At 57.2% G+C, this 55,389-nt stretch carries 62 protein-coding genes and 1 tRNA gene (1 of these 63 only partly in view); 20 read left to right on the top strand and 43 right to left on the bottom strand.

The genetic code is table 11. The features are described 5' to 3' along the window. Positions 1-73 precede the first annotated feature (73 nt). On the top strand, positions 74-1,240 hold the full coding sequence (locus ACR0B3_RS10715; RefSeq protein WP_480809049.1) for an amidohydrolase family protein: 1,167 nt from the start codon (positions 74-76) through the stop codon (positions 1,238-1,240). Positions 1,241-1,287: 47 nt separating this feature from the next. Here the strand turns inward: ACR0B3_RS10715 and ACR0B3_RS10720 are convergent, their stop codons facing one another. Genes ACR0B3_RS10720 through ACR0B3_RS10750 form a run of 7 tightly spaced genes read right to left on the bottom strand, consistent with a single transcriptional unit; the run spans position 1,288 to position 8,777 of the window. After that, on the bottom strand, positions 1,288-1,713 hold the full coding sequence (locus ACR0B3_RS10720; protein WP_170723868.1) for a MarR family transcriptional regulator: 426 nt from the start codon (positions 1,711-1,713) through the stop codon (positions 1,288-1,290). A gap of 8 nt (positions 1,714-1,721) precedes the next feature. Further along, positions 1,722-2,306, bottom strand: a complete 585-nt coding sequence (locus tag ACR0B3_RS10725) for an amino acid synthesis family protein (protein ID WP_480809050.1) — start codon at positions 2,304-2,306, stop codon at positions 1,722-1,724. Beyond that, positions 2,303-2,884 (bottom strand): amino acid synthesis family protein, encoded by a 582-nt coding sequence (locus ACR0B3_RS10730; protein ID WP_480809051.1) that lies wholly within the window; start codon positions 2,882-2,884, stop codon positions 2,303-2,305. The genes ACR0B3_RS10725 and ACR0B3_RS10730 overlap by 4 nt, the downstream gene beginning before the upstream one ends. Next, a complete protein-coding gene (locus ACR0B3_RS10735) occupies positions 2,871-3,734 on the bottom strand; it encodes a UPF0280 family protein (RefSeq protein ID WP_480809052.1) in 864 nt (287 codons plus the stop codon). Before ACR0B3_RS10735 ends, ACR0B3_RS10730 begins: the two co-directional genes overlap by 14 nt. After that, on the bottom strand, positions 3,731-5,215 hold the full coding sequence (locus tag ACR0B3_RS10740; protein WP_480809053.1) for a 6-hydroxynicotinate reductase: 1,485 nt from the start codon (positions 5,213-5,215) through the stop codon (positions 3,731-3,733). The genes ACR0B3_RS10735 and ACR0B3_RS10740 overlap by 4 nt, the downstream gene beginning before the upstream one ends. Then, on the bottom strand, positions 5,215-7,950 hold the full coding sequence (locus ACR0B3_RS10745) for a molybdopterin-dependent oxidoreductase (RefSeq protein WP_480809054.1): 2,736 nt from the start codon (positions 7,948-7,950) through the stop codon (positions 5,215-5,217). Before ACR0B3_RS10745 ends, ACR0B3_RS10740 begins: the two co-directional genes overlap by 1 nt. After that, complete coding sequence (locus ACR0B3_RS10750; RefSeq protein ID WP_480809055.1) at positions 7,950-8,777, bottom strand: FAD binding domain-containing protein; 828 nt, start codon at positions 8,775-8,777, stop codon at positions 7,950-7,952. Before ACR0B3_RS10750 ends, ACR0B3_RS10745 begins: the two co-directional genes overlap by 1 nt. Before the next feature lie 167 nt (positions 8,778-8,944). Here ACR0B3_RS10750 and ACR0B3_RS10755 point away from each other — a divergent pair, with 167 nt between their 5' ends. The 7 genes from ACR0B3_RS10755 to ACR0B3_RS10785 are packed head-to-tail and all read left to right on the top strand — an operon-like array spanning position 8,945 to position 15,429. After that, complete coding sequence (locus tag ACR0B3_RS10755; protein WP_480809056.1) at positions 8,945-9,682, top strand: GntR family transcriptional regulator; 738 nt, start codon at positions 8,945-8,947, stop codon at positions 9,680-9,682. Positions 9,683-9,687: 5 nt separating this feature from the next. Continuing rightward, the gene (locus ACR0B3_RS10760) at positions 9,688-10,713 is read left to right on the top strand and encodes an ADP-ribosylglycohydrolase family protein (RefSeq protein WP_480809057.1); all 1,026 of its coding nucleotides are present in this window, start codon (positions 9,688-9,690) and stop codon (positions 10,711-10,713) included. After that, positions 10,710-11,642, top strand: coding sequence for a PfkB family carbohydrate kinase (locus ACR0B3_RS10765; RefSeq protein WP_480809058.1), 933 nt, complete (start codon positions 10,710-10,712; stop codon positions 11,640-11,642). The genes ACR0B3_RS10760 and ACR0B3_RS10765 overlap by 4 nt, the downstream gene beginning before the upstream one ends. Before the next feature lie 41 nt (positions 11,643-11,683). Then, positions 11,684-12,724 (top strand): ABC transporter substrate-binding protein, encoded by a 1,041-nt coding sequence (locus tag ACR0B3_RS10770; protein WP_480809059.1) that lies wholly within the window; start codon positions 11,684-11,686, stop codon positions 12,722-12,724. A 28-nt stretch (positions 12,725-12,752) separates the two neighbouring features. Then, complete coding sequence (locus ACR0B3_RS10775) at positions 12,753-13,616, top strand: ABC transporter permease (RefSeq protein WP_480809060.1); 864 nt, start codon at positions 12,753-12,755, stop codon at positions 13,614-13,616. Then, complete coding sequence (locus tag ACR0B3_RS10780; RefSeq protein WP_480809061.1) at positions 13,613-14,398, top strand: ABC transporter permease; 786 nt, start codon at positions 13,613-13,615, stop codon at positions 14,396-14,398. Before ACR0B3_RS10775 ends, ACR0B3_RS10780 begins: the two co-directional genes overlap by 4 nt. After that, positions 14,398-15,429, top strand: coding sequence for an ABC transporter ATP-binding protein (locus ACR0B3_RS10785; RefSeq protein ID WP_480809062.1), 1,032 nt, complete (start codon positions 14,398-14,400; stop codon positions 15,427-15,429). Before ACR0B3_RS10780 ends, ACR0B3_RS10785 begins: the two co-directional genes overlap by 1 nt. Positions 15,430-15,437: 8 nt before the next feature. On the opposite strand, the gene ACR0B3_RS10790 is transcribed toward ACR0B3_RS10785, so the two are convergent. Next, on the bottom strand, positions 15,438-15,872 hold the full coding sequence (locus tag ACR0B3_RS10790; RefSeq protein ID WP_480809063.1) for a GNAT family N-acetyltransferase: 435 nt from the start codon (positions 15,870-15,872) through the stop codon (positions 15,438-15,440). 155 nt (positions 15,873-16,027) lie between these two features. Here ACR0B3_RS10790 and ACR0B3_RS10795 point away from each other — a divergent pair, with 155 nt between their 5' ends. Then, positions 16,028-17,194 carry a reductive dehalogenase gene (locus ACR0B3_RS10795; protein ID WP_480809064.1) on the top strand — a complete coding sequence of 389 codons (1,167 nt, stop codon included), beginning with the start codon at positions 16,028-16,030 and terminating at the stop codon, positions 17,192-17,194. 37 nt (positions 17,195-17,231) lie between these two features. Here ACR0B3_RS10795 and ACR0B3_RS10800 read toward each other — a convergent pair. Then, positions 17,232-17,321: transfer RNA gene (locus ACR0B3_RS10800), tRNA-Ser, on the bottom strand. A gap of 204 nt (positions 17,322-17,525) precedes the next feature. On the opposite strand from ACR0B3_RS10800, the gene ACR0B3_RS10805 reads away from it, so the two are divergent. From ACR0B3_RS10805 to ACR0B3_RS10840, 8 genes are all read left to right on the top strand, one after another. Further along, positions 17,526-18,857 (top strand): SPOR domain-containing protein, encoded by a 1,332-nt coding sequence (locus tag ACR0B3_RS10805; protein WP_480809065.1) that lies wholly within the window; start codon positions 17,526-17,528, stop codon positions 18,855-18,857. 18 nt (positions 18,858-18,875) lie between these two features. After that, positions 18,876-20,042: a D-alanyl-D-alanine carboxypeptidase family protein gene (locus ACR0B3_RS10810; protein WP_480809066.1), complete on the top strand. Its 1,167-nt coding sequence runs from the start codon at positions 18,876-18,878 to the stop codon at positions 20,040-20,042. Then, the gene (gene tmk / locus ACR0B3_RS10815) at positions 20,039-20,665 is read left to right on the top strand and encodes a dTMP kinase (RefSeq protein ID WP_480809067.1); all 627 of its coding nucleotides are present in this window, start codon (positions 20,039-20,041) and stop codon (positions 20,663-20,665) included. The genes ACR0B3_RS10810 and tmk overlap by 4 nt, the downstream gene beginning before the upstream one ends. 7 nt (positions 20,666-20,672) lie before the next feature. Continuing rightward, positions 20,673-21,791: a DNA polymerase III subunit delta' gene (locus ACR0B3_RS10820; RefSeq protein WP_170758987.1), complete on the top strand. Its 1,119-nt coding sequence runs from the start codon at positions 20,673-20,675 to the stop codon at positions 21,789-21,791. After that, entirely contained in the window at positions 21,791-22,597 is an 807-nt protein-coding gene (locus ACR0B3_RS10825) for a TatD family hydrolase (RefSeq protein ID WP_170758989.1), read from the top strand. The genes ACR0B3_RS10820 and ACR0B3_RS10825 overlap by 1 nt, the downstream gene beginning before the upstream one ends. Further along, positions 22,594-23,391, top strand: coding sequence for an MBL fold metallo-hydrolase (locus tag ACR0B3_RS10830; RefSeq protein WP_480809068.1), 798 nt, complete (start codon positions 22,594-22,596; stop codon positions 23,389-23,391). Before ACR0B3_RS10825 ends, ACR0B3_RS10830 begins: the two co-directional genes overlap by 4 nt. Before the next feature lie 44 nt (positions 23,392-23,435). Continuing rightward, positions 23,436-24,368 (top strand): AEC family transporter, encoded by a 933-nt coding sequence (locus tag ACR0B3_RS10835; protein ID WP_480809069.1) that lies wholly within the window; start codon positions 23,436-23,438, stop codon positions 24,366-24,368. Between the two features lie 72 nt (positions 24,369-24,440). Then, entirely contained in the window at positions 24,441-25,127 is a 687-nt protein-coding gene (locus tag ACR0B3_RS10840; protein ID WP_480809070.1) for a CbiX/SirB N-terminal domain-containing protein, read from the top strand. Positions 25,128-25,152: 25 nt separating this feature from the next. Here the strand turns inward: ACR0B3_RS10840 and ACR0B3_RS10845 are convergent, their stop codons facing one another. The 5 genes from ACR0B3_RS10845 to ACR0B3_RS10865 form a co-directional block, all read right to left on the bottom strand. Beyond that, positions 25,153-26,151: a diguanylate cyclase domain-containing protein gene (locus ACR0B3_RS10845; protein WP_480809071.1), complete on the bottom strand. Its 999-nt coding sequence runs from the start codon at positions 26,149-26,151 to the stop codon at positions 25,153-25,155. Next, positions 26,148-26,735, bottom strand: coding sequence for a heme NO-binding domain-containing protein (locus ACR0B3_RS10850; RefSeq protein WP_480809072.1), 588 nt, complete (start codon positions 26,733-26,735; stop codon positions 26,148-26,150). Before ACR0B3_RS10850 ends, ACR0B3_RS10845 begins: the two co-directional genes overlap by 4 nt. 124 nt (positions 26,736-26,859) lie before the next feature. Beyond that, positions 26,860-28,419, bottom strand: a complete 1,560-nt coding sequence (locus tag ACR0B3_RS10855; RefSeq protein WP_480809073.1) for a trimethylamine methyltransferase family protein — start codon at positions 28,417-28,419, stop codon at positions 26,860-26,862. A gap of 120 nt (positions 28,420-28,539) precedes the next feature. Further along, the gene (locus ACR0B3_RS10860) at positions 28,540-29,232 is read right to left on the bottom strand and encodes an HAD family hydrolase (RefSeq protein ID WP_480809074.1); all 693 of its coding nucleotides are present in this window, start codon (positions 29,230-29,232) and stop codon (positions 28,540-28,542) included. Between the two features lie 18 nt (positions 29,233-29,250). Next, positions 29,251-29,535: a DUF3572 domain-containing protein gene (locus tag ACR0B3_RS10865; RefSeq protein ID WP_480809075.1), complete on the bottom strand. Its 285-nt coding sequence runs from the start codon at positions 29,533-29,535 to the stop codon at positions 29,251-29,253. A gap of 89 nt (positions 29,536-29,624) precedes the next feature. Between ACR0B3_RS10865 and ACR0B3_RS10870 the strand changes: the two genes are divergently transcribed. Next, a complete protein-coding gene (locus ACR0B3_RS10870; protein WP_480809076.1) occupies positions 29,625-31,025 on the top strand; it encodes a diguanylate cyclase in 1,401 nt (466 codons plus the stop codon). Positions 31,026-31,029: 4 nt separating this feature from the next. On the opposite strand, the gene ACR0B3_RS10875 is transcribed toward ACR0B3_RS10870, so the two are convergent. Genes ACR0B3_RS10875 through ACR0B3_RS10890 form a run of 4 tightly spaced genes read right to left on the bottom strand, consistent with a single transcriptional unit; the run spans position 31,030 to position 32,913 of the window. Beyond that, on the bottom strand, positions 31,030-31,503 hold the full coding sequence (locus tag ACR0B3_RS10875; RefSeq protein ID WP_480809077.1) for a periplasmic heavy metal sensor: 474 nt from the start codon (positions 31,501-31,503) through the stop codon (positions 31,030-31,032). Next, positions 31,500-31,844 carry a hypothetical protein gene (locus ACR0B3_RS10880; protein ID WP_480809078.1) on the bottom strand — a complete coding sequence of 115 codons (345 nt, stop codon included), beginning with the start codon at positions 31,842-31,844 and terminating at the stop codon, positions 31,500-31,502. Before ACR0B3_RS10880 ends, ACR0B3_RS10875 begins: the two co-directional genes overlap by 4 nt. After that, the gene (locus ACR0B3_RS10885; protein WP_480809079.1) at positions 31,837-32,451 is read right to left on the bottom strand and encodes an RNA polymerase sigma factor; all 615 of its coding nucleotides are present in this window, start codon (positions 32,449-32,451) and stop codon (positions 31,837-31,839) included. The genes ACR0B3_RS10880 and ACR0B3_RS10885 overlap by 8 nt, the downstream gene beginning before the upstream one ends. Before the next feature lie 6 nt (positions 32,452-32,457). After that, entirely contained in the window at positions 32,458-32,913 is a 456-nt protein-coding gene (locus ACR0B3_RS10890; RefSeq protein WP_170720497.1) for an EF-hand domain-containing protein, read from the bottom strand. A 221-nt stretch (positions 32,914-33,134) separates the two neighbouring features. Here ACR0B3_RS10890 and ACR0B3_RS10895 point away from each other — a divergent pair, with 221 nt between their 5' ends. Further along, positions 33,135-33,533: a DUF983 domain-containing protein gene (locus tag ACR0B3_RS10895; RefSeq protein ID WP_480809080.1), complete on the top strand. Its 399-nt coding sequence runs from the start codon at positions 33,135-33,137 to the stop codon at positions 33,531-33,533. Beyond that, entirely contained in the window at positions 33,530-34,231 is a 702-nt protein-coding gene (locus ACR0B3_RS10900) for an NUDIX hydrolase (protein WP_480809081.1), read from the top strand. The genes ACR0B3_RS10895 and ACR0B3_RS10900 overlap by 4 nt, the downstream gene beginning before the upstream one ends. On the opposite strand, the gene ACR0B3_RS10905 is transcribed toward ACR0B3_RS10900, so the two are convergent. The 25 genes from ACR0B3_RS10905 to ACR0B3_RS11025 all read right to left on the bottom strand — a co-directional run. Next, positions 34,228-35,895 carry a ribonuclease J gene (locus tag ACR0B3_RS10905; protein ID WP_480809082.1) on the bottom strand — a complete coding sequence of 556 codons (1,668 nt, stop codon included), beginning with the start codon at positions 35,893-35,895 and terminating at the stop codon, positions 34,228-34,230. The genes ACR0B3_RS10900 and ACR0B3_RS10905 overlap by 4 nt on opposite strands. Continuing rightward, a complete protein-coding gene (locus tag ACR0B3_RS10910; protein WP_480809083.1) occupies positions 35,892-36,671 on the bottom strand; it encodes a type III pantothenate kinase in 780 nt (259 codons plus the stop codon). The genes ACR0B3_RS10905 and ACR0B3_RS10910 overlap by 4 nt, the downstream gene beginning before the upstream one ends. An 11-nt stretch (positions 36,672-36,682) precedes the next feature. Continuing rightward, positions 36,683-37,432 carry a biotin--[acetyl-CoA-carboxylase] ligase gene (locus tag ACR0B3_RS10915; RefSeq protein WP_480809084.1) on the bottom strand — a complete coding sequence of 250 codons (750 nt, stop codon included), beginning with the start codon at positions 37,430-37,432 and terminating at the stop codon, positions 36,683-36,685. Positions 37,433-37,486: 54 nt separating this feature from the next. Continuing rightward, entirely contained in the window at positions 37,487-38,929 is a 1,443-nt protein-coding gene (gene nuoN, locus ACR0B3_RS10920) for an NADH-quinone oxidoreductase subunit NuoN (RefSeq protein WP_480809085.1), read from the bottom strand. 15 nt (positions 38,930-38,944) lie between these two features. Then, the gene (locus ACR0B3_RS10925; protein ID WP_480809086.1) at positions 38,945-40,489 is read right to left on the bottom strand and encodes an NADH-quinone oxidoreductase subunit M; all 1,545 of its coding nucleotides are present in this window, start codon (positions 40,487-40,489) and stop codon (positions 38,945-38,947) included. Continuing rightward, positions 40,489-42,642 carry an NADH-quinone oxidoreductase subunit L gene (nuoL, locus tag ACR0B3_RS10930; protein ID WP_480809087.1) on the bottom strand — a complete coding sequence of 718 codons (2,154 nt, stop codon included), beginning with the start codon at positions 42,640-42,642 and terminating at the stop codon, positions 40,489-40,491. Before nuoL ends, ACR0B3_RS10925 begins: the two co-directional genes overlap by 1 nt. Positions 42,643-42,649: 7 nt before the next feature. Continuing rightward, entirely contained in the window at positions 42,650-42,955 is a 306-nt protein-coding gene (nuoK, locus tag ACR0B3_RS10935) for an NADH-quinone oxidoreductase subunit NuoK (protein WP_005984024.1), read from the bottom strand. A gap of 79 nt (positions 42,956-43,034) precedes the next feature. Continuing rightward, positions 43,035-43,637: an NADH-quinone oxidoreductase subunit J gene (locus ACR0B3_RS10940; RefSeq protein WP_480489568.1), complete on the bottom strand. Its 603-nt coding sequence runs from the start codon at positions 43,635-43,637 to the stop codon at positions 43,035-43,037. Beyond that, a complete protein-coding gene (locus tag ACR0B3_RS10945; protein WP_480809088.1) occupies positions 43,634-44,044 on the bottom strand; it encodes a carboxymuconolactone decarboxylase family protein in 411 nt (136 codons plus the stop codon). Before ACR0B3_RS10945 ends, ACR0B3_RS10940 begins: the two co-directional genes overlap by 4 nt. 244 nt (positions 44,045-44,288) lie before the next feature. After that, positions 44,289-44,783, bottom strand: a complete 495-nt coding sequence (gene nuoI, locus ACR0B3_RS10950; RefSeq protein ID WP_039524264.1) for an NADH-quinone oxidoreductase subunit NuoI — start codon at positions 44,781-44,783, stop codon at positions 44,289-44,291. A 1-nt stretch (position 44,784) separates the two neighbouring features. Further along, positions 44,785-45,822 (bottom strand): NADH-quinone oxidoreductase subunit NuoH, encoded by a 1,038-nt coding sequence (gene nuoH / locus ACR0B3_RS10955; protein ID WP_170685819.1) that lies wholly within the window; start codon positions 45,820-45,822, stop codon positions 44,785-44,787. Between the two features lie 204 nt (positions 45,823-46,026). After that, the gene (nuoG, locus tag ACR0B3_RS10960) at positions 46,027-48,048 is read right to left on the bottom strand and encodes an NADH-quinone oxidoreductase subunit NuoG (RefSeq protein WP_480809089.1); all 2,022 of its coding nucleotides are present in this window, start codon (positions 48,046-48,048) and stop codon (positions 46,027-46,029) included. 3 nt (positions 48,049-48,051) lie between these two features. Further along, positions 48,052-48,456, bottom strand: coding sequence for a DUF5333 domain-containing protein (locus ACR0B3_RS10965; protein ID WP_480809090.1), 405 nt, complete (start codon positions 48,454-48,456; stop codon positions 48,052-48,054). A gap of 98 nt (positions 48,457-48,554) precedes the next feature. After that, on the bottom strand, positions 48,555-48,911 hold the full coding sequence (locus tag ACR0B3_RS10970) for a hypothetical protein (protein WP_480809091.1): 357 nt from the start codon (positions 48,909-48,911) through the stop codon (positions 48,555-48,557). Between the two features lie 79 nt (positions 48,912-48,990). Beyond that, positions 48,991-49,494, bottom strand: a complete 504-nt coding sequence (locus ACR0B3_RS10975; RefSeq protein WP_480809092.1) for a DUF3291 domain-containing protein — start codon at positions 49,492-49,494, stop codon at positions 48,991-48,993. Then, entirely contained in the window at positions 49,491-49,907 is a 417-nt protein-coding gene (locus ACR0B3_RS10980) for an MAPEG family protein (protein ID WP_170720549.1), read from the bottom strand. Before ACR0B3_RS10980 ends, ACR0B3_RS10975 begins: the two co-directional genes overlap by 4 nt. 5 nt (positions 49,908-49,912) lie before the next feature. Next, positions 49,913-51,211: an NADH-quinone oxidoreductase subunit NuoF gene (gene nuoF, locus ACR0B3_RS10985; protein WP_170381819.1), complete on the bottom strand. Its 1,299-nt coding sequence runs from the start codon at positions 51,209-51,211 to the stop codon at positions 49,913-49,915. 6 nt (positions 51,212-51,217) lie between these two features. Next, complete coding sequence (locus ACR0B3_RS10990) at positions 51,218-51,445, bottom strand: DUF5337 domain-containing protein (RefSeq protein WP_170818018.1); 228 nt, start codon at positions 51,443-51,445, stop codon at positions 51,218-51,220. A 30-nt stretch (positions 51,446-51,475) separates the two neighbouring features. Next, positions 51,476-52,576, bottom strand: coding sequence for an NADH-quinone oxidoreductase subunit NuoE (gene nuoE, locus ACR0B3_RS10995; protein WP_480809093.1), 1,101 nt, complete (start codon positions 52,574-52,576; stop codon positions 51,476-51,478). After that, positions 52,576-53,799: an NADH-quinone oxidoreductase subunit D gene (locus tag ACR0B3_RS11000; RefSeq protein ID WP_170343780.1), complete on the bottom strand. Its 1,224-nt coding sequence runs from the start codon at positions 53,797-53,799 to the stop codon at positions 52,576-52,578. The genes nuoE and ACR0B3_RS11000 overlap by 1 nt, the downstream gene beginning before the upstream one ends. Then, the gene (locus ACR0B3_RS11005; RefSeq protein ID WP_010442774.1) at positions 53,799-53,924 is read right to left on the bottom strand and encodes a hypothetical protein; all 126 of its coding nucleotides are present in this window, start codon (positions 53,922-53,924) and stop codon (positions 53,799-53,801) included. Before ACR0B3_RS11005 ends, ACR0B3_RS11000 begins: the two co-directional genes overlap by 1 nt. After that, a complete protein-coding gene (locus ACR0B3_RS11010; protein WP_170511585.1) occupies positions 53,924-54,097 on the bottom strand; it encodes a hypothetical protein in 174 nt (57 codons plus the stop codon). Before ACR0B3_RS11010 ends, ACR0B3_RS11005 begins: the two co-directional genes overlap by 1 nt. A 3-nt stretch (positions 54,098-54,100) precedes the next feature. After that, entirely contained in the window at positions 54,101-54,703 is a 603-nt protein-coding gene (locus tag ACR0B3_RS11015) for an NADH-quinone oxidoreductase subunit C (protein WP_480809094.1), read from the bottom strand. A gap of 12 nt (positions 54,704-54,715) precedes the next feature. After that, positions 54,716-55,249: a NuoB/complex I 20 kDa subunit family protein gene (locus ACR0B3_RS11020; RefSeq protein WP_010442777.1), complete on the bottom strand. Its 534-nt coding sequence runs from the start codon at positions 55,247-55,249 to the stop codon at positions 54,716-54,718. Beyond that, positions 55,240-55,389: the 3' portion of an NADH-quinone oxidoreductase subunit A gene (locus ACR0B3_RS11025; protein ID WP_120635912.1), read on the bottom strand. The gene runs 216 nt beyond the window's last position; the window shows 150 of its 366 coding nt (coding positions 217-366); its start codon lies beyond the right edge, outside the window; it ends in the stop codon at positions 55,240-55,242. Before ACR0B3_RS11025 ends, ACR0B3_RS11020 begins: the two co-directional genes overlap by 10 nt.

Here is a 55,389-nt window from a genome sequence, read left to right on the forward strand (position 1 = left end):
ATCTTGCGTCATAATTATCTTGACGCATGCATCCTTATTATATTCGTATACTAATGAATAATGGGAGGATCTTATGGAAAAGCTGGTCATTGAAAACATCGGTATGATCCTGTCAGGAAAGATGGAAGAACCGATATTCGATGGCGATTGCCTGGTTGCCATAGACGGTAAGATCGACGCGTGGGGTAATGAAAAAGACCTCGATACCGACGACGCGACCTGCATTGTAGACGCTCATGGTGTGACGCTTGCCCCCGGTTTGATCGACAGTCACGTGCACCCGGTTGTGGGTGACTACACGCCCCGCCAGCAGCAGCTCCACTGGATCGACTCCACCCTGAACGGCGGTGTGACCACGATGATCTCGGCCGGAGAGGTTCACATGCCGGGGCGCCCCAAAGATGTGATCGGCCTGAAGGCCATGTCGATCGCGGCTCAGCGCTGGTACGAAAATTTTCGACCCTCTGGCGTCAAAGTCCACGCCGGAGCCCCTGTCATTGAGCATGGTATGGTCGAAGAGGATTTTGCCGAACTGGCCAACGCCGGAGTGAAATATCTAGGCGAAGTTGGTCTGGGTTCGGTCAAAGATGGCAAAACCGCAAACCAGATGGTCGAATGGGCCCGAAAATACGGGATTCAGTCCACGATCCACACCGGCGGTCCTTCGATTCCGGGCTCTGGCCTTATCGACGCGGATATGGTGATTGAGACGGGCACTGACGTGATCGGGCACATCAACGGAGGCCATTCGGCATTGCCCGATGATCAGATCATCTGCCTGTGCGAAACCTGCACCAAGCAAGCTTTTGAAATCGTGCACAATGGCAACGAACGCGCTGCTGTTCTTACGGTGAATACCGCGCGCGAGTTGGGCAAGCTTGATCAAGTGATCCTGGGGACCGACGGGCCAGCAGGGTCAGGTGTGCAACCGCTTGGTATCTTGAGGATGATTGCCATGCTGTCGGCCTTCGGAAACGTCCCCGCCGAGATCGCCTTTTGCTTTGGCAATGGGAACACCGCGCGGCAGCGCGATCTGGATGTTGGTCTGATTGAAAAGGGGCGTTGCGCCGATTTCGTCCTGTTGGACCAAGCCCAGCACGCGCCGGGGAAAAACATGCTTGAGAGCGTGGCGCAAGGAAACTTGCCCGGCGTAGGTATGACGATCATTGATGGCGTAATCTGCTCGGAACGTTCTCGTAACACTCCACCAGCGCAACGCCTGCCGGAACGCATACTTTAGGTCCGAAGCTAGGGTGAGTTGGCTGGATTACGGGAACCAAGCGCCGGTCAAGTGATCTTTCTTAGCAATGTCAAAAGCGCTTTTTGCTCGGACTTCTTGAGGGGTGCCAGAGTTTCCTGCGAGATACTAAATCCATCTGCATAAAGCTGTTCCATCAACTCGGCACCCGCTTCGGTCAATGAAATGATCGAGCGGCGCTTGTCCCCGGGATCGGCGGTCGCTTGCAGTAGTCCCTTAGCCTTCAGCCGGTCGACCACCCCTTTGATCGTCGCAATGTCCATTGCTGCAAGGCGGCCCAGCTGGTTCTGCGACACCTCTTTCTTCTCGGCCACACGGATCAGTGTTGAAAACTGCGTAGGCGTCAAATCCTTGGAAATCCTGTTCTGAAAAATGATCGAATGACGCTGGCTGGCCAGCCTCAAAAGATATCCGACCTGGTCTTCAAGATGGTAGGGTTCGACGCTGTCTGACATAATTGCTCCTAACGAAGCCCGTCTTTGCCCTCTGCTTGATCGTGGGTCAAGCCGCCAACCCGAGGTAAAGGCCGCCCGCTGTCGGTCACAGCCACGGCTACCATGATCTCATTGGCACGCGGCGCATCGTTCAGCCGCACTTCAATTCCATCAAAATGGCTGCGCACATAGGCCGCATCCTTGTGCCCAAGTGGCACATCCAGCACCTGACCGGGCGATCCCATCTTTTTCGATGACGGCACCAAGGCAGCCCCTTTTTCTACCTCTTTGCGCAGGGGCGCACCCAGTTTGGGATGCAGGATTGCGGCGGCATGTTCCAACTCGCCGTTCTCGCCCACCATGGCCGATTTGCCATAGCTCTCTGCCTGTTCTGGAGTGATGCCAAGCGCTTCTACGCATCTGCGGCCCAACAATGTGCCGAGTTCTGCACCGATCTCCATCAACGCGCTCAGGTCTTCGGTATAGGCACCTGCAAACGGGTTTTCGATGACCGCGACGGCAACAGCCTTGCGCGTGGTCGGGTCGATCTTTCGCCCGATTTCGGAATGCGTTTCTTCGATGTTAACAGCGATTTTGCGAATCTTGGCGCTCATCTCAGGCCGTCCTCTCCTTTGATATCTTTGGCAGCCAGACCTCCGGCTCGATCATGGATTCGAGGCCCCGTACTCATCACCAGAATGACGGCCATTTCATTGGCTTTGGGCGCATCATTCAAGCCAAGCTCCATACTGTCAAAGTGGCTGCGCACGTAAGAGGCATTAATGTGCGTGATTGGCACATCAAGCCGCCCGCCTACTCCCGTGACCTTCTTGGTCGAAGGGACAATTGCATTTGAGTTATCTAAAAGCTCGCGCATTGCATAACCGCCTGGGGCGTGCCACAGCGCTCCGTGCTCCAGCTCTCCCGCCTCGCCGATCATCGCGCCTTTGCCGTAACCTTCGATCTTATCCGCACCGCCAAGCATCTCGACCAGGCGTTGGGCCATTTGCAGCCCCAAAGGTTTGAGGTCTTCCATGAACCACTGAATGTCAGGTTCGTACCGCCCGGCAAAAGGGTTCTGGATGATGGCAATTGCCGCTGCGCGGTACAGCGGGATTTCGGGCGCCGGGCCGCCTTCGTGGAATATTTCTTCGACAGAATAGGCTGTTTTTCGAACATTAAGCTTGGACATGCTGTTTCTCTTGTTGGAACGGTAGTATGTGCGCGCCGGTTGAAACGGCACGACCCTGCAGGAACAAGCCCGCAGACGCAATGTGCGCTTGGGCCTGAAGGGCAGTTGCCCGATTGAGGCCACGGGCCAAGGCGCGGTCGCAGTCTTTGGCCGACAGCGCACCACAACCGACTGTGACCGGCAGTTCCCCCAGATCACTGTTTTCGTCAACATCACAGGCGGCGCGACGTGTCACGGACGGATGGCCCGGCAGATCCACCGCGTTGGCGATGAGGGTTGCGGCCACATCGGCCGCAGCCGCCGATTTGGCCAGCGCCGTCACACTGTCCGCAATGCCCAAAGATAAGCTGCGCCCGTGACGGCCCGAGGTCGCGATACCCCTGATGCCATCGCTGTGCTTTACATCAATCCGGCCCAGTTCTTCGCCATCATACGCCATGATCGAGGTTTTAAAGGCGGCTCCCGGCGTCAGATGTAACGCGATGTCCCCGCCATTGTTGACATAGGCACGCGCGACGTCTGCGTTTTGGGTCATAGCGGCAAGAACCTCATCCGCGATGCTTCCGGCTACGGCAGCCATCCGCGTGACATATCCAAAATGAACCAGTGGCAAGCACGCGTCATGCATCCGACGTGCGACCGTGCCCATCGGGCGCTTGTTAAGTGGTGATAACATCGCGCGGAGATTTGACAGCTCATCAACAACCTCAGCAATGATCGTTTCGAACCGGTTTGCTGCGGCCCGATACGCCCGATCACGATCTCCTTCGGCCCAAACAATCAGGTCGCTTGGGCCATGCTGCAAATGCAGCCGTTGGCCATCGGGCAAAAGGCACGCGCGCAGCGTCATTCGGCATCTGCCTTCCAATTGAAGTTTCCAAGGTCCATCGGATCCCCAGCATTGGGGTTTTGACGTACGTGACGCGCCTGATCAGAATTAATGTCGCTGACACGCCGCATGTGGTCCACATGCCCGCCCAAGGCAGCGTAGTCTCTGACGCGCAAGGTAAACTCGATGGGTGCAACAAGCGCAGGAGTCGGGACATAGCCGAACGAGTTGGTTGGCATGTCCAACACATCGACCATCACTGTGATCCCGCCACCGGGCCAAACATAGGCATCAGCCCCGCCACATGACACGTGTGTCAGCGCGTCCTTGACCGATTTGGTCAGGCGCACAGGGTTTTCGGTAACGCCTGCGCGCAGCGATCCCCCGGCCCCGCCCATGAACAGAACCGAACAAACCGAAGGCTCGCAGTTTTCTGCAATCAACGCCGCCGATGCCGCCAGTTTCTCGGGCACATCCCGTTGTTGCGGAACAAGATCAGCGTCGAGCTCGTAATAAGAAAACTGCTCACCTGTGGTGGACACCATAAACAACCGCAGCCCTTCCCAGGCTGTTTTGGGATTGAAGGGACCAAGGATTGCCAGCGGGTCTTCGATATCGGTGCCACCCCAACCTGTGCCGGGCTCTGCAACTTGAAAATATCGCCCAGGGGTCGAGCGGCGCCCTTTGATCTTGATCCCGGTTGCAGAGACATCAAGTTGCTTGCCTGTCTCGTGCTCACTGAGTACCCCGGTAATGTGGTCATCCACCACCACAACATCATCTACATGACCGATCCACTGCTTCGGGAACATGCCAATCGTGGCTGAACCGCAGCCGACGCGCATCAAGCTTTCCGTCACGCCGTTGATGATTGGGGCTTTACCCGCCTCGATCACAACCTCAGTGGCATGGTCTTCTTCGCCGATCACCATCGTCACCGGCTCACGGTTGCATAACCGCAACAATGCGTCACAGGTCACGCGGCCTTCTTTCTTGCTTCCACCAGTCAGGTGCTCAACCCCACCTAGCGACAGCATTTTCGAACCGTATTCCGAGGTCATCACATGACCGATAGGTTCTCCATCCACCCGCACCACATCGCGCTCATGACCGATATGCCGATCAGTGTCGATTTTCACCTTCACACCGCAATAGCTGAAGATGCCCTCGGTCACGACCGTGACCATATCAACACCCTCAACCTCTTGGCTGGCGATAAAGGGCGCAGGTTTATAGTCCGGATATGTCGTTCCTGCGCCTACGGCTGTCACAAACTGACGCTCACCCTTGAAGATATCGCCATCCCATTCATCGGACGCGCCTTCGCCCATGAACGGGACAAGATCCTGCCCGCTTTGGATGATGGTCAGCGGATCAAGCCGAACCAGTTCGCCGTCGTGGTTTGCATAGCGGTCACAGGCTCCGGAGTTGCCATCGGCGATATAGCACATCACCGGGCACGCATCGCAGCGGATCTTTTCTGGCTTTGCAACATCCGTCATCAGGAATTTCTCTTTTTGAGGGCCGCATGAACGACACTGGGGATAGCCGGCCCTTTGAACAACCGAACACCAGTCGCATGCTTGATGGCGTTCAATAAAGCGGGTGCGGTCGGGATCAACACATGTTCCCCCAGTCCTTTGGCCCCATACGGACCATGCGCGTCAGCTTCTTCGATGATAATCGTCTCAATGGGGGGAATGTCCCCGATAGTCGGGATCAGATAGTCATGCAGGTTCTCGGTTCGGCCCGGGATGTATTCCTCCATCAGGGCCATGCCGAGGCCTTGTGCAATGCCGCCATGCACCTGACCTTCGACCAGCATTGGATTGATGGCCTGACCAACATCATGCGCCGCCACGAATTTCACCGGCTTGACCGTGCCCAGCGCTCTATCCACCTCGACCACGGCCAGATGCGCGGCATAGCCAAACTGCGCGTAAGGATGCCCCTGCCCGTCCTTGTTCAAGGGTTTGGTCGGCGGATCATAGGTTTCTTCTGCGCGCAGAACATAGCCTTCCGCATCTGCGGCAAGGAGGGAAAGGTCAAGCACCTGAATCCCCACGGAATCAGTTGCCTGAATTTCTCCGGCCCTGAAGTCCAACATCGCATCTTCGGCAACGTTCAAGCGTTCTAGGATCATCGCCCGCAATGCCTGACCCGACAATCGCGCCGCATTGCCCGACACAAAAGTTTGGCGCGAGGCCGAAGTTTTGCCTGCGTCAGGTGTCACATCCGTATCCGCGCCGACGCGCAGGATCTGGCCTGCCTCAACCCCAAGCGCGGTGGCAAATATCTGTGTAATAACGGTATTGGCCCCTTGGCCGATATCCATCGCACCCTGATGCAATACTACTGTGCCATCTGCGCGAATACCGCATTTGATGGTCGAGGGGTTGGGCAAAGACGTGTTGCCACACCCATACCATCCGCTGGCGATACCCACACCGCGTTTCACCGTATCATTTTCGCTGTTGAATGCTTCGGCAACTGCGCGCTCTTCCACCCAGGCAGACCTTAATGCTTCAAGGCAGGCTTTGATCCCAACGCCCTGGTCAAAAACCTGTCCGCAAACGGTCGGCACACCATTGTCCAATGCGTTCAAAATGCGAAATTCCAGCGCATCCATTCCCAGCTTTTCAGCCAGATCGTCAAAAAGGCTCTCCTGCGCGATGGCTGCCTGAGGTACGCCAAAACCGCGAAACGCCCCGGACGGCGGGTTGTTGGTGTGCACGCCCTTGGCCTGCGCGATATAGTCAGCCACGCGGTACGGTCCCGAAGCATGGACCGGCACACGATTGGCCACTGTTGGACCCCAACTGGCATAGGCGCCTGTGTCGAAGCTGCCACGAAACTCAAAGCCACAGAGCTTTCCCGCCTTATCCGCGCCGATCCTAAGCGTGATGTCCGAGGGGTGTCGCTTGGTCGAGCTTTGCATGGATTCAGCGCGTGTATAGCAAAGCCGCACCGGCTTACCCGTCTTCAGCGCGGCAAGCGCCAAGTAAGGCTGCACACTCATATCCAGCTTGGCACCGAAGCCCCCGCCGGTCGCAGTTGGGATCACACGTATGTCCGATCGATCCAGTCCCAGAACTCGTTCAAGCCCCTCGACATCCATAACGGGGGCCTGGGTGCAGGCGTGCACCTCAACACGACCGCTCACAACTTCGGCGAAACCGGCCTCGGGTTCGATATAGGCATGCTCAACAAACCCGCTTTCAAACCGACCTTCGACTGTTACATGCGCACGCGCCAAGGCTGCATTCGGATCACCACAGGTTACAAACCCCGTGCACATCACATTGTTGTCGCGCCCATCGTGGAGCTGCACTGCCTCTTCGTCCTGGGCTGTACCCATGTCCTCTAGCGCGGGTAATTCGGTCCAAGTGATCGGCAATAATTCCGGGTCAACCACGCGCAATGCGTCCCGCGTGCCGATCAGGGCCGCAACGGCCTCGCCCCTGAAACGCGTTTCCCGCTTGGCAAAAACGGGCTGGTCTTCAAAACCCGGTATTACGCCGAAATTGTTCTCTCCGCTCACGTCTGAAGCTGTCAGAACGGCTTCCAGCCCAGCCGCCTGCGCGAACCCCTTCAGGTCCCCAATTTCAAAGGCCGCTCGGGCAAAGGGCGAACGTATAACCAGAATTTCGAGGCATCGCACAGGTGCGATATCATCCCCGTATTTGACGGTTGCCGACACTTTTTCGATCCCGTCCAGATGCTGGACCGCATCACCCACCTGCCCCGCTGTCGCGGTGGCAACCGAAGGCGCACCCATGACAGCGTCAATGATTTTACGGTAGCCTGTGCAGCGACACAGCACACCCCCCAAGGCATCTTGCACTTGCGCTTCGGTGGGTTCGGTCACGTTCCTTAGCAAGGCAACCGCGGATACCAACATACCGGGTGTGCAGATCCCGCATTGCGCGGCTCCATGATCCAGAAAGCTCTGCTTTAGCTTGGCAGCGACCGGATCATGAGCATGCAGTCCCTGCACTGTCTCAACTTCGCGCCCTGCAACCTGATGCGCCGGGGTCAAACAGGCGCAAACAGGCGCACCATCAACCAGCACGGTACACGCCCCACAATCCCCCGCATCACAGCCAATCTTTACATCGCGTTGACTCAAACCTTCGCGCAGAACGTCAGACAAACGTTGGCCTGGGTAATGCAACGGGGCCTCATCGCGCCCATTTAGGCGAAATGGCGTCGGAGTACCTGAAAGCGCTTTGTTCATCACGACACCGCCCTATGAATGGCCCGCTGAATCTGGTGCCGCACGGCATCGAGCCGATACGCGCTCGATCCTCTTACGTCATCAATCGGCGTCAACGCCGTAACATCATCATGTGAAATCCTGACATCCGAGGGTTTCTGGCCGATCAGTCTCGCCTCTAGCGCCGTAAGCCGCTGAGCGACGGCGGAGCAGGAGCCAACGGCGATGCGCGCGTCGGCAATCCTTCCGTGCACATCCAATAGGATGTTTGCCGCTGTCATGGCAATGGAGATGACCAAATAGCGGCGGCTGCCCAATTTCTCGAAACCAGATGTCATACCAGCAGGCAGTTTCGGCACAATGATCGCAGTTACCAACTCGTCTTCTTTCAGCGCCGTTTGCCGGACACCCCTTATGAATGCACCAAGGGGCAATACGCGCGGGCCCTTCGCTGCGCTTGCGATCTCTACCTCAGCATTCAGTGCAAGCAGTGGTGGAACACCATCTGCCGCTGGAGATGCGTTGCATATATTCCCAGCTATTGTGCCTGCGTTCTGAATTTGCAAGCTTCCCACCTCACGGGCAGCCTGCTTCAGCGCATCGAAAGCCCGAGGAAGATCCGCCTTCACCACATCCGACCATGTGACCGCCGCACCAATCCTAATAACGCCTTCAGACTGAGCGATGTCCCCGAAACCCTCAATTCTGGTGATGTCCAAAAGATTCTCGAGATGCTGCCCTGCTTTCAACGCGGGGTAAAAATCTGTGCCGCCCGCAATAACGCGGACCCCAGCCTGCTGAAGAAGTCCCAGCGCATCTGGCAGCAAGCTTGGTTGAGAGTAAGCCATGCACTAATCCACTTTCGTTAGCGTACTAATGATAGAAGTGGAAGTTTACCAAAGTCAACAAAACTGTCCCGTGAACATTCGCGGCTGGATATGCATCGCAGGAGGACCCGAACCAAGTCCCCAAGCGCCTGAGTTGACAGATGGGCGAATCGGAATAAGGTACAAGCATGAACATGTCTGAACATGAGGTAACAAGCACTGATCGGATCGGCGCGCCGAAATCCGTCAGGATCGCGCTTGAGCTTGAGCAAGAGATCCGATCAGGCGGGCTGGATACAGGTGCCCCGTTGGCCAGTGAGAATGCGCTGGTCAAGCGGTTCTCGGTCAGCAGGAACACGATTCGCAAAAGTCTGGATATCCTCAGCCGCAAAGGTCTGATCACCACCCGGCGCGGCATCGGTTCGTTCGTTACCTTCGGGGGTAAAACAATCGATGACCGCAAGGGGTGGAGCGTTGCGCTTTCCTCGGGCGAGACAGAGCTTGGCACGCGAATTCTACGACTCGCACGCGGAGAAATGGATCTTGCGGACGCGCCTGAAACTGTTGGCAACGATGTCCTGATGGTTGATCGTTTGCGGTTTCGGGTAAACACCGGTCAGGGCGTTTCGCTGGAGCGCAGCCGAGTTCCCTGGCGTTCGGAATTTTCCGAAATCATCGACACAGGACTTGAAAACGGGTCTTTGACCGAAACGCTTCGTATTCGCGGATTGGTCGTCAACGGCGGCAGCGAATGGGCAAGCGTGTTACCCGCCCTGAGCACTGAGGATGCCGCGCTTATGGGACGCGTGGCAGGGGAACCGATGTTGCGGTTGTGCCGACTGACACGTTCGGCCGATGGCGACGCGCTGGAATTTGTCGAGAGCATTCTGGACCCGGACCTGTTTGGTTTGCACATGGAGTTTTGACGACCGTGACTGCCCGGGACATAGCATATGATCGAGCTTGTGGTGCTCTTGCAGGAATGGCCATCGGGGACGCGTTAGGAATGCCGTCGCAAACACTGTCGCGTCCTGAAATCGCGCGTCACTATGGCGAGATTACAACCTATGTTACGCCATTCCCCGACCATCCTGTCTCACATGGCCTTCAGGCAGCGCAGGTAACAGATGACACCGAGCAGGCAATTCTGTTGGCCCAAAGGCTTGTAAAAGACGGTAGTGAGTTCGATGAGGCCCAGTGGGCCCAAGACCTTATGGATTGGGAACGCGACGTTCATGCGCGGGGCTTGCGCGATCTGTTGGGCCCATCCTCCAAAGCGGCCCTTGCAGCGATGTTGAATGGAGAGCCTGCCAGCGAAACGGGGCGAAACGGAACCACGAACGGTGCCGCGATGCGAATAACGCCGGTTGGGGTGTCGTGCAGATGTGAACCTATGTCCGATTTTTTGGACCGCGTGGAACTGGCCTGTCGAATGACCCACAACACGGGCGAGGCCATCGCGGCCGCGGCGGCTGTCGCCACGGTTGTCAGCTGTGGTGTGGACGGGTTTGATTTCGACGCGGCGCTCGGCCCGGCGCTGGACGCAGCAGAGCAAGGACAGAAACGCGGCTATCCAGTTGGCGAGGCAAACATGCGTCGTCGGTTTTCAGACGCGCTGGACCTCGCCGATCAAGGCCTATCCGAGGCTGACTTTGCACAAGCTGTCGGAACTTCGGTCGCCTCGGTTGAATCTGTTCCGGCGGCATTTGGAATCGCACGGATGGCGGCAGGTGATGTCTGGAAAGCCGCCCGGATCGCGGCCAACATCGGTGATGACACCGATACAATCGGTGCGATTGCCGGTGCAATGACCGGAGCCTGCACAGGAATGGACTCCATAGCGCCCGCTGTTCTTGCCCCGGTTCGTGCTGCCAACTCCTTGCCCATCGAAGCGATTGCGGAACAGTTGCTTTCGCTTCGGGACTCGTCTGAGAAAAAGATGAGGGTCGCGAGATGACGAACCGTCTTTTGCAGATGTCGGGTGTTGTGGCTGACCTGCTCTATCAGATCGAAGCTGTTCCGGCGGCAGGCGAAGAAGCCATCGTCAAAGATTTTTCCATCACACCCGGGGGCGGGTTTAACGCCATGGTGGCCGCAAAGCGCGCCGGCATGATGGTGTTCTATGGTGGCTCGATCGGGTCAGGCCCCTTTGCCAAGATCGTGCGTGAAGGTCTTAACACCGAAGGTATCCCTTTTCTGCGATCGCAAGACCTGACGCGCGATCAGGGCTGCTGTACCGTGATGATCGACCCTCAGGGTGAGAGGACATTTGTGGCCAGCGACGGTGCCGAGGGGCACGTTACTGCCGAAGACCTGGCGCAGATCAGCTTTGCCGAGTTCGACTGGACGTTGTTGTCGGGCTACGCGCTGCATTATCCCGGCTCGCGGGATGCGTTGTGCCAGTGGCTGTCTGCAGACGAGGGCATCAAAAATCTGGTTTTTGACCCCTCACCCATTGTCGCCTCTCTCCCTCGTGAAATGCTGCAAACAGCGCTGAAGCGGGCCACGTGGATCAGTGCAAATGCGCGCGAAGCGGCTGTTCTGTCGGGTCACACAGACCCTGTTGCCGCCGCCAAAGCGCTTGCTGCCACGCGCCCCAATGAAGGCGGTGCAGTTGTTCGGCTGGGGGAAGAAGGCTGCATTCTGGCGCTGCCCGATGCCCTTCACCATATCCCGCCTTACCGCGTTCAGGCGGTAGACACCAATGGTGCCGGAGACGCCCACATCGGCAGCTTTATCGCGCGATTGGCGCTTGGTGACACCCCAAATGAAGCCATCACTTACGCAAACGTCGCGGCGGCTTTGTCAACAACACAACAAGGGCCAGCAACCGCCCCGACCCACGCGGTCGTGGCAGCGGCCCTAAACAAAAAAGAGGCGGGTTGATCGAGAACCAAAGCTAAAGACCATTCAACCGGGAGATCACGATGAACAAACATATCCTATTGGCAACCACAGTTGCCCTGACAACAACGGGCGCGGCCGTTCTGGCCGACGAGATCCGAGTTCTCAATTGGCAAGGTTATGGCACCGACGAAGACTGGGCCATCGCCGCCTTTACCGAAGCCACCGGCCACACCGTCGTTCATGAATACTTCAATTCAGAACAAGAGATGCTGACCAAACTGCGGACCAACCCCGGCGCCTATGACGTGGTTTTGATCAACGCGGCGTTCACACCGCAGGCGCAGGCCGAGGGGCTGATTGGACCCGTGGACAGCGCGCTGGTTGCGAACTTCGGAGATGTGCCCGAAAACCTTGCCGCCAATCAGGACCTCAATGCAGGTGGTGCGCTGCATGGAATGCCGTGGACCTGGGGTCTGACATCATTTGCTGTGAACACCAATGAATTCAGCGAGATGCCGACATCAATTGAAGTGTTCTGGGACTCGGCGCACGAAGGCAAAGTCTCGATCCGTGATGACGCGTTGGAAGCTGTACAATTCGCGGCAATCGCCACAGGTCAGAACATAAACGACATTCAGGATCTTGATGCGATCGAGGCCAAACTTGCCGAGCTGATGCCGCAGATCAAAACCTATTGGGGCTCGGAAAACGACTGGAACCAGTTCATGGCCGCGGGCGATCTGGATGTGGCTACCTTCTGGTCCGGTTCTGCCAGCCGTTCGATGGCGTCCGGTTTGCCGGTGCAGTTCATCGTGCCGGATGAAGGTGCAATCGGCTGGTTGGACGGCCTGTCCATCCCGACCTCATCCACCAAGAAAGAGGCGGCGCACGCCTTTATCAACTGGATGATCGATCCGGAATTCTATGTGAAATGGGCCGAAAGCGGCGCCCCGGCTTCGGCCAATGCAAAAGCTGCCGCAGCCCTGCCTGATGACGCCTTCAACAAACGCATTCTGGGGGATCCCTCCGTTGTAGCGCGTGTCCAGTTCCAGCGCCCGGTTTCTGATGAAAACCGCGAAAAATACCTTGAGCTTTGGCAGGGGCTGAAAGCCGCCCAGTAAGCGCAAGCGCCCAAAGGAGAAAGCAGACATGTCAACGGTTCTCGCCCGGCAAGACAGGCTAAAAATCGTCAGCTTGCTTTCTCCGGCCTACATTTGGCTGACGGTGGCAATTTTTTTGCCGCTGTCAGCGATGCTTTACTTCAGTTTTCTGTCCGACGTGCCATTTGGCGATGCCGAATGGCATTATACGTCTGAAAACTATCAGGCCTTTATCCAGAAATCGACCTACGCAACACTGCTTTGGAAATCCATAAAGCTGGGTCTGACCGTGACGGTGATTTCCGTGCTGGTCGGCTTTCCCTGCGCCTATGTTCTGGCCAAGGCCATCAAGGGCAAGTCGCGCGAAGCCCTTTTTCTTTTGGTCATCTTGCCCTTCTGGTCGAATTCTCTGGTCCGGATATTCTCCTGGGCCATCGTATTGCGTGGAAACGGGGTGCTAGAACTCGGCCTCAACGCGATCCTGCCGTTCGAGGTTGATGTGAACCTGATGTTCTCAACCCCTGCAATCGTAATCGGTCTGGTGCATTCGTATCTGCCATACGTGATACTGACGTCCTATCTGGCCCTGCAGGCCATCGACGACAATCTGATTGACGCCGCCCGATCAATGGGTGCGAACAAACTCACGATCCTGTGGCGCATCATCCTGCCCTTGTCACTGCCCGGACTATTGGCAGGTGCAGTCCTGATATTTGTCCCCGTCGTCGGTTCGTTCATGGAGCCGCGCATATTAGGTGGACGCGTCGGAACCTACTTTGGCACCGTCATCGAGGATCAGTTCGTGGCCGTGTTCAATTGGCCTTTGGGGGCAGCGCTATCCTTCATTCTGCTGGCAGTGGTTTTGGTGATCCTGGCCACCGCCAGCCCGGCGCTGCGGAGGGCACAGACATGAGGAACTCCTATCTGGTTTGGGCAGGCAAGATTTGGCTGGGGTTGATCCTGTTCTTCCTCTACGCGCCTATCATCGTCATGGCGTTCATGTCCTTTAACGCATCCCAATACTATCAACTGCCCTTCGAGTTCTCGCTGAAGTGGTACGAAAAACTGGGCCAGAATACCGAAATCCTGAACGCTGCCACCCGCTCCGTCCTGATTGCGCTGGCCACAACGGTGATTGCCACCATCTTGGGAACAGCCGCCTCACTGGCCCTGTTCCGGTTCGAGTTTCGTGGCAAGCGGTTCCTGCAAGTGATGCTGTTCCCGCCGATTGCAATTCCCTGGCTGATCACCGGCACGGCAATGCTGATCTTTTTCTATGGCGTCGGTCTTGGCCGCGGCACACCTTCGGTTCTGATCGGCCATGTCGCCCTGGCCCTGCCCTACGTAATCGTCGTCGTCAGCGCCCGCTTGGCGACATTTGATCCCACATTGGAGGAGGCCGCACGATCCATGGGGGCCGACAGCTGGACCGTGACCCGCCGTATCACCTTGCCCTGGATCGCCTCGGGGATTATCGCTGGTGCGCTGTTCGCTTTTGCGGTCAGCTTTGATCAGTTCGTCGTATCCTACTTTCTCTCCGAACCCGGAGACAGCACATTACCTGTGCTGATTTACACGTCGATCCGCAAAGGCTTTACGCCGGAAATCAACGCGATCTCGACAATCATCATCGTAATCTCGATGGCCGTGATGCTGTTTGCGGCCCGGTTCTCAAATTTCGGAGGAGAACGCTGATGGCTGATGTTTCTGTTCAAAACGTCACCAAAACCTTTGGGACGCTCAAGGCATTGAACGACGTCACAATGCACTTCCCGGACGGTGGGTTTTTTGCGCTTCTCGGCCCATCAGGTAGCGGCAAGACGACGTTGTTGCGCGCCATTGCAGGCTTTATTTTTGCGGATAGCGGCTCGATCCATATCGGGGATCAGTCGGTCGAACACGTTCCCGTAGAAAAGCGCGACATCGGGATGATGTTTCAGAACTATGCACTGTTTCCGAACATGACCGTCGCCGACAATGTGGGATTTGGCCTGCGCGTGCGAAAAGTCGGCGCAGCCGAGGAACGCCGCCGCGTCGGCGAAGCGCTAGAATTGGTGCAGCTTGGACAATTGGGTGACCGCAAGCCCCACCAGCTGTCCGGCGGTCAGCGGCAGCGAGTGGCTTTGGCGCGCGCAATTGTCACGGACCCGAAAGTGCTTCTACTGGACGAACCTTTGTCCGCCTTGGACAAATCCTTGCGCGTCGACATGCAGATCGAGCTGAAGCGCATTCAGCGCGAGATTGGCATCACCACCATCTTTGTGACCCACGATCAGGAAGAAGCGCTTACGTTGTCAGACAAGATCGGCATCCTTAGACAGGGAGCTATGATTCAGGCTGGCCCGCCGCGTGAGGTTTACAATAATCCTGTCGACGTCTTCACCGCCGAATTCCTGGGAGAAGCCAATATCCTGACGGGACAACTGGCCGCCGAAAGCGCGCGTATCAAGCTACCACACGGCGCAACGCCGCAGTCGACGCTGGCTGTAAGACCCGAGAACATGAGCATATCAAACTCAGAACCCGACGGCGACGAGATATCAAAACTCCCCGCAACCTTGGTGCGTCGCATCTTCGCCGGTGCAATGGCAACCTGCGTTCTGGAGCACAAGAACAACACGTTCAAGGTTATCGCACGCGATCAGGACATCCCGGATTTGCCAGAAGGTGGCCAGATCTGGCTGAGCTGGAAGCCCGAGCACACAATCGTTGTACCGAACGAGTGAGATAAATCCTATCGGCTGATCTTCATCGGCAATATCAGCCCCCAAGGGGTTTGCCGCGCAGGACCGAATGCAGCAAAACCAGCCTTCTTATATGCCGCAATCGCACGCGCATTATCAGGATGTGGATCAGTCGCGACAACCGGGGCACCGGCAACAAATAATCGATTGATGTGCTCTGTAATAAAGGCCGGACCATGCCCACATCCTATCATGTCATGCTCACCGATGAATTGATCGATCCCCCGCGACCCCGGCAGCAGAGAAAGAAAATGATGATCATCCCAACCATGAACGTTGTAGTCCTGAATATAGGCGAACGGGCGTTCTGCAAGTGACACGATCCACCGTTCAACACGCGTGTCTTCTAGTTCCTTGACCGTGCTCGGCTCATCGGAATCCCACCATTCACGAACATGCGGGCGGGACTGCCAAACCGACATCATCTCAAAATCCGCCGGTGTTACTTTGCGAAATGCGTATCGATTTGAAAACGTCATGGCGAACAATAGCAAAATAACGGGCGTATGAGGCACCTATCGTCAGATATTTGCGCCCGACACCCTTTGACAACCGCCCCGCCTCACCGCATCGTCCCGCTATGAACTACCCTTCCAATCACCCCCAACGACCCGACGATTCTGACGCAGGAATTGAGGTCACGGATGACTTTGAACGCTTTCAGCAGCGCAATGATATTTTCACCCGAGCATTCTGGGATGAACGGATTCGCACCAAACAAACCGACGCTTTCTTTGCCTCATACCGGATGGAGGCGACGCCACGACGTGGTGACGGTTTCACCCAACGCGACTTTGCACTCAGAAATGCAGCCTGGCTGATTTCAGATTTGATCTCGGAACGAGGGGGCGAGACCGGCAGACGCGAGGGCTTTCAAGCACCTATCAACAACGACACACCGGTTGCCCCAACGCAGCAAGAGGTCGACGATCCTGTTGCGATGGCAGATGAAATCAAACGCATCGCAAAATTCTTTGGGGCTGACCTTTGTGGCATCACGGATCTGGACACACGGTGGCTCTATGCCACCCGCGTGGACACCCGGGATTTCTCGGACGCGCCCAACGACCTGCCAGAAGGCATGACATCGGTCATTGTAATGGGCCACCAGATGGATGAGGACCTCGTGGCCACCTATCCATCTGCGTTGGCCGGAGCCGCCACTGGTCGAGAATATTCTCACGAAGCCAGCATCGTTATGCAGCTTGCAGCCTACATTCGGAATCTGGGCTATGAGGCCACAGCCTCAATGAACGACACAGGCCTTGTGATCCCCTACGCGATCAAGGCCGGCTTGGGCGAATATGCCCGCAATCAGATGGTGATAACACCGCAATTCGGTCCGCGACTGCGGTTCTCGAAGGTGTTCACCAACCTCCCGCTGGCCCACGATGCACCTAAACCCCTTGGCGTTCGTGCGTTTTGCGACATCTGCACCAAATGCGCCGATGCCTGTCCTGTCAAAGCGCTGCCCTACGGCCCGCCAGAAACAACCGATGATCCATCGGCCATCAAAGGCGTGCGCAAGTGGACCTCTGACGCTGCGAAATGTTTTGGATTTTGGGCCAAACTGTCATCTGACTGCGCGATTTGCATGCGCGTCTGCCCGTTCAATCGAGACTTTTCGACTTGGCAGCACCATTTCTGGTTGAAACTGGCGCTCTCACCATTTCGCAAATTCGCCCTCTGGCTTGACCGCAACCGAGGAAAACGCACAAAACCAGCTGATTGGTGGGAGTCCTCTTGATAGAGCGACAACAATTCTGAGCGGAGGAACATATGAGTGGCGGGGAGACAGGGATTCGAACCCTGGGAACGCTCTCACGTTCAACGGTTTTCAAGACCGCCGCATTCGACCACTCTGCCACCTCCCCGCGTGAGGCAGGGTCTAAGGCGAGTTGAGCGCAGAGGCAAGCCATAAACGGGGAAATATTGCCTAAGCGAGTGCAGCAGTCTTTCCATGACCGGGCGCTCACGCTATGATCCGACGCAGAGACCGCATGAGACTGGCAACAAGAACCAGCAATACGCGGTGGGGCGCGGCCAATTTGGCCTTGTCAGGCAAGGGATTGAGAAAAATGGAGCGAGCTACGGGCACACGCTTTGGGCCACAACGGCTGGCAATTCTGGTCGTGGCCATGGCAGCACTGGCTGGATGCGAAGAAGGGTTCCTCACTTCGGAAGACCCTCCGGAAGACACCGCTGTAGATAATGCAGATAACACCAATCGGTTTGAATTGTTCCCCGAAGCGGCCTCGGGGCAACAGCGCGATGTTGAAGCGCCAGAGATCTTTCAGGTAACAGAAGCGGGTCTTTGGGACGGACGGCCTTCGCTGGGTGGCATTTGGGTCGCGCACCCCGATGTGACGCAACCTGAGCGTGTTGTCATCAAAAACACGGCGAACAACAAAACCGTCACCGGAGCCCTGTTCCGACGCGAACGGAACTTGCCCGGACCTGCGCTGCAGGTTTCGTCTTCGGCAGCAGAGAAATTGGGCATGCTTGCCGGTGCGCCAACCAAGGTTCAGGTCGTCGCCCTACGGCGAGAGGCTATTGAAGAGCCCCCTGCGCCGGCTGAGGCGGAGCCGACCGAAGACGCAGAGGCTACGGAAGATACCCAAACCGCCGAAGCGTCGAACACCCCGGATACCGACGCGGCTGAGGTGGAAAAGCCACAAAAGCGCAAATGGTGGCAGAAAAAGCCCAGCACAGAAACAGCGGCCGGAGCAGCCGTAGTTGCGGGTGCAGCAGCGGGGGAAACGGTCGCTTCCACTGATACCGATACGCCCGCCGCTGACGTTGCAAGCACCGATCTGGCAGCAGCCGAAGCCCCGGCACCTGAGAAACCGGCCAAACGCAAATGGTGGCAAAAGAAACCAAGCGACGAGCCCGCAGCGGCCGCCGCTACGGCTGCAGCAGTTGCTGAGGCAGAGACCGCTTCGCAAGAAACGCAAGCGGCCGCCGTGCAGGAACCACAAACGGCCGCATTGTCAGAGCCCGAGGTGACGCCACCGGCTGAGAAGCCTGCAAAACGGAAGTGGTGGCAGAAGAAAGACCCCAACGAAATCACCGAAACACCGCTGGACCCAATTGCCGGTGCAGCGGCGGCCATAGAAGCGTCTGAACCAACAGCTGCAGCGGCTCCGGTCGCAGCGAGCGCCACGACGGCTGGCGGATTGGTCAAACCGTTTGTTCAGGCGGGAACCTTCAGTGTTGAATCCAACGCCCGAAGTGCCGCCGAAAAGATCCGCCGCAACGGCATGACCGCCGAGGTGCTGGAGCTTAAGAGCGAGGACAAATCGGTCTGGCGCGTTCTGGTCGGGCCAGTCGCGACTCGCGCTGAACGTCGGGCGATGTTGAACGATGTAAAAGACCTCGGGTTCACCGACGCCTTCACGGCCAAAAACTGACAGAACAGGAGGCCCATGATGTTTTCCGCTTTGCGATCAACCACTCTGGCCCTTGGGTTGGCGCTGATGGCGCTGCCTGCACATGCGTTCGATACGACTGCGCGCGCGGCGTATGTGATTGACCAGAAAACCGGGACAGTGCTGCTGTCCAAAGATGCTGATCAGCCTCTGCCCCCGGCGTCCATGTCGAAACTCATGACACTCTATGTGGCTTTTGAAGCCCTGCGGGATGGGCGATTGACCTTGCAGGAGACATTGCCCGTGTCGGAGCACGCCATGAGTTATGGCGGTTCGACCATGTTTCTGAATACACAAGATCGCGTGACGGTCGAGGATCTTCTAAGAGGAATTATCGTACTGTCGGGCAACGATGCTTGCGTGGTAATCGCCGAAGCGCTTAGCCCCGACGGGACCGAGGCCGGGTTCGCCCGGTTCATGACCCAACGTGCGCAGCAGATGGGCATGAATCACTCAAACTTTGCCAATTCCAACGGCTGGCCCGCAGCCGGGCACATGATGTCGGTGCATGACTTAGCGGTCTTGGCGGATCGGCTTATTACGGATTTTCCCGAATACTACCCGCTCTTCGCCGAAGAAGAGTTCGAGTTTGATGGCCGCGCACCTTCGAACGCACGCAACCGCAACCCGCTACTGAAGCTTGATATCGGGGCTGATGGCCTCAAGACAGGCCATACGCAAGAGGCCGGGTACGGTCTGGTTGGTTCGGCCAAACAAGGTGATCGCCGCGTTGTTTTCGTCCTCTCCGGTCTCGACAGCACCGCCAAGCGCGCAGAGGAGGCTGAGGCCGTGGTTAACTGGTCGTTTCGAAATTTTGTCGAGAAGACAGTTGCCAAAGCGGAAGAACCGGTAGCCCAGGCCAAACTTTGGATGGGGGCGGAAAAGACGGTTGGGCTGGTCCCCGAGGGCGATCTGACCCTGCTGTTTCCGGTGTTGGGAAACAAGGATATCGAGGCCGAAGTTGTCTATGAAGGCCCGATCAATGCGCCTGTTCGCAAAGGGCAGCAATTGGCTGAGTTGGTCATCAAACCCGAGGGGTTGCCTGAGATTCGCCGTCCTTTGGTGGCGGACAAGGACGTACCCATAGGCGGTTTCCTTGTGCGCATGATGACGGTTGGTGGCATTGTCCTGAAAGACGTGATCAACACTCCGCTGGAGCAAATGTGACCACACGCGGGACGTTTCTGACCTTTGAAGGCATTGACGGATCGGGCAAGTCTACGCAGGCCCGCCTTCTGGCCGAGCACCTGCGCCGCGAAGGGCGCGATGTCGTTTTGACCCGCGAGCCCGGCGGCTCTGACGGGGCCGAGGAAATCCGTAGCCTTGTGCTGCAGGGTGATCCCGACCGGTGGTCGGCCGAGACCGAAATCCTTCTGTTCACCGCTGCCCGGCGCGACCATCTGGAACGCACGATCGAGCCGGCGCTGGCCGAAGGCAAAGTGGTGATCTGCGATCGTTTCGCTGACAGCACGCGGATGTATCAGGGTTTGTCGCGCGGTGATCTGCGCGGCTTGGTCGATCAGTTGCACAATCTGATGATCGGGCGGGAACCCGACATGACTTTGTTGATCGACATGGACCCGGAAACCGGTCTGTCCCGCGCCAAGGGGCGTCAGGGAGCTGAAGAGCGGTTCGAAGACTTCGGACTGGACCTGCAACAGCAGATGCGTGCCGGGTTTCTGTCCCTCGCAGATGAGTTTTCCGACCGGTTTCGCGTCGTTGATGGCAATCGAGACATGGACAGCGTCGCACGGGATGTGACAGACATTGCTATGACTTACATGCGATAGACCGGACATGAGCGACGACACCCCAACCCCGGACCAAGCCCCTGGAGCGCCGCATCCGCGCGAAACGGCGCGGTTGTTCGGTCAGGATGCGGCAGAACAAGCGTTTTTAAGCACATATAACTCGGACCGGTTGCATCACGGCTGGTTGCTGACAGGGCCGCGCGGGGTCGGAAAAGCCACGCTCGCATGGCGTATTGCACAGTTCTTGCTGGCGACACCTCCGGCAGATGATGGAGGGTTGTTTGGCGCTCCGCCGCCTCCGACCACTCTGGATGTTGACCCGGATCATCCGGTCGTGCACCGGATTATGGCAGGGGCTGAGCCCGGCCTTGCTGCGATCACGCGCTCTGTCAACGATCAGGGGCGGTTACGCAATGAGATCGTGGTCGATGACATCCGCAAACTCGGACGGTTCTTCGGCCTGTCCTCTGCCGATGGCGGTCGACGTATTGTCATTGTGGATTCTGCGGATGAAATGAACGTCAGCGCGGCCAATGCGCTGTTGAAGATGCTTGAAGAGCCGCCCGCGCGCACGACGTTGTTGTTGGTATCACATCAACCCTCGCGCCTGCTGCCGACGATCCGATCGCGCTGCAGGACGTTGCGGCTTGCTCCGCTTGGGCCCGACGACATGCAGGCGGCCTTAGCCCAGACCGGCACCGAGACCCCCGGTCAGGCCGATCATCTGGCGGCACTTGCCGCCGGATCCGTAGGCGACGCGGTTCGACTGATCAATCTGGGTGGGCTCGAATTGTACGCTGAGTTGATCGCCATTTTAGGCACCCTGCCCCGGCTCGACCGGCAGCGTGCGCTAAAGCTGGCTGAAAGCGCCGCGCAACGCGGCGCTGCCGAACGGTTCGACCTACTGCTTTCGCTGATCGATGTTGCGCTTTCACGTCTGGCGCTGACGGGCGCAACTGGTGCGGCCCCAGTGCCCGAAGCCGCCCCGAACGAGGCCGAAACCCTCGCGCGTCTATCAAATTCACCCCACAAGGCGCGCCAATGGGCCGAGGTCGCCGCCCTCATCACGGCGCGCGCGCGGCATGGGCAGGCGGTGAACCTTGACCCTGCCTCGCTTGTCCTAGATACGGTGTTCAAGATACAGGAAACCGCCGGTCACAGCTGATGAGCCTCACCCCCGAAATTACCGACAGCCACTGCCATCTGGATTTCCCGGATTTCGATGGTCAGTTGGACGACATCATCGCTCGGGCGGCTGAAGCTGGCGTGACCCGCATAGTGACGATCTGTACCCGGCTTCGCAATGAACCTTCCGTCCGCGCCATCGCCGAAACCCACGCCCCAGTGTTCTATGCTGCAGGCACCCACCCGATGAGCGCGGCCGAAGAGCCGATGGCGAACGTGGATGAATTGGTCGCCCTTGCCCAGCATCCAAAGTTCGTAGGCATTGGCGAAAGCGGGCTTGACTATCACTACACCGCCGAGTCGGCAGATGTGCAGAAACAGTCGCTACGCGTTCATATCGAGGCAGCCCAGCGCACTGGGCTGCCGCTGATCATCCATGCCCGCGCCGCAGACGATGACATGGCCCGCATTCTGGCCGAAGAGCATCGCAACGCCGCCTATTCCTGTGTCATGCACTGCTTTTCTTCGTCGGCAGAGCTGGCCCGGGCTGCGCTCGATCTAGGGTTCTACCTGTCGATGTCCGGAATCGCCGCCTTCCCCAAAAGTCAGGAGCTGCGCGATATCTTCGCCGCAGCCCCGATCGACCGCATACTGGTCGAAACCGACGCGCCTTACCTTGCTCCGCCGCCCTATCGCGGCAAGCGGAATGAGCCTGCGTACACCGCACACACGGCCCGCAAAGGGGCCGAGGTCTTTGGCCTCGACTACGCTGAATTCGCTGTGCACACGCAGGCAAACTTTGATCGGCTTTTCACCAAAGCAGCCACATATAAGGCGGCTGCATGAGCGAACTGCGCCTGACAATACTTGGCTGCGGGTCTTCTGGCGGCGTTCCCCGATTGGGCGGCGTCTGGGGTGATTGCGATCCCGAGAACCCCAAGAACAACCGCCGGCGTTGTTCTTTGTTGGTTGAACGCGATGGGCCGGATGGTACGACATCGGTTCTGATCGACACTTCACCGGATATGCGCAGTCAATTGCTGGACACCGGGACCGGGCGTTTAGATGGTGTAATCTACACCCATTCGCACGCCGATCATACCAACGGTATCGACGACCTACGTATGATCGTTTTCAACATGAAAACCCGTGTGCCTATCTGGGCTGATGGTGATACGCAGAACGACCTGCTTAGCCGATTTGGCTATGCTTTCGTTCAACCCGAAGGATCGCCCTATCCCCCTATTTTGGACCTCAAGACAATAAATGGCCCGTTTGAGATTTCTGGCCCCGGTGGCGAAATCCCATTCCGGCCATTTCGCGTAAATCACGGCTCAATTGACGCCCTTGGTTTCCGGATGGGAAATGCCGTGTATCTGCCTGATGTTGCCGAAATTTATGACGACAGCATGGCCGAGCTGACCGGCTTGGATTGTCTGATCATCGACGCGCTGCGCCGCTCTCCTCATCCGACCCATGCGCATCTGGACAAAACGCTGGGCTGGATTGAGCAACTGAAACCTGAACGCGCCGTGTTGACCAACATGCATATCGATTTGGACTATGCGACGGTCGACTCCGAAACACCGGATCACATCACACCGGCCTTTGACGGCATGGTGATCTGGCAACCTCTGTAGGGCAAGCCGCTGGGCTTTCTTGCGATACCCCGTTTGGCACCGCCATGTTCCAAAGCCTGATTGATGTCATTCTGCCAGTTTTTCTGGTCATTGGAGCCGGGTACACCGCTACCCGGTCCGGCTATTTCAAAGAATCCTATGTCGACGGTCTGATGCACTTCACGCAGGGGTTCGCCATTCCCTGTCTGTTGTTTCTGGCCATCGCTAATCTTGATCTAAGCGCCAGTTTTGATCCCCGTCTTCTGGCCAGTTTCTATTCAGCAGCGGGGCTGTGTTTCATCGCAGGGATGGTTGGTGCACGTTTCATATTCAAGCGCGAATGGGAGGACGCCGTAGCCATCGGCTTCTGCTGCCTGTTCTCAAACTCGGTTTTACTGGGATTGCCGATCACGGAACGCGCTTATGGGCCAGACAATCTGACCGGCAATTTCGCGATTATCGCTTTCCACTCGCCCTTTTGCTATTGCGTCGGAATCACCGTGATGGAGGTTTTTCGAAATCGCGGCCACGGTGGGACGCGGATGGTGACGTCGGTTCTGTCGGCCATGTTCAAGAACGCGCTTATTCTTGGCATCTCATTGGGCTTCATAGTGAACCTCACAGGGTTCATGATACCAGCAGTCGTTGATGAAGCCCTAAATCTGATCACACGCGCTGCTCTGCCGGGCGCATTGTTCGCTTTAGGTGGTGTTCTGGTCAAGTACCGGCCAGAAGGCGATCTGCGGACAATTCTGTTTGTCTGCTGTATCTCACTGATGGTGCACCCAAGTCTGGTGTGGCTGTTCGGATCAGCGCTTGCTTTGCCTCAGGATTTGTTCCGATCGGGTGTCGTAACAGCCGCGATGGCCCCGGGGTTCAACGCTTACATCTTTGCCAATATGTATGGACGGGCGAAACGAGTGGCGGCTTCGTCAGTTCTGATCGGAACTGCCGTCTCGATATTGACCGTGTGGTTTTGGTTGACCCTATTGGGATAACAATTTTCTTAAGCTTTCATTGACTCTGTTCGCCCGAAAGACATCTATCGCTGAACCCATTCGGAGCCCTGCATGCCACACGCCGTTATCGTCGCCCATGGCCAGCCTTCTGACCCGGCCCCCGCCGAGGCATCGCTGGCAGCTTTTGCCAGGGAAATTGATGCCTTATGTGAACGGGTTTCAGTGTCATCGGCCACATTGGCGGCCCCTCAGGCGTTAGAAAATTGCCTGGATAATCTGCCCGAAGGCACAGCAATTTACCCTTTGTTTATGGCGCGTGGCTGGTTTGTCACCAGCACCCTACCCAAGCGGGTCGGATCACGGCCAGTAAAGATCCTGGATCCTTTAGGGATCGATCCGGAACTGCCTAAGCTGGTTTCGACGGCTGTGCATCAAGAACTGATGGCCCGTGGTTGGGACGCCCAAGACACAGACCTTGTGATAGCGGCACATGGGTCAGGCCGCAGCGCCAACCCTGCAGTTATCGCAATGGGCTTTGCAGAAAAGCTGGGTCAAATAGTCAAATACAAAAGCATCCGCACCGGGTTTGTTGAGCAAACTCCGACCATTGCCGAAGCGGCCGCCAATTGTGGGCCCAATGCACTCTGTCTGCCCTTCTTTGCCTGCACCGGTGGACATGTTCTGGAGGACGTTCCACAAGAACTGGCCCGCGCCAACTTCTCGGGTCATGTCATGCCGGTGATCTCGGAGCTCCCCCAGGTCGAGCGGCACATTGCGGCAAGGCTTGATGCCATTTAGCGGCACCACACAGTTCCGCGCAAATTCAGCCGGATTGCTGCGCATCCGACAATTCGCAATAAAACCGATGGCAGGACCGCCCATTTCGCTTCGCCGCATATAGCGCAAGATCAGCAGCATGCAGAATATCGTGCGCTTTCGGCACCTCGAACTGAGTAGAGAGCGCCGTACCAATACTTGCCGAAATCCTGCAGTCTGCCCCCTCAAACTGTATTGGCTCGCACAGGCGCGAGATGAGCCGCCGGGCAATTCCGTCAAGCGTTGGGCGGTCAATCATCCCTTTGAAGATCAATACAAATTCATCCCCACCGATACGGGCAACCGTGTCATCGCTTCGTGTAACATCCAGCATGATTTGCGAGGCCTGTTGCAGCACGTAGTCCCCCGCCGCATGGCCCAATCGGTCATTGATCGATTTAAAGAAATCCAGATCCAGATGCATCAATGCAAAGGTCGATTTAGACGCGATCAGATGCCCCAGGATATGATCCATTGCACGCCGGTTCTCCAGCCCGGTCAATGTGTCGGTGTAAGCTTGTTCTTCGGCAGCAAGCCGCGCACCTTGCAGACGGAGGTTCAGCGAGCGTGAAGCCTCCATCGCAGCTGAATTCGCCTCAACCAGATACAACAATTCAATCGCCAAATCGGTGCCAGAAAAATCACCACTGGTCAGCGCGTAATCCCGTACGGCGTCGAGTATGGAAATACCGAAAGACAGATTGATCACCGCGCCTCGGCCGCACGGATACGGGGCGATCAGCCCTTTGAACGCGGTCTGAGGGTGGTCTTGGAACCTGAGGCGCAGCATTCGATCCGACAGCGCCATCATCTCTGCCACCGCAGTGATGGATCTGGGCCGCACGAGCTCAAAAATGTCTAGAAAGTTTCGCCCGGCCAATGGCCGATCCGGGCGTAATTTCTGCAACGTTGGACCGACACGACCGATCAGCCCCGCGTCATCGACAAGGACATACATCGGACACAGTGTATCCAGCAGAGAGCCAAGGTGTTCAGTCTTGATCATGGTTTTCGCGCCCCAAGATCAAAATCACGCCCTTCAGTAAATGCGCTTTCAATCAATGTGATTGAAATAACCTCGGTCTCGCTTTGATTGCCTTGATTGGAAAGAAAAACCAACGCCCCGTAGTCATCTGCCATCGCGCGCAATATGCCAGTCATGACACTGGCGTATCCCGGTAAGCCCGGAGCACAGTGCAGTTGATATTCTGCTGCTGAATGCTCCAGCAATTCCAAATCCGGCAACTTAAGGTCTGAAACAGCAAGACGCACGCGATCCGACAAGTCATCCAGCGAATGCAGAAATTCAACATAGGTCACACCTCCGAAACGCAGCAATCGTCGCAGATCTTCCATATTCGGGTGAGAGACCAGATATGTACCAAGGTCTTCAAGAAACTCGGATTTTGAACGTTTCAAGTCCAGACAGAGTACGTCCAGGACACGGGTCGAAATGTCTGCATCATAAATCAACATTGCCTCAAACTCGTCGAACCCCAGCTCAGCCGCTTGGGTCGCACGCAGCCAGCATTGTCGGCCATAAGTGGCGCAGACAAATGATTGGATCGCCCTGTTGATCAGCCCGTGCATGAGTCGCCCCAGATTGAGATTCAACCTCAGGTGATCCCAGAAAGCTTAACAAATGCCCAAAATCCGCAATGGGATCATGAGAATGCAATCTAGTTACAAAGTGAAACTCAGGTAATCACGAAGGTCAGAAATCGGTTGGTGCACCACCTTCAGCCTTGCGACGTTCAACAAACTCAGCCAGTTCCTCACGGATCGCTTCATCCATGTGCGGGGCTTCGAAGTTGTTGACGATCTCCTTGAACATTTGGTGCGCGCGTTCCGCCGTCCAGATGCCTCCGGCCACTTCCCATGCCTCGAAGTTCTTCCAGTCACTCAGGAACGGTTGATAGAATGCTGTCGTATAGCGATCCTGCGTATGTTGGATGCCAAAGAAATGCCCGTCATTCCCAACCGATTTGATCGCTTCGAGTGCGATCTCATCCGGACCTGTCGCTGTTAGTTCAGGGTTCATATAGCGCTGAATATGCTGCAGGACTTCGCAGTCCATGATGAACTTTTCAGGGCTCGCGATCAGCCCTCCCTCTAGCCAGCCAGCCGCGTGATAAACCATGTTGGTCCCCGACTGAACCGCCGCCCAAAGCGAATTCGACGTTTCCCAGACCGCCTGCCCATCCGGCACATTCGCAGCGCAAACACCCGAAGACCGCATCGGCAAGCCATAGAACCGTGCCATTTGCCCGGTCATCTGAGTGGAGCGCATGTACTCCGGTGTCCCGAATGCGGGCGCGCCCGATTTCATGTCGACATTTGATGTAAACGTACCGATCGCGCACGGTATGCCGGGCCGCACATATTGGAACAGTGCGATTGCACACAGCGCTTCGGCAAGCGATTGCGCCACCGCGCCCGCCATGGTCACTGGCGCCATCGCACCGGCCAGTGTGAAGGGTGTCACCACAATCGCCTGCCCCCGCCGCGCCAAGCGTAGGCAGCCATCGATCATCGGATGATCGTGCTTGAGCGGTGAGGTCGAGTTGATGTTGGTGTACATCCGAGGTGAGGCTTCAAATTCTTCATGGCTGAGCGCGCCCGCGATCCGCACCATCTCCATCACATCTTCAACACGCTCTTTGCCCAACGAATAGGCGTGCATCGCCTTGTCAGTCAGAGTGAGCTTGTCGTAGAGCACATCCAGATGCCGAACACTGGCGTGAATATCAACCGGTTCTACCGGATAGCCACCCGCAAAGTGGATACAGTTAAAATATTGGGTTAGCTTCAGCAGATCCTGGCACATTCGGCGATTGCCGGGCACCTTCTTACCGATTTCCATATCCCAATAGTTCGGAGGCGAAGAGACGTTGCCGAACACCATATTCCTGCCGCCGATCTCGATCTTACGATCCGGATTGCGCGGTGTGATGGTGAACGAACTGGGGGCCTTGCCCACCATTTCCATCACGAAGTCCCGACCCATACGGATATTGTCACCCGAGATCGTGCACCCCGCCTCACGCAGAATGCCGATGGCTTCCTGATTATAAAACTCGATGCCAATTTCCTCGAGGATACGCATGGCACCCTCGTGAATCGCCTCGATCCCTTCGGGACCCAACGGCTCGGTAGGTTTGTCGATATTGATGGGCGGGTTCCACGGCATCTGCTCGATCACTGTACCGCCGCGCCGGGCCGCTGCCCCTGCCCGTCCGCCACCGCGTCGTTTGCGTGTTTTTGTGTCAGCCATAGTTATTCTCCGCGCACTTTCTTTCTCAAGAAAGCCTCGAAGATCAGGTTTTCGCCGCTCTGTCTGCGACAGATAATGTCGGTTTTGCCATTCAACCCGGCGTTTCAAAACATTGGACGATCAGGACTTGGACAACCAATTGGGAATATGGCCGATGTCGGGTAATACAACATCCGCCAAAGGAGCGAGAGTTTCGGCCGCCGCCATTCCGGTCAAAACCCCGATCGTCACCATCCCCGCCGCGCGCCCTGCTTCCAGATCGTGCAGACTGTCGCCAACCATCGCGATTCGCGCGGGCTCTACGTCAACTTGTTGCGCAAAGGCCAACAACTGCCCAGGACCGGGTTTGTAGCCATGACCGCTGTCATAACCGGCGACAAAATCAAAATGATCGCGCACGCCGACCGAATGCAGGTGCTGCAGAGCGGGCATTTCAGCATCATTGGTGGCGACACCCAGCTTTAACCCGGCCTCTCGCAGCTCTTCCAGGAACGGCGCCAAGGGAACTGCGGGTATCTGCTGTGCTTCGGCGGATGCGCGGTTGAGCGTTTCAATCAACAGCTCATGCGACATTTCGGGCAAGTTGGGCTTCAGCGCGCCAGCAACCTCATCAACTGTTCCTGCGATAACGATGCTGTCTGCGTCATAGGTCTCTTGTTCGATATCGAACCCGATTGCCTTTCCCAACTCAGAGGCGCGCTGAGCGTCGCCATCGGCAAGCTGTTCCAGCGCGATGCGTCCGAACGCCCCCCAAGTGGCCGCAAAATCAAAAAGTGTGCCGTCCTTGTCGAACACGAGGGCGTCTATTGCCATGAAAAAGGCTCCTGTGGATTAAGTCCAGTGCATGTCCGAATTGCCAAACAATACCGCGCGGGCTTGGCCCGGTTCATCGTAAGGTACAGAATTGGCGTCACAAAAAGCGATCACCCACGAATCGTCAAGCAACAGAAAGTCCAATACCGATCCCAGGAACTCCGCCTCGCCCGCTCGGTCGCGCAGATCTTGAGCAGAGGCCCCGGTCGCACCAAGAAAAACAGGTAACAATTCCTCATTCCCAACCAGCCAACTCAGCACATTTATAGCCAGCGTTTCAGCGGAATTGGCAGAGATCGGCATAAATTGGCCTCGGGCATTGGCTTGGAAAGGGTTTGTTAACCAGAGTCATAAACACTTTGGCAACGCATGCAATCAAACGGTGAATGGCTATGTCTGTACAAGGCACCATACTCGTCCTCGACGGTGTTTCGACCAATCGCATAATGCTTAAGGTTCAACTGACGGCAGCCTGGTATCACGTCGTGCAAGGGGAAAGACTCGCCGGGCTTGGCGCATTACTCAGGCGGACCCGTCCTGATCTGGTTTTGACAGCCCAGACTTTGCCGGACGGTACAGCGGCAGATGTCAAGAAAGTGATGGCGTCTGATCCTGCGCTGATCGATGTACCAATTGTCGCGATTGCACCCCAAAACGACAAAGCCGCGCGGTTACGAGCACTGTCTGATGGTCTGGATGATGTTCTGGGCTATCCGTTCAAAGACACACTGTTACTCGCCCGGATACGCAGCTTGCTACGCGCGAGAGGAGACAGGCAGGATCTAAGCCTCAAAAGTGAGTCTCAGCCCATCGGATTTGGCGAACCGCCACAAGTACTGCTGGCTCCGCCAGCGACCGCACAGATCGCTATCTTGGCGCATTCAGCACGGACCGGCGCGTTGTGGGGCAAAACTCTGGCCAGTCAAACGCGGCACAACGTGACCAGCCATACACTTCCTGATCTCAAAGGTGTTTTGTCCGGGGCCACGCCGGATGCAATCGTCGTCGAGCTTATGCCAACCGCCTCTGGGCGTAACCTTCTGGCTGATCTTCGATCCCGCAGCGCAACGCGCAATACGGTGCTGATCGGGGTGTTGCCAGATGAAAACCCCGTACGCGCAGCCGAAGCATTGGACAACGGTGCAGATGCGATCTGCATGGGCGGGTTTCACACGGACGAGATTTCGTTGCGGTTGGAAACCCTGATTGCCCGCAAGACCCGAGACGACCGGCTACGTGCGGCTTTGCGGAAGGATTTGGCGGAATCGCTGACCGATCCACTGACCGGGTTGCACAATCGACGTTATGCCATGAGGGCCTTGCAGCAGATTGCACATCAGGCACCGGCTGCAGAACACGGGTTCGCAATCATGCTGGCCGATCTTGATCACTTTAAGGCAATCAATGACCGGTTTGGTCACGCCGCTGGTGATCTGGTGCTGACCGAAGCCGCCCGAAGGCTGCGCCTGGTAGTTGGGGAATCCGGTTTCGTAGCGCGCATCGGAGGGGAGGAGTTTATGATAGGGCTTCCCAATGCATCAGCGGAACTGGCTCTGAAACAAGCGAGAGAGGTTTGTAAGGCCATCCATGAAAAGCCCTTTCAACTGCCTAACAAGCCTACTCTTGTTCCCGTCACGATCAGTGTCGGGGTGAAGCTTTGCGCGCCGCCGGAACTCGCAACGCGCGACGAAAACGACGCGGTGGGGCGCCTGATCAACTCGGCGGACCAAGCGCTTTATGCCGCTAAAAAGGCAGGCCGCAACCGGGTGCAGATTCAAAAGAGCGCGGCGTAAGGAATCAATCCTGCTTCTTTGGTTTGCGCGGGCCCCTTTTGACCACTTTTTCCAGCCGGTCCGCGTATTCGGCGCGCTCCTCATCGCTCATAGTGGTAATCTGCGCCAGCCATTGCCGGTGAAGGGCTGTTTGCAAATCAGCAGTCGCCTTCGATTGCTGTTCAAGCAAAGTCTCAACCGCCGCTGGGTTAAACGGAACGACCCTCAATGCCTGGCTGAGCGCAGAGAAATCCTGCTTGCGGCCATGTGATCGCTTGCCGCGCAAGTCCGACAATTCGCCGCGCAGCGCTTTTCGATCCGGCTTGGGTAAGGCGTAGTACAACGCTGGGCCAAAGCCCGGCGGGGTGTCTACCCGATCATTTCCTTTGAAACGCATGACAGCGCCCAGAACAATGCCGACAACCAACAGGTTCAGAGCAAGCGAGACGGCCAGCGCAATCGGTATCCATTTACGCTTGGGTGCAGGATTATCGCTCATTCTGCGTCCTCCAGATAGTTTTCGTCCAGGTTCAGATCTGCCATCAGGTAATTCGATTCTTGCGACAGAAAGTAGTCAACGGGATCTGGCAAAAAGGTTGGGGCAGAAAACCCGATCCATACGCCCGCTGCGCTTGCAGCTACAAGGCCGCTCAAACCCTGCCAACCACCAATCACACTAATGCTGGATCGCCACGGCCAACGGCCTTTCGGGGCAATTCGAGATAGCCGAACCGCTTCGGCGTCGGTTTCGATTCGAACAGCAAGATCGTCCGGAAGTTCATTCCGCGTTGCGCGTGCCTGTGCAAACAGTTGGTCGAGTTCGTTATCCAGATCAGCCATGTTCGTACCCCAGTTCATCCCGGCGACCCGCCAGTATGGCGGTCAGGGACCTTTTCCCACGCGCGGTCAGGCTTTCAACGGCCTCGACCGAAATATCCATGATCCCCGCGATTTCGGGATTGGACAATTCTTCAATGTGCCTCAGAACCACCGCTTGCCGCTGCCGGTCCGGTAGTTGATCCAATGCCCCCTGCAAGGCATCTTTACGTGCTTCATCCTGAATCTGATCAACCACGCTGGCCCTACCATCTTCGGGCTCAGCCACATTATCCAACGCTTCAGGCCGCTTTTTTCGCCGCATATCCGCGCAGAGGTTCAGCGTCACTCGATACAGCCAGGTCGATATCTGCGCCTGTCCCGACATCCAATCGGGTGCCATCTTCCACAGCCGCATCATCGCCTCTTGGGTCACATCTTCGGCCTCGGTTTGGTTTCCCAGCATGCGCAAGGCCACGGAATAGCAGCGCGGTCCCAGACGTCCGGTCAACAAACGGGCTGCCGCCGCGTCCCCCTCAGCAAATCGGCCCAGCAACTCATTGTCGCTGGGCTCGGGCACGGCGGAAATTCCGCCGTGCGCCGTGTTCGGGTAAGAGGTCAGATCCTCCATCCCTTATCAGTTGTTGTCGGTGTCCGACTGCTGTTGCCGCTTGTGTTTCCGGCCCATTTTGCCCTTTGCATCCGCATATTCCTGTTCCGAGATCGATCCGTTTCCATCGGCATCGATACGCTCGAACATCTTGGAGGCACGGCGCGGTTTCGGCAATTCATCTTCGCTCAGGAAACCGTCAGCATTTGCATCGTGCTTTTCGAACATCTTGTTGACCCGCTCAGTCGCTTTGGTCTGTGCAGCAGCCTGCATCTCCTGAACGCTCAGTTGCCCATCGCCATCCGCATCTGCAGCGGTGAACTTTTGGTTGCGATGCGCGGTGATCTCGGCCTGAGTGACCTGCCCGTCGCCGTCGGCATCAAGTTCCTGAAATGTTGCTCGCGGCCCTTTGGCCGATGCCATTGTGCCAGTTACGGCGACTGCTGCAAGAACGACGGCCGAGATGAAGGTAGTGGTTTTCATTACAAAGTTCCTTGAATTTAGCGGCCCAGTACCGCTGTTGATACTTAGTCAAACGCGGGCCGAACGGCTTTCCGTCGCCATGGTGGCAACTTTTTTCACCGAGTTTGAAAAGCAGCGACAAGCTGATAGGCTGCGGGTGATCGCCACAAAGCGACGCACCCCCCTTTTCCGACGGGTTCGATACCGCCTATATCGCCCAAGGATAAACGCGTGAGACTCAAATGACTGCTCAAACGATCAACACCTCGGTCGAGGAAGACCGCCCAACCAAACCCGCACTGATCCGTGGGTTTCGTTGCAAATGCCCAAATTGCGGCGAAGGTAAGCTGTTGCACAGTTATCTCAAGGTGAACGATACCTGCACCGAATGCGGGCAGGAGTTGTTTCACCATCGCGCTGATGATGGCCCGGCCTACCTGACCATTCTGATCGTCGGTCACCTTTTGGCGCCCGCGCTGCATATGTCGTACGTGCACTGGCGCCCAGATCCATGGGTCATGGCGATTGGCTTTTCGATCGCTTGCGTCGCGCTGTCACTGTACCTTCTGCCCCGCCTGAAAGGTGCGGTGGTCGCCTATCAATGGGCGCGCCGGATGCATGGGTTCGGCAAAACTGCATGAGCGCAGACAAGACCGCCATTCGCAACGCCGCAACCGTCATCGTTCTGCGTGACAGGCTCAGCGATCCTTCGATCTTGATGGGGCAGCGTGGCGCGAAGGCGGCGTTCATGCCCAACAAGTTTGTCTTTCCCGGTGGTGCAGTCGATCCTGCCGATGCTGACATAACGCTCAGCACACCTCTGCCCGATCTCTGCACCGAGCGCTTGTCACAGCAATCCCAACCGGGCCTACAGAATGCGCTGGCTGCTGCTGCGATCCGGGAATTGTGGGAAGAGACCGGGCTGATCCTTGGCCAACCGGGTGAATGGCCGGGGGCAGCCCCGCCCGATTGGCAAAGCTTTGCGCAGATGGGTTATCTGCCTTCCGCCGAAGCGTTGCAATTCGTCTTTCGCGCCGTTACGCCCCCCGGGCGACCTCGCCGATTTGATGCCAGGTTTTTTTTGGTCGATGCCGATGCGATTCACGGCGATTTGGATGATTTCACTCATGCCTCGGACGAGTTATCGCATCTGCAATGGGTCAAGATCAGCCAAGCCCGCGAATTCGATCTGCCATTCATCACCGAAGTCGTCTTGGCCGAGATTGCAGCACGCACCGCAGACCCGAAGCCGCCAGAGACCGTGCCTTTCTTCCTCAACGACGAAGAGGCCAGCCTGTTCTTGCAGCTTCGGGGATATCCGATGCCTTATGCGGATTAGCGCATCCGGCTGACGACCACCGTGACCTCGGGCTTCTTGCCAATCTCGGCCTGCGCGGTCTGACGCGCGATCCGGCGCAACCCTTCTTCCAGCTTGTCGTCATCGCGCAAAGTCTTGGAACCCGCGCGCATCAGGAACTGGTTCAGGTCTTCTTCCAACACTTCGACCAGCCCCGCGCGGGACGATCCCATCTCGGGCAGCCCCATGGTATCGCACCAAGGCTCACCCAACGGTTCGTCTTCTTCGTCCAGTATGACCGTGATCGTGATGTGGCCGTTCAGCGCCATACGGATGCGATCGCGCACGACGCCGTCCAGGGCACCGATCTTGACCGTACCATCCAGATAGGTGCGACCGGTCTCGATATAGTCCGCGACCTTCGGAGCATTGCCAGTCAAATCCAGCATGGTGCCGTTTACTGCCAAAATCCCAGTGCGCCCGCCTTCTTCGGCCAGCTTGGCATGTTCTCGCAGGTGGCGATGTTCGCCGTGCATCGGGATGACCATCTGCGGATCGATAAGCGCGTGAACCTTTTCCAGATCAGGCCGATTGGCGTGCCCTGAGACGTGATACAGCCCCGAGCTGTCATCGACCACATCTACACCCTTCTCGCTGAGTTGGTTCATGATGCGGATCACGCCGCGTTCATTACCCGGAATAGTCTTGGACGAGAACAGGAACAAATCGCCTTCTTTCGCTTCAAGCCCGCGATACTTGCCACGCGCCAGTTGGGCGCTGGCGGCACGGCGTTCACCTTGGCTACCGGTGACGATCAGCATCAGGTTCGCGCGGGGGACATCCAACGCCTCTTCTGCGCTGATGACCTTTGGAAAGTCGCTAAGGATACCTGTTTCGGTCGCCGCCTCGATCATCCGTCTCATCGCACGACCCAGCAGCACGACCGAGCGTCCTGCCTTCTGCCCCGCCTCGGCCAGCGTCTTCACCCGCGCCACGTTCGAAGCAAAGGTTGTCGCGATGACCATACCGCTGGCACCCTGCACAAGCCGCGTGATTTCGGGCCCGACTTCGGATTCCGAGCGTCCGGGATGGGACGAAAACACGTTGGTGCTGTCGCAAACCAGCGCTTTGACGCCCGATTTGGCCACTTCGGACCACAAGTCGGGATCAAACGGCTCACCCACGATTGGGTTGGCATCCAGTTTGAAATCACCCGTATGCACCACCCGGCCCGAAGGAGTATCGATGATCAGCCCCGCACTTTCGGGGATCGAATGCGATACCGGCAGAAAACCAATTGTAAACGGACCTGCCTTGATCTGCTCCGGCCATGGCGACACGGTATGCACCGCTTCGGTCGGATGACCATGTTCCTCCATTTTGCGGCGTGCAATATTGGCCGTGAACGCGCGCGCATAGATCGGAGCGCCCAAAGCCTCGTAACAATGCGCGACCGCGCCAACATGATCTTCGTGCGCGTGGGTCACAAACACCGCCTCAAGCCGGTCGGCGCGTTCTTTTAGCCAAGTTATGTCGGCAAAAATCAGATCAACACCCGGCGAAGTATCCATGTCTGGAAACGCCACGCCCAGATCCACTAGGATCAACCGCTCTTGCCCCGGCTTGCCATAGCCGTAGACATAGGCATTCATGCCAATTTCGCCTGCACCGCCCAGCGGCAAATAGATCAGTCGTTCACTGCTCATGTTGAGCTATTTTCCTTGTTATAGCGATGGATCACGGTCAGACCGTGCATCGTCAGATCATCTTCGATAGCGTCAAAACCCACGTCTGCCTGATCGAACAGAGGCGCCAGCCCCCCGGTACCGACGACTTTCATCTCCATTCCGTATTCGGATTTGACGCGTGAGATCAGACCTTCGATCAGGCCGGAATACCCCCAGTACACGCCGGATTGGATGCAGCCAACAGTGTTGGTTCCGATAACTTTGTCGGGTCGCGTAATATCAATATGCGGCAGCGCCGCTGCGCCCTGATGCAATGCTTCGAGGCTTAGGTTCACACCGGGGGCGATGATACCCCCGACATATGCGCCGTCAGCCGCGACCACATCGAAATTCGTGGCTGTCCCAAAGTCGACCACAACCACATTTCCGCCATGGCGGTCAAAGGCCGCCGCCGCATTGGCCAATCGGTCCGGGCCAGGTACCGTGCCTTCATCGACGCGTGGATTAACCGGCAATAGGCAATCTGGTTTACCGATGACAAGCGGGCGGCATCCGAAAAACCGATCTGCAAAAACCCGAAGGTTGAACACAACACGTGGCACGGTTGAGGCGATGATCACGTCTGTAATATCCGCCTCAATCCCGTAGTGTTTCACCAAGGTTGAATACCAAGTGAAATACGCGTCCGCTGTACGTGCGTGATGGGTTGACGTACGCAGGGTACACAGAAACTTCTCACCGTCCCAGATCGAGAAAACGGTGTTGGTATTGCCGCAATCAATCGCCAGAAGCATCTTTGCCCCCTTTAGAAATAGACATCCGCGGCCGGAATACTGACACGGCCCTTGGCGGTGTTTAGGACAAGGCTGCCACCTACGTCCACCGTTTCAAACGTACCCACAGTTTCTGACGCAGCGGTACGGGCGGTAATTACCTCGCCCAACCGCGCAGCGCGCGAAAGCCAGGCGATGCGGATCGGCTCGAACCCATAGGTCATGAACTGCGTTTCGTAATGCGCATAGCCCGAAGCCAATTCGGTCAGAAAATCCTCGGGTGTCACCAAAGCACCAGTTTCCGAAAGCAATGAGACCGGGCGCACCGCCCCTGCTTCGACATTGTCAGCACTTGGAGCCTCGGAAAGATTGACGCCAATCCCGATCGCCAAATGCGTAACACCTCGGCCCTGCCCTGTGCTTTCAAGCAAGATACCGGCCAGTTTACCGCCGTTCAGCAGTACATCATTGGGCCATTTCAGGGACAAGCCGCTGGCCCGCCCAGTCACCGCCACACACGCATCAAATAGCGCCAACGCGGCAACAAAGCTCCGCAGCGCCGCCTGCTCTGGATCACCCGGCGGGCGCATCAGCAGGGTTGCGGCCAGATTGCCCGTGGGATTGACCCAAGCGCGCCCACGACGCCCCCGTGCGGCAGTCTGTCGATGCGCCATGATCCAAACCGGCCCCGCAGCGGAAGGAGCCAGCCGCGCAGCCTCGTTCAGGGTGCTGTCCACCTCCTGCAGCACGTGCAGACCATATCCTTGGGGCCAGTCGCTCATGTCAAAAAGGCCCGGTACAACGCCCGAGCCCCTTTGCTGTGTTTCGGATTGGGATCAATTGACAAGCGTTGTCGCCGCAGCGGCCGCCGCGCCCTCGATGCCAAATTGGTAGAATACTCCGATCAGCATCAGCGCCGCAGACCCCATCAATGCGCCCCACAGAACGGGTGACGAGCGGGTTTCGATTGGGTCTTCGTTCTCGGCCCCGAAATACATGTAATACACGATGCGCAGATAATAGAACGCGCCGATGACCGAAGCGATCGCAGATGCGATCACCAGACCGGTCAGCCCAGCCTCGATCCCGGCCTGCCAAACACCGAACTTGGCAAAGAAACCAAGCATCGGCGGCACGCCTGCAAGGCTGAACATCAAGATCAGAACAGCAAGCGCCTTGCCCGGATCTCGTTTCGAGTATTGCCGCAGTGCGTCGATATCGGTCACTGGCTTGCCGTCACGCTCCATCATCAGGATGAACGCGAAGGTACCAATGTTCATCGTCACATAGATCGCCAGATACATCAGCATGGCTTTGACGCCCATTTCGGTGCCTGCGGCCAGGCCGATCAGCGCATAACCCATGTGGGCAATGGACGAAAACGCCATCAGTCGCTTGATGTCACGCTGCCCGATCGCCGCAACAGCGCCCAGAAGCATCGACAGAACCGAAAGCAGGATGATCACCTGCTGCCAATCTTGGACAACACCCCCGAAGGCATCATGCAAGACACGCGCAAACAAGGCCATGGCGGCCACCTTGGGTGCGGTCGCGAAGAAAGCCGTGATCGGCGTTGGCGAACCTTCGTACACATCCGGTGTCCACATATGGAACGGCACGGCCGAGACCTTGAACGCAAGGCCCGAGATCAACAGAACCAGACCAAACAGCAGCCCCAGCGAGACATCATCATGATGCACCGTCTGGATGATGCCCGAGAACAACGTGGTTCCGGTAAAGCCATAAACCAGCGATGCCCCGTAAAGCAGCAGACCGGAGCTGAGCGCACCCAGAACGAAATACTTCAGGCCTGCCTCGGTCGATTTGGCGCTGTCCCGGCGCAGCGCGGCTACGACATAAAGCGACAGGGATTGCAGCTCTAGCCCCATGTAAAGTGACATCAGATCGCCCGCGCTGACCATCATCATCATGCCGACAGCCGCCAAAGCGACCAGCAGCGGGTATTCAAACCGCAGCAAACCACGGCGCGCCATGTAGTCCTGGCTCATCAGCAGAACTGCAGCAGCGGACAGCAGGATCGCTACTTTGGCAAAGCGCGCAAAGCCGTCGTCCACAAACATGCCATTGAAAGCCACGTTGGTTCCGTCGCCATTCATCGCAATCCAGATCGCCAGAATGGCCATCAGACCAGATGTCGACCAGACCAGAACCGGGGCAAGCCCGTCTTTGGTCGCGTAGACAGCTCCGATCAGCGCCGCCATCGCATATACAGCCAGAACGATTTCCGGCAGGATTATTGTCAGATCAGCTTGGATCATGCCTCCAAAGCCTCCTTAATGCGAAGCGGCTGTCTGGGATGCGGCCTCAGCCGCGGTCAGAGCCGTGTCATAGTTCGAAATCAGCGCAGCGGTGGATTGTCCGATCACATCGGTCACCAGCGACGGATAGATCCCTAGCAGTATCGTCATGAGGATCAGCGGTGCGAAGATCAGGCGCTCACGGGAACTCATGTCGGTCATCGCCTTCAGGCTTTCCTTGATCAGATCGCCGAAGACCACCCGACGGTAGAGCCACAGCGCATAACCGGCCGAGAAGATCACACCGGTTGCAGCCACAGCCGTCACCCAGGTGTTGACCTGGAACGCGCCCATCAGGGTCAGGAATTCTCCGATAAACCCGGACGTGCCCGGCAGGCCGACATTGGCCATGGTGAACAGCATGAAAACCAGCGCATAGGCGGGCATGCGAATGACCAGGCCGCCATAAGCCTCGATATCGCGGGTGTGCATCCGGTCGTAGATCACGCCGACGCACAAGAACAGCGCCGCCGAGATGAACCCGTGGCTGAGCATCTGGAAGATCGCGCCGTCAATGCCCTGCTGGTTCGCCGCAAAGATGCCCATGGTCACAAAGCCCATATGCGCGACCGAGGAATAGGCGATCAGTTTTTTCATATCCTCCTGCACCAGCGCCACCAGCGAGGTATAAACGACCGCAATCGCCGACATCCAAAGCACCAGATCGGTCATCACGGCCGAGCCCACGGGGAACATCGGCAGACTGAACCGCAGGAAGCCATAGCCGCCCATCTTCAAGAGGATCGCCGCCAGTACAACCGAACCCGCGGTCGGCGCTTGCACGTGCGCATCTGGCAACCACGTGTGTACCGGCCACATCGGCATTTTCACTGCAAAGGATGCGAAGAACGCCAAGAACATCAGCGTCTGCATGCCGCCGACGATATAGATGCCCAGCACGCTGAACCCATCCGACGAGAACTGATGGCTCATCAGCGCTTCGATATCCGTGGTGCCCGCATCAGCGTACATCGCAACCATCGCCACCAGCATCAGCACCGAGCCGAGGAAGGTGTAGAGGAAGAATTTGAAGCTTGCGTATATCCGATCCTTGCCACCCCAGATGCCGATGATCAGGAACATCGGGATCAGACCGGCCTCGAAGAACAGGTAGAACAGCACCAGATCCAGCGCCATGAAGACGCCCAGCATCAACGTTTCCAGCAGCAGGAACGCGATCATGTATTCCTTGACCCGATCCGTCACGTTCCAACTGGCCAGAATGGTCAGCGGCATGATGAAGGTGGTCAGCAGGACGAACAGAACGCTGATGCCGTCGACACCCATCTTGTATTTCAGTCCCAGCAGCCACTCGCCCTCTTCCACCATCTGGAAGCCGGTGTTCGAGGGATCAAAGCCGGTATAGATGCCAATCGAGACCAGGAAGGTCACAGTCGTTGCGATCAAAGCCACCCATTTGGCGTTGCGTTGCGCATCAGGATCGTCCCCGCGCAGAAACAGTGCCAGAATCGCCGCTGCCGCTGCCGGAGTGAAGGTTACGATCGATAGGATGAGATCCATTAGTGTGCGCCTCCGCCGATCGACATCCAGGTGACAAGGGCAGCGATGCCCAAGACCATCCAGAAGGCGTAAGTAAAGATGTAACCGGTCTGAGCCTTGCCTGCGAGGCGGGTGAAGAAGGGCACAACGCCCATCGCAACCCCATTCAGGAAGCCATCGATTGTGTTGCCGTCACCGCGTTTCCACAGGAATCGACCAAGTGCGACAGTAGGTTTGACAAAGATCGCATCGTAGATCTCGTCGAAATACCACTTGTTCAACAGGAACAGGTACAGCGGACGTTGGTTCGCAGCCAGACGCGCAGGCAGCGAGGTGTTCACGATGTAGAACCAATAGGCCACTATGAACCCAAGCAACATCGCAACGAAGGGCGAGACCTTGACCCATTTCGGAACCGCATGGGCATCGTCAAGCACGGTGTTGTCCGGCGCCATATACAGCGCACCCTCACCCGGTTGACCAGCGAACACATAGTGATGATCACCATGGTCGTCTTTATCTCCATGCGCCGCATCGTCGCCATGGGAGTCATCGGTATGCGAGTCATCGTTATGGCCCTGATCGGCATGTGTGTCTTCGCCGTGACCATCATCGCCATGCGCCTCACCATGCTCTGACGCTTCGGCCACCGGAATTCCGTAAAACTTGCCGACTTTATCCGTATGTCCGAAGAAGTTGCCATACCAGATCATGCCGGCGAAGACTGCGCCCAAGGACAAGACCCCCAGCGGGATCAACATGACCATCGGGCTCTCATGCGCGTGCTCATGGGTATGCTTGTCCCCACGTTCTTCACCATAAAAGGTCAAGAAGATGAGGCGCCAGCTATAGAACGAGGTGAAGACAGCCGCGATAACCAGCATCCAGAAGGCGTAGCCTGTGCCACCTGCAAAGGCGCTTTCGATGATCGCGTCTTTTGACAGGAAGCCTGCAAAACCAAAGGTGGTTAGCGGGATGCCAACACCGGTGATGGCCAGCGTCCCGATCATCATCGCCCAGTACGTATATGGGATTTTCTTCCGCAACCCGCCGTACTCAGTCATCTCTTGCTCGTGATGCATGGCGTGGATCACAGAACCCGCGCCAAGGAACAACAGCGCCTTGAAGAACGCGTGCGTCAGCAGGTGGAACATCGCCGCCGAGTACATGCCGACACCCGCTGCCACGAACATGTATCCCAGCTGGGAACAGGTCGAATAGGCGATCACGCGCTTGATGTCTGTCTGAACCAGACCCACGGTCGCGGCAAAGAATGCAGTCGAGGCCCCAAGGAATGTGATGAAACCAGTCGCGCCCGGCGCGAACTCCATCAGCGGCGACATACGGCAGACGAGGAAGACACCGGCCGTCACCATGGTTGCGGCGTGGATCAGGGCTGACACAGGAGTCGGGCCTTCCATCGCATCCGGCAGCCAGGTGTGCAGGATCAACTGCGCCGATTTACCCATCGCGCCGATGAACAGCAGAACACAGATCACTTCGATGGCTGTCCACTCGCCCCAAAGGAAGTGCAGTTTCTCCTCGGCCAGAGCCGGAGCCGATGCAAAGACATCCGAGAAATTGATGCTGTCCGTCAGCAAGAAGATCGCAAAGATCCCCAGCGCAAAGCCAAAGTCACCGACACGGTTTACGATGAACGCTTTCATCGCTGCCGCATTGGCAGAAGGCTTGCGATAATAGAACCCGATCAGCAGGTATGAGGCAACGCCTACGCCTTCCCAGCCAAAGAACATCTGTACCAAGTTGTCCGCCGTTACCAGCATCAGCATGGCGAAGGTGAAGAACGACAGATAGGCAAAGAAGCGCGGCTTATAGCTTTCGCCTTCGCGCCATTGCGGATCGTGATCCATGTAGCCAAAGGAATAGAGGTGCACCAACGCCGAGACGGTCGTCACCACGATCAACATAATCGCGGTCAGACGGTCCAGACGAATAGCCCAGCTTGTCGAGAGCGAGCCGCTCTCGATCCAGCGCAGGATTTCGATCTGTTGGGTGACGCCATCGAAGGTGAAGAACACGATCCAGCTCAGCAGACACGCCAGAAACAGCAGCCCGGTGGCGGTCCACATCGCCGCCTTTTCGCCAATGAACTTCCAGCCAAATCCGCAGATCAGCGCACCCATGAGCGGGGCAAAGAGGATGGTTGTTTCCATAGTTCTCTTAGCCCTTCATCATATTGACGTCTTCAACCGCGATGGTGCCGCGGTTGCGGAAGAAGCAGACCAGAATGGCCAGACCAATCGCCGCCTCGGCCGCCGCTACGGTCAGCACGAACAGCGTAAACACCTGCCCGACCAGATCGCCCAGAAAGCTGGAGAACGCCACAAGGTTGATATTCACCGCCAAGAGCATCAACTCGATGCTCATCAGCAGGATGATGACGTTCTTGCGGTTCAGGAAGAGACCGAAGATGCCGATGACGAACAGCGTCGCCGCGACCGTAAGATAGTGTTCAAGTCCGATCATATTGACGATCCTGTCCCTCTCACGACGCCGAAATCTTTAAAAGATTTCAGGCCGATTTTTTTTGAAAAAATCGAGTCTCTCACAATCCCTGCCCCGGTTTCACGTCCTTCAACTCCATCGCCTTGGCCGGGTCGCGCATCATCTGGCCGACGATGTCCTGACGTTTGATGTCCTGACGGTGGCGCAGCGTCAGCACAATGGCGCCGATCATGGCGACCAGCAGGATTAGGCCCGCCAGTTGGAACAGAAGGAAGTATTGATCGTAAAGAATGACGCCAAGCGCCTCAGTGTTGTGGCGGTCGGTCGGGACCGGCTGAGCCAGATTGGCCGCCGCGCCCTGTGCGCTGTCCCAGGCCCCAAAGGCCATGACGAACTGCATCAGAATGACCAGACCGATCAGCAGGGCCAGCGGCATATAGCGCGCCATTTCAGCCTTGAGCTCGGCAAAGTCCACGTCCAACATCATAACTACGAACAGGAACAAAACCGCGACCGCGCCGACATAAACGATGATCAGCAGCATCGCCACGAACTCAGCCCCCAGCAGCACAAACAGCCCCGCCGAGGACAGGAACGACAGGATCAGCCACAGCACCGAGTGCACCGGCTGGCGGCTGATCACCGTGAACAGCCCGCCGGTGATGGCGCTGATGGCAAACAGGTAGAAGGCAAAGACGGTCATTGATCCTCATCCTCGTTATCGCCCAGAACCTCTTGCGCCAGATCCAGCGCGCGGGTCATGGCCGGGATGCCGGCAAAGACCGACATCTGACCGATCGTTTCCACGATCTCTTGTTTCTTCGCACCCGCTTCCAGCGCATGACGCACGGTCTGGCGCACGGCGCTATCGGCCTGCGCGCCCTGACAGGTCAGCCCAGCCAGCGTCAGCAGCAGGCGCGTTTTGGCATCCAGACCATCTTTGTTGACGGTATTGCCAAACATCATCTCCATGACCTCTTTGGGCATGGTCGGCCACAGCGCCTCGAACCCCTTGGGCGAGAAATTCTCCATCGCCGGGTTCATCGCCTTGGCCATGTCCTGAGCCTGCTTCATCATCAGCTCAAAAGGGTTTGTAGGATTATCAGTCATTGGGGGCGCAACCAGTAAGCCGTCGATGCGACAAAAATGAGAATATACAGCAAGACGTCTAATCCCCGTTTCTTGAACTTCGACAAAACTAGATCAGCCCCAAAGAACAACGCGCACAATCCGAGCCCAAAAAGAACTGCTTCAACTGCCCCAGCGAAACCCATATGCCACCGGGTTAAGGCAAGTATCGAGAAACCCGTAAGCAAGACGAGATAAAACCTCCACTGCGATAAGAACACCTTCATCATCGGTACGGCGCGTCCATTTCCAGATTGCGAGCGATCTCGGCCTCCCAGCGTTCGCCATTGTCCAGCAGTTTTTCCTTGTCGTAGAACAGCTCTTCCCGGGTTTCGGTCGCGAATTCGAAATTCGGGCCCTCGACGATGGCATCAACCGGACATGCCTCCTGGCAGAAACCGCAATAGATGCACTTGGTCATGTCGATGTCATACCGCGTGGTGCGGCGGCTGCCGTCTTCGCGCGGTTCTGCGTCGATAGTGATCGCCTGCGCCGGGCAAATCGCCTCACAGAGTTTGCAAGCGATGCAGCGTTCTTCACCGTTCGGATACCGGCGCAAGGCATGCTCACCCCGGAAACGCGGCGACAGTGGTCCCTTTTCATGCGGGTAGTTCACGGTGGCCTTGGGGGCGAAGAAATATTTCAGCCCCAGCTTCATGCCAACCCAAAAGTCCTGCAGAAGGAAGTATTTGGCAGCGCGGGTATAGTCGATTTGGGTCATATCAGCCTCCTACGCTCCACCGCGCAAACGCGCCCCAGAACCAGTCGAATTTTGCGGCAAAGGCCACGAAGACCACCCAGACCAGCGAGAACGGCAGGAACACTTTCCAGCCCAGCCGCATAAGCTGATCATAGCGGTAGCGGGGCGTGATCGCCTTGACCATCGCGAAGAGGAAGAAGAAGAACGCCATCTTGGCGACCATCCACAGCACTCCGTCCGGCAAGCCCGGGATCGGTGACAGCCAACCGCCGAAGAACAGCAGCGAGGTCAGCGCGCACATCAGGAAGATGGCGATGTATTCACCGGCCATGAACAGCAGGAAGGGCGTAGCTGAGTATTCGACCTGATAACCCGCAACCAGTTCTGATTCCGCCTCCGGCAAATCAAACGGTGGGCGGTTGGTTTCAGCCAATGCCGAGATGAAGAACAGGAAGACCATCGGGAAATGCGGCAGCCAGTACCAGCTGAAGAACCCGAACGAGCCGTCCTGAGCCCGCACGATGTCGCCGAAATTCATCGAACCGGTCGAGATGATGATGCCGATGATGATCAGGCCGATGGAGACTTCGTAGGAAATCATCTGCGCAGCCGAGCGCAACGACCCAAGGAACGGGTACTTTGAGTTCGACGCCCAACCACCCATAATCACACCATAAACCTCTAACGAGGAGACGGCGAAAACATAGAGGATTGCCACGTTCAGATCGGACAGAACCCAGCCATCATTGAACGGGATCACCGCCCATGCAATCATCGCCAGCACGAAGGATGTGAGCGGCGCCAGCATGAAAACTGTGCGGTCGGCTCCCGCCGGTATCACGACCTCTTTGACTACATATTTCAGCGCGTCAGCCACCGATTGCAGCAGGCCGTAGACCCCTACCACGTTGGGTCCGCGGCGCATTTGGACGGCGGCCCAGATCTTGCGGTCTCCGTAAACGAGGAACAACAGCGAAATCATCACAAAGGCCACAACAGCAAGCACTTGCGCCAGAATGATGATGGCTATTCCGCCTGGGGTGTTAAAGAATTCAGCCATTGGTCCTCACACCGTGGGTATTCCGTTTTCCGCGTGCGATGCAAAGGCCATTTGCCTGCGCAATCTGCGGCTGGGTCGGCGCGTTGGTGTAAACAGCATCTGCCGTCATTGCGCCACCCTTAATCTTAGGTTTCACACACAATTCTGGCGCGGTGAGCTGCCACTCCGCCGCTGCGTTGGTTCGCGATATGAAACGGGTTGGGGTCATTCCGCCGCGATCTTCTCGGATTTGCGGGCCTGAGATTGTGCAGAAAGTTCGGCCATCAATTGCGATGCCCGTGCGATTGGGTTGGTCAGATAGAAATCCTTGATCGCATAGTGGAATGTGGCCTTGCCCAGAGAAGCGGCCTTCAGCGCCTGAACTTCATTCTCGATCACTTCATCAATCTGAGCGAGATGCGGCACTGCTTCGATCAGTGCAGTACGCAGTTGCGCAAGCGAGTCGAAGGGCAGCGTTGCGCCCAGTTCGGCGGACAAGGCCCGCAAAATCGCCCAGTTTTCCTTGGCCTCACCCGGCGCAAACCCGGCGCGCATGGCAAGTTGCGGGCGGCCTTCGGTGTTCACGAAAAGCCCGTTTTCCTCGGTATAAGCCGCGCCCGGCAGGATTACATCGGCGCGGTGTGCACCCCGGTCACCGTGGCTGCCTTGATAGATCACAAATGCGCCTTCGCCGATTTCAACCTCATCCGCGCCGAGGTTATAGATCACATCTGCCGCGCTGATGGCGACCATGCCACCTTCATTGGTAGCACCTACGTCCATCGCACCCACGCGCGAGGCTGCTGTGTGCAAAACAATCAGGCCACTTTCGGTATTCGCCGCAATGGTTTGCGCGGCGGCCAGCACGGCAGCACCGTCTGCCTCTTGCAGCGCGCCCTGACCAACGATGACCAGAGATGGCTTACCCTTGATCTCATCATCGCCGCCCATATCGACTGCTTTTTGCAGCGCGGCACGGTCATCACCCATATGGTGATAGTCGTAAGTCAGGTCGACAGCAGGCCCAACCAGAGCCACCTCAGCTCCATGCGCCCACGCCTTGCGGATGCGTGCGTTCAGAACCGGAGCCTCTTCACGCGGGTTGGTTCCAATAAGCAAGATACGCTCAGCCGTGTCGATATCTTCAATCGCTGCGGTCCCGGCATAAGCACCGCGATTTCCAGCAGGCAGTTTTGCCCCATCGGTGCGGCATTCAACGATGCCACCCTGCCCTTCGATCATCTGTTTCAGCGCGAATGTGGCCTCAACCGGAGCCAGATCACCGACAATCCCGGCTGGCTTCTCAGCCGCTTTCAGTGCCTCGGCGGCTTTGGTCAAAGCCTCGGGCCAAGTGGCTGGTCGCAGCTTGCCGTTCTCACGCACATACGGTTTGTCCAGCCGTTGGCGCCGCAACCCGTCCCAGACAAAGCGGGTCTTGTCACTGATCCATTCTTCGTTCACGCCATCATGGTTGCGCGGCAGGAAGCGCATCACTTCGCGCCCTTTGGTATCCACGCGGATGTTCGAACCCAGTGCGTCCATCACATCGATGCTTTCGGTCTTGGTCAGTTCCCAAGGACGGGCGGTGAAGGCATACGGCTTCGAAGTCAGCGCCCCAACCGGGCAAAGATCAATGATGTTGCCCTGCAGGTTCGAGTCCAGCGTCTGGTTAAGATACGAAGTGATTTCGGCATCTTCTCCGCGACCCGTCTGGCCCATCTGAGTGATCCCGGCAACCTCGGTGGTGAAGCGCACACAGCGGGTGCAGCTAATGCAGCGCGTCATGGCAGTACCAACCAACGGACCCAGATCCAGATCATCCACTGCCCGTTTGGCTTCTTTGAAGCGCGTGCCAGACAGGCCATATGCCATGGCCTGATCCTGCAGGTCGCATTCACCACCCTGATCGCAGATAGGGCAATCCAGCGGGTGGTTGATCAGAAGGAACTCCATCACCCCTTCGCGGGCCTTCTTGACCATGGGCGAGTTCGTCTTGACCACCGGTGCCTGGCCTTCCGGGCCCGGACGCAGGTCACGCACCTGCATCGCGCATGAGGCTGCAGGTTTCGGCGGCCCGCCCACAACCTCAACCAGACACATCCGGCAGTTTCCGGCGATCGACAGACGCTCGTGATAGCAAAAGCGCGGCACCTCGACCCCGGCCTGCTCACAGGCCTGGATCAGTGTCATCGCACCATCGACTTCGATTTCCTGCCCATCGATATTGACTTTGCGGAGGTCAGACATGGTCTAGTTCGCCCTCAAATACACGCCAATGGCGCTGTTTCTTTCAATCTCTTTCCACCCCAACGTGCAGAAAGAATTGGGATTTCCGTACGACACACCGTTTTGGGCAAGATATGCCTCACCTTTGGCACGCATCCGGTCTTTTTCGGCATCCGAGTCGACATAGGCGCGGATTTCAGAGTCCGAATATCCCAGTTTGTTTGCTTTGGATCGCAGATCCCACATCACACCAATCGCCTTAAGCCGCCGCCCGCTGATCGAGGGGCAATACTCGGATATCTCGTTTGCGATGGCGATGTAGTAGAGTTCGTTGTCAATCTCTTTGACATTCCTCAATGGTGGTTTGGCTTCGGCCACAACGGGCACAGAAATCGCGAAAATCGTGGCCATCAGTTTTGCTAGAGACATAACATTTCCTTTCGTCTTGGGTTTCCCAAGACGACGGCCAACGGCCCTGCTATGCAATAACAGCGAACCGGTCCCATGGTGATATGCGATACGATCGTTCATGGTCTCTGGCAGCTTCCGGCAAAGGTCAGCTTGTCATTCTCAAGACGCAGGTTTTGCGGTTCCGTGTCCGGGCCAACCTTCCACGTTATTCTGGACGACCCAAAATTCTGAATGCAGAATTTTGTCCCCTCATAGCGGCCTGCCTCGCGCGCGCCGTCCAGCGATTGCGAAACGCCGTTCACAGTGACCGTGAAATCAGTGGGCGTTGCCTTCTTGTCCACATGTTTGGCCTTGGCATTAAAGTATATGCCGTCAAACGCCACACGCGTCGCCCGCGAAGGCGCAGTTCCACATGCTGCTACAAGCAAACTTCCGAGCACCACAATCGTCGTTGCGCGAACACGTTTCGCCATCAAGACCACTCCTGTTTCGTGGCTGGCGCTTGTATCAGTCGCTCGCTTGTACGGGAAGTTTTGTGCATCAACATCCCGTTCACTCCGCTGCGACCTGCGCGCAACGATTGTCGCGCCACTTGCTGGCCTGTTTCAATTCTGCCCAACCAAATGCATCTTCACCCGGTCCGTCCGAACGCAGTTTTTCCAACCGATCCAGCGCTTCTGCTAAACTGGGTTGATGCCCGTTCGGCACCCACCACATGACAAAATGCTGCTCACCGAGAACTTCAAACCACTCTTGGCGGCGTTCGTAGAACTGTTTGTGGATGGTCCCCCAAATGAATTTCTCAAGGCTGGCAACATCCTCCCAAACGGTCAAATTTGCGACAAACTGCGGGTCACCGCCAATATTGTTTTCGGTATTGCCGGTTCCCGGCTCGCCTGAGCCTTCCATCATCCAGACAAAACCCGGCATCCGCTTGCCCAGCCCGTTGACGCGATCAAGGTTGGCCATGAATTCAGCCACGCGCGGGTCGTCGGTCGGTGCCAACAAACGGCCGATATTCAGCTCGGCCAAGTGATATTCGTTAGGCTGGATCAAAACGCAGCCACCAATGCGATAAGGCCAAGGATGAACATGCAGGCCCATCCAGCCACATACGCCACAGAACGAATACCGCTATGCGGCTTGCCCATCCCACGCAGGTGGATCACCAGCATCACGATACGCGCCAACAGCGCGATCGATGCCAGCAGGTTAACCCAGAACGGGCTCGCCCCCAGCAGGATCGCCGCAACGGTCACAGTCAGGAATGCAGGCAGGGTTTCCGTGCCGTTCAGGTAAGCGCGGTTCAGGCGATAGGCTTTGTCCGAATAATCCTGATCCGGAGTGGCACCCGGTGCCAACCCCTTGCCCGCCTTGGCCAGTGCCGAAAACGGCGACAAGAACAGAACGATTAGGGTGAAAATCACCAGCGACGCAATTGCGTGAGAATATTCGGCAAAGACTTCCATAAGGTTTACTCCGCTGCCATCGCACCCATACGGCCCGATTTCTGGGCCTTGATGCGGTCCTCGATCTCTTCCCGGAAATTGCGGATCAGGCCCTGGATCGGCCAGGCTGCCGCATCACCCAACGCGCAGATGGTGTGACCTTCGACCTGCTTGGTCACATCGAACAGCATGTCGATCTCTTCCAGCTCGGCCTCGCCGCGCACCAGGCGATCCATCACACGCATCATCCAGCCAGTGCCTTCACGGCATGGCGTACACTGACCGCAGCTTTCGTGCTTGTAGAATTTCGATAGACGCCAGATCGCTTTGATGATGTCTGTGGACTTGTCCATCACGATAACGGCGGCAGTGCCCAAGCCCGAGCCCAGTTCACCGCGCAGATAGTCAAAATCCATGATCGCATCGCGCATGTTCTCACCACGCACGCAAGGAACAGATGAGCCACCGGGGATCACCGCCAGCAGATTGTCCCAACCGCCGCGAATACCGCCGCAATGTGTCTCGATGAGTTCCTCGAAGGAAATCGACATCGCCTCTTCAACGACGCAAGGGTTGTTTACATGGCCCGAGATCGCAAACAGCTTGGTGCCGGCGTTGTTCTGACGGCCAAAACCTGCGAACCAGTCCGCGCCGCGACGCAGGATGGTAGGCACAACGGCGATGGATTCAACATTGTTCACCGTGGTCGGACAGCCATAAAGCCCCGCCCCCGCCGGGAACGGAGGTTTCATCCGCGGCATACCCTTCTTGCCTTCAAGGCTTTCGATCAGGGCAGTTTCCTCGCCGCAGATATAGGCACCAGCCCCATGATGCAGGAACAGGTCGAAATCCCAGCCCGAACCAGCGGCGTTCTTGCCCAGCAGACCCGCGTCATAAGCTTCGTCAATCGCGGCCTGCAGCGCCTCACGCTCGCGGATGTATTCACCGCGCAGGTAGATATAGCAGGTATGCGCATTCATCGCGAAGGACGCAATCAGGCACCCCTCGATCAGCGTATGCGGATCATGGCGCATGATCTCGCGGTCCTTGCAGGTGCCGGGCTCGGATTCGTCCGCATTCACCACCAGATAGGCGGGACGACCATCGCTTTCCTTCGGCATAAACGACCACTTCAGACCGGTTGGGAAGCCCGCACCACCACGTCCGCGAAGCCCTGAGTCTTTCATCGTCTGGATGATCCAGTCGCGGCCTTTCTCGATCAGGCCAGCGGTGCCGTCCCAATGCCCGCGGGCCTGCGCGCCTTTCAACGTGCGCTCATGCATCCCGTAGATGTTGGTAAAGATCCTGTCCTGATCCTTCAGCATCGCGTGTTACCTTTGGCTGTCCTGACGCATGCGCCAGAGTTGAAATATATTGACGCCCGCATAAATGAATCCTGCCAAAGCGGCAAAATCAAACAGCAGCGCATAACGCCCCGGCAATCCGATTGCAGGGCCAATGAACAAGGTCATTCCAAGCCAAATCACCATCGTCACCGCGATGACGATGCTGATATGTCGGCCCTTACGGGCTATGGCCAGTTCCTTGTCCGTATCCATCTTGTCCTGATGCCCTAGGCGGGCACTCGTTTAATCTTCGTAAGTGCCGTCTTCTTTAGCACGTTTGGCAAACTCGGTTTCTTCACCTGCAGCCAGTTTCGCGGCTTGTTCGATCCACCCGTCCCGCTCGATCCGGCCTTTGAATTTCAGCCGTGCATCGACCCAGGCCACCTGCTCAGGCGTCCATGCAGCGATCTGGTCATAATGATAAAAGCCCAATCCATTGAGCGTCTCTTCCAGCTTAGGACCAACGCCCTTGAGCATCTTGAGATCATCCGGTTTGCCACCCCGCGCTGCTTTCAGCGTTTCCGGCTGATCCTCCTTCGCCGCTTTCGCCTCTGCGGCCTGTTTCACCGCAGGTTTCGCTGGCGCAGGCGCTTTGGGAGGTTTCGGCGCGGCTTTGGTCGCTGCTGCTTTGCCATCCTTGCCCAGCCACGGCGTCAGGATCGGAACTTCAGTCCCATCGATGCGCTTGACGGTATCACCCAGATCGCTCGCAAGCTGGACACTAGCGTTATACTGCGTTCTGCCGCTGTCATATTCGGTCAGGCTTGTGAGCCCTTTGAGGGGTTCCGCCGCATAGCGCCCGTTTTGCGGACCGGGGGTTGGCACGTTGCCCGCCACCAGATCATCGAGAATTTTTCTGAAGCTATCGGTTGTCAGGTCTTCATAGTAATCCTTGCCGATCTGCGCCATCGGCGCATTGGTGCAGGATCCGAGGCATTCCACCTCTTCCCAGCTCAACTTGCCGTCAGCAGACAGTTCATGCGGCTTGGTCGCGATCTTTTCCTTGCAGACCGCAATCAGATCCTCGGCTCCGCAGATCATGCAGGAGGTCGTGCCGCACACCTGAATATGCGCCACCGATCCAACCGGTTGCAGCTGGAACATGAAGTAGAACGAGGCCACCTCAAGCACGCGGATATAGGCCATACCCAGCATGTCGGCGACGGATTCAATCGCCGGACGGCTCAGCCAGCCCTCTTGTTCCTGCGCGCGCCACAGCAGCGGGATCACTGCACTGGCCTGACGGCCTTCGGGGTATTTAGTCATCTGCGCTTCGGCCCATTGCTGGTTGGCAGCGGTAAAGGCAAAGCTTTCGGGTTGTTCGGGGTGAAGACGGCGGAGCATTAGCGGTCAATCTCTCCAAATACTACGTCCATGGTGCCGATGATGGCAGCGACGTCGGCCAGTTGGTGGCCCTTGGCGACGTGGTCCATGGCTTGAAGGTGCAGGAACCCCGGGGCGCGCAGTTTGGCGCGGTAGGGTTTATTGGTACCATCGGCGACCAGATAGACGCCGAACTCGCCCTTGGGGGCTTCGACGGCGGCATAGACCTCGCCAGCGGGAACGTGGAAGCCTTCGGTATAGAGCTTGAAGTGATGGATCAGGCTTTCCATCGAGGTCTTCATGTCCGAACGCTTTGGCGGAGTGATCTTGCCACGGGCCAGAACGTCACCGGGGCAGTCGCGGATTTTGGCGATGGCCTGACGGATGATCAGCAGCGACTGGCGCATCTCTTCCATGCGGACGAGATAGCGGTCATAGCAGTCGCCGTTTTTGCCGACGGGGATCTGGAATTCGAACTCGTCATAGCATTCATAGGGCTGTGCGCGACGCAGGTCCCATGCTAGGCCCGATCCACGCACCATGACGCCCGAGAAGCCGTATTTCTGGATGTCATCTTCGGTCACTACGCCAATATCGGCGTTACGCTGTTTGAAGATGCGGTTTTCGGTCAGCAGACCGTCAATATCATCGAGAACGGCGGGGAACTCGTGGCTCCAAGCCTCGATATCGTCCAGCAGTTCCGGCGGCAGGTCCTGATGAACACCACCGGGACGGAAATAGGCGGCGTGCAAGCGGGCACCACAGGCGCGCTCGTAGAACACCATCAGCTTTTCACGCTCTTCAAAGCCCCACAGAGGCGGGGTCAGTGCGCCCACATCCATCGCCTGCGTTGTCACGTTCAGCAGGTGGTTAAGAATACGACCGATCTCCGAATACAGAACCCGGATCAGCGAACCCCGGCGCGGCACTTCAACCCCGGTCAGTTTTTCGATGGCCAGACACCAGGCATGCTCCTGGTTCATCGGTGCCACGTAATCAAGACGGTCGAAATACGGCAGGTTCTGCAGATACGTCCGGCTTTCCATCAGCTTTTCGGTGCCACGGTGCAGCAGGCCGATATGCGGATCACAACGCTCGACAATCTCGCCGTCCAGCTCAAGCACAAGACGCAGAACTCCGTGCGCCGCAGGGTGTTGCGGGCCGAAGTTGATGTTGAAGTTGCGGATCTTCTGTTCCCCGCTCAGCGCGTCCGTGCTGCCGTCATCGTATCTTGAGCCGTCCATCAACGCCCTCGTTTCTTTTTCGCTTCGGCCCGGACCCGGACCTTTTCCGCCTCAGCCGCCTTGGCAGCGGCCCCGGCCAGCAGAACCCCAAGCGCCCCCAACGCAATCAGTTCCCCCAGACCCATCAGCGGCGCTCCATCTCTTGCAGTTTCATGGCCATGATCCAGATGAGGACCAGCGTTCCAATAGGGATGACGCAGGCGACAACCCAGTATTTCTCGATCCCGAAATGCGGTAGCAGTTTCAGCATCGGGATGATCGTGGCGACGGTGACAACCAACCAGATCAGGAACTCCATGACTTACGACTCCTGCTTTTCATCCCCCGGAAGAATGTAGTTCGCACCTTCCCATGGGGACATGAAATCAAACTGACGATATTCCTGCACCAGACTGACGGGTTCGTAGACCACGCGCTTTTGCGCCTCGTCATAGCGGACCTCGGTATAGCCGGTGGTCGGGAAATCCTTGCGCAACGGATAGCCGCGGAACCCATAATCCGTGAGAATGCGCCGCAGGTCCGGGTGGCCCGAGAACAGGATACCGAACATGTCAAACACCTCACGCTCGAACCAATTGGCTGAGGGGTGTACGTCGACAATCGAGGGCACCATATCTTCTTCACGGATCGAGACTCGCAGGCGAATACGCTGGTTCTGGTACATCGACAGGAAGTGATAAACCACGTCGAACCGCTTGGCGCGTTCGGGGTAATCGACGCCGGTGATATCCACGAGGGTCGAGAACTGGCAGCTACGGTCGGCTTTTAGGAACTCGATGAATTCCACAAGGTTCGACGGAGCCACATCGACGTTCAGCTCATCATGAGTAACGTCCCAGGACAGAACGCAATCGGCCCGTTTCAGTTCCAACTGCGCGCCGAGTTCTTTGAGTGCTTCGCTCATCTGCCCTCTCCTTTAGCGCACAATGGTGCCGGTACGGCGGATTTTGCGTTGCAGCTGCATCAGTCCGTACAGCAATGCCTCGGCGGTCGGCGGGCAGCCGGGGACGTAGATGTCCACCGGGACAACCCGGTCACAACCACGCACAACAGAATAGGAATAGTGATAATAGCCGCCACCATTCGCGCAGGATCCCATCGAGATCACATATCGCGGCTCGGGCATCTGGTCGTAAACCTTGCGCAGCGCCGGGGCCATCTTGTTGGTCAGTGTGCCAGCCACGATCATCACATCCGACTGACGCGGCGAGGCGCGCGGTGCGATGCCGAACCGTTCCGCGTCGTAACGTGGCATAGAGGTGTGCATCATCTCAACAGCGCAGCAGGCCAGACCAAAGGTCATCCAGTGCAAAGATCCGGTGCGCGCCCAGTTGATAATGTCTTCAGTCGAAGTCAGCAGGAACCCTTTGTCCTGCAGTTCGGCATTCAGGGCCTGGGTCGCGACTTCTTTGTCGACGCCAGCGGTGTTTGCACCCGTCATCACTCCCATTCCAAGGCCCCTTTCTTCCATTCATAGGCAAAGCCAATGGTCAGCACGCCCAAGAACACCATCATCGACCAGAAGCCCACATCGCTGATATCCTTGAAGCCGACGGCCCACGGGAACAGGAACGCGATTTCCAGATCAAA

This window comes from Ruegeria sp. CE9 (assembly GCF_056537425.1).

Coding starts and splice junctions, on each gene's coding strand:
- ACR0B3_RS10945 (WP_480809088.1), bottom strand. CDS start 44,044: ATGACTGATAATCCTACAAACCCTTTTGAGCTGATGATGAAGCAGGCT.
- ACR0B3_RS10970 (WP_480809091.1), bottom strand. CDS start 48,911: ATGGCGAAACGTGTTCGCGCAACGACGATTGTGGTGCTCGGAAGTTTG.
- ACR0B3_RS10805 (WP_480809065.1), top strand. CDS start 17,526: ATGGAGCGAGCTACGGGCACACGCTTTGGGCCACAACGGCTGGCAATT.
- ACR0B3_RS10855 (WP_480809073.1), bottom strand. CDS start 28,419: ATGGCTGACACAAAAACACGCAAACGACGCGGTGGCGGACGGGCAGGG.
- nuoG (WP_480809089.1), bottom strand. CDS start 48,048: ATGTCTGACCTCCGCAAAGTCAATATCGATGGGCAGGAAATCGAAGTC.
- nuoF (WP_170381819.1), bottom strand. CDS start 51,211: ATGCTGAAGGATCAGGACAGGATCTTTACCAACATCTACGGGATGCAT.
- ACR0B3_RS10790 (WP_480809063.1), bottom strand. CDS start 15,872: ATGATGTCGGTTTGGCAGTCCCGCCCGCATGTTCGTGAATGGTGGGAT.
- ACR0B3_RS10900 (WP_480809081.1), top strand. CDS start 33,530: ATGAGCGCAGACAAGACCGCCATTCGCAACGCCGCAACCGTCATCGTT.
- nuoH (WP_170685819.1), bottom strand. CDS start 45,822: ATGGCTGAATTCTTTAACACCCCAGGCGGAATAGCCATCATCATTCTG.
- ACR0B3_RS10780 (WP_480809061.1), top strand. CDS start 13,613: ATGAGGAACTCCTATCTGGTTTGGGCAGGCAAGATTTGGCTGGGGTTG.
- nuoE (WP_480809093.1), bottom strand. CDS start 52,576: ATGCTCCGCCGTCTTCACCCCGAACAACCCGAAAGCTTTGCCTTTACC.
- ACR0B3_RS10715 (WP_480809049.1), top strand. CDS start 74: ATGGAAAAGCTGGTCATTGAAAACATCGGTATGATCCTGTCAGGAAAG.
- ACR0B3_RS10965 (WP_480809090.1), bottom strand. CDS start 48,456: ATGTCTCTAGCAAAACTGATGGCCACGATTTTCGCGATTTCTGTGCCC.
- nuoI (WP_039524264.1), bottom strand. CDS start 44,783: ATGACCCAAATCGACTATACCCGCGCTGCCAAATACTTCCTTCTGCAG.
- ACR0B3_RS10795 (WP_480809064.1), top strand. CDS start 16,028: ATGAACTACCCTTCCAATCACCCCCAACGACCCGACGATTCTGACGCA.
- ACR0B3_RS11005 (WP_010442774.1), bottom strand. CDS start 53,924: ATGGGTCTGGGGGAACTGATTGCGTTGGGGGCGCTTGGGGTTCTGCTG.
- ACR0B3_RS10870 (WP_480809076.1), top strand. CDS start 29,625: ATGTCTGTACAAGGCACCATACTCGTCCTCGACGGTGTTTCGACCAAT.
- ACR0B3_RS10910 (WP_480809083.1), bottom strand. CDS start 36,671: ATGCTTCTGGCGATTGATTGCGGCAATACCAACACCGTTTTCTCGATC.
- ACR0B3_RS10735 (WP_480809052.1), bottom strand. CDS start 3,734: ATGACGCTGCGCGCGTGCCTTTTGCCCGATGGCCAACGGCTGCATTTG.
- ACR0B3_RS10845 (WP_480809071.1), bottom strand. CDS start 26,151: ATGATCAAGACTGAACACCTTGGCTCTCTGCTGGATACACTGTGTCCG.
- ACR0B3_RS11000 (WP_170343780.1), bottom strand. CDS start 53,799: ATGGACGGCTCAAGATACGATGACGGCAGCACGGACGCGCTGAGCGGG.
- ACR0B3_RS10835 (WP_480809069.1), top strand. CDS start 23,436: ATGTTCCAAAGCCTGATTGATGTCATTCTGCCAGTTTTTCTGGTCATT.
- ACR0B3_RS11020 (WP_010442777.1), bottom strand. CDS start 55,249: ATGGGAGTGATGACGGGTGCAAACACCGCTGGCGTCGACAAAGAAGTC.
- ACR0B3_RS10720 (WP_170723868.1), bottom strand. CDS start 1,713: ATGTCAGACAGCGTCGAACCCTACCATCTTGAAGACCAGGTCGGATAT.
- ACR0B3_RS10820 (WP_170758987.1), top strand. CDS start 20,673: ATGAGCGACGACACCCCAACCCCGGACCAAGCCCCTGGAGCGCCGCAT.
- ACR0B3_RS10810 (WP_480809066.1), top strand. CDS start 18,876: ATGTTTTCCGCTTTGCGATCAACCACTCTGGCCCTTGGGTTGGCGCTG.
- ACR0B3_RS10755 (WP_480809056.1), top strand. CDS start 8,945: ATGAACATGTCTGAACATGAGGTAACAAGCACTGATCGGATCGGCGCG.
- ACR0B3_RS10825 (WP_170758989.1), top strand. CDS start 21,791: ATGAGCCTCACCCCCGAAATTACCGACAGCCACTGCCATCTGGATTTC.
- ACR0B3_RS10915 (WP_480809084.1), bottom strand. CDS start 37,432: ATGAGCGACTGGCCCCAAGGATATGGTCTGCACGTGCTGCAGGAGGTG.
- ACR0B3_RS10770 (WP_480809059.1), top strand. CDS start 11,684: ATGAACAAACATATCCTATTGGCAACCACAGTTGCCCTGACAACAACG.
- ACR0B3_RS10880 (WP_480809078.1), bottom strand. CDS start 31,844: ATGGCTGATCTGGATAACGAACTCGACCAACTGTTTGCACAGGCACGC.
- ACR0B3_RS10740 (WP_480809053.1), bottom strand. CDS start 5,215: ATGACGGATGTTGCAAAGCCAGAAAAGATCCGCTGCGATGCGTGCCCG.
- ACR0B3_RS10875 (WP_480809077.1), bottom strand. CDS start 31,503: ATGAGCGATAATCCTGCACCCAAGCGTAAATGGATACCGATTGCGCTG.
- ACR0B3_RS10765 (WP_480809058.1), top strand. CDS start 10,710: ATGACGAACCGTCTTTTGCAGATGTCGGGTGTTGTGGCTGACCTGCTC.
- ACR0B3_RS10885 (WP_480809079.1), bottom strand. CDS start 32,451: ATGGAGGATCTGACCTCTTACCCGAACACGGCGCACGGCGGAATTTCC.
- ACR0B3_RS10980 (WP_170720549.1), bottom strand. CDS start 49,907: ATGGAAGTCTTTGCCGAATATTCTCACGCAATTGCGTCGCTGGTGATT.
- ACR0B3_RS10940 (WP_480489568.1), bottom strand. CDS start 43,637: ATGACCGTCTTTGCCTTCTACCTGTTTGCCATCAGCGCCATCACCGGC.
- nuoL (WP_480809087.1), bottom strand. CDS start 42,642: ATGGAAACAACCATCCTCTTTGCCCCGCTCATGGGTGCGCTGATCTGC.
- ACR0B3_RS10730 (WP_480809051.1), bottom strand. CDS start 2,884: ATGTCCAAGCTTAATGTTCGAAAAACAGCCTATTCTGTCGAAGAAATA.
- ACR0B3_RS10990 (WP_170818018.1), bottom strand. CDS start 51,445: ATGGATACGGACAAGGAACTGGCCATAGCCCGTAAGGGCCGACATATC.
- ACR0B3_RS10895 (WP_480809080.1), top strand. CDS start 33,135: ATGACTGCTCAAACGATCAACACCTCGGTCGAGGAAGACCGCCCAACC.
- ACR0B3_RS10745 (WP_480809054.1), bottom strand. CDS start 7,950: ATGAACAAAGCGCTTTCAGGTACTCCGACGCCATTTCGCCTAAATGGG.
- nuoN (WP_480809085.1), bottom strand. CDS start 38,929: ATGATCCAAGCTGATCTGACAATAATCCTGCCGGAAATCGTTCTGGCT.
- ACR0B3_RS10725 (WP_480809050.1), bottom strand. CDS start 2,306: ATGAGCGCCAAGATTCGCAAAATCGCTGTTAACATCGAAGAAACGCAT.
- ACR0B3_RS11010 (WP_170511585.1), bottom strand. CDS start 54,097: ATGGAGTTCCTGATCTGGTTGGTTGTCACCGTCGCCACGATCATCCCG.
- nuoK (WP_005984024.1), bottom strand. CDS start 42,955: ATGATCGGACTTGAACACTATCTTACGGTCGCGGCGACGCTGTTCGTC.
- ACR0B3_RS10925 (WP_480809086.1), bottom strand. CDS start 40,489: ATGGATCTCATCCTATCGATCGTAACCTTCACTCCGGCAGCGGCAGCG.
- ACR0B3_RS10905 (WP_480809082.1), bottom strand. CDS start 35,895: ATGAGCAGTGAACGACTGATCTATTTGCCGCTGGGCGGTGCAGGCGAA.
- ACR0B3_RS11015 (WP_480809094.1), bottom strand. CDS start 54,703: ATGAGCGAAGCACTCAAAGAACTCGGCGCGCAGTTGGAACTGAAACGG.
- ACR0B3_RS10890 (WP_170720497.1), bottom strand. CDS start 32,913: ATGAAAACCACTACCTTCATCTCGGCCGTCGTTCTTGCAGCAGTCGCC.
- ACR0B3_RS10850 (WP_480809072.1), bottom strand. CDS start 26,735: ATGCACGGGCTGATCAACAGGGCGATCCAATCATTTGTCTGCGCCACT.
- ACR0B3_RS10865 (WP_480809075.1), bottom strand. CDS start 29,535: ATGCCGATCTCTGCCAATTCCGCTGAAACGCTGGCTATAAATGTGCTG.
- ACR0B3_RS10840 (WP_480809070.1), top strand. CDS start 24,441: ATGCCACACGCCGTTATCGTCGCCCATGGCCAGCCTTCTGACCCGGCC.
- ACR0B3_RS10775 (WP_480809060.1), top strand. CDS start 12,753: ATGTCAACGGTTCTCGCCCGGCAAGACAGGCTAAAAATCGTCAGCTTG.
- ACR0B3_RS10860 (WP_480809074.1), bottom strand. CDS start 29,232: ATGGCAATAGACGCCCTCGTGTTCGACAAGGACGGCACACTTTTTGAT.
- ACR0B3_RS10830 (WP_480809068.1), top strand. CDS start 22,594: ATGAGCGAACTGCGCCTGACAATACTTGGCTGCGGGTCTTCTGGCGGC.
- ACR0B3_RS10785 (WP_480809062.1), top strand. CDS start 14,398: ATGGCTGATGTTTCTGTTCAAAACGTCACCAAAACCTTTGGGACGCTC.
- ACR0B3_RS10750 (WP_480809055.1), bottom strand. CDS start 8,777: ATGGCTTACTCTCAACCAAGCTTGCTGCCAGATGCGCTGGGACTTCTT.